Annotated in this window: 37 protein-coding genes, 1 tRNA gene and 4 pseudogenes; 18 read left to right on the forward strand and 24 right to left on the reverse strand. The window is 73.6% G+C overall.

The window, feature by feature from the left end; translation table 11 throughout:
- Positions 1-188 (reverse strand): transposase (locus ABZ924_RS26925; RefSeq protein ID WP_361914975.1); only part of this gene is annotated, 188 nt, incomplete at its 3' end.
- 326 nt (positions 189-514) lie between these two features.
- Between ABZ924_RS26925 and ABZ924_RS26930 the strand changes: the two genes are divergently transcribed.
- The gene (locus ABZ924_RS26930; protein ID WP_361914885.1) at positions 515-700 is read left to right on the forward strand and encodes a helix-turn-helix domain-containing protein; all 186 of its coding nucleotides are present in this window, start codon (positions 515-517) and stop codon (positions 698-700) included.
- Positions 701-722: 22 nt separating this feature from the next.
- Positions 723-1,270: pseudogene (locus tag ABZ924_RS26935) on the forward strand (HD domain-containing protein).
- Here ABZ924_RS26935 and ABZ924_RS26940 read toward each other — a convergent pair.
- Both ABZ924_RS26940 and ABZ924_RS26945 read right to left on the reverse strand, forming a co-directional pair.
- Positions 1,258-1,733, reverse strand: a pseudogene (locus ABZ924_RS26940) (NUDIX domain-containing protein). The pseudogenes ABZ924_RS26935 and ABZ924_RS26940 overlap by 13 nt on opposite strands.
- A gap of 2 nt (positions 1,734-1,735) precedes the next feature.
- A pseudogene (locus ABZ924_RS26945) lies at positions 1,736-1,964 on the reverse strand (XRE family transcriptional regulator); the annotation flags it as partial.
- A gap of 44 nt (positions 1,965-2,008) precedes the next feature.
- On the opposite strand from ABZ924_RS26945, the gene ABZ924_RS26950 reads away from it, so the two are divergent.
- Positions 2,009-2,422, forward strand: a complete 414-nt coding sequence (locus ABZ924_RS26950; protein ID WP_361914888.1) for a hypothetical protein — start codon at positions 2,009-2,011, stop codon at positions 2,420-2,422.
- A 165-nt stretch (positions 2,423-2,587) separates the two neighbouring features.
- On the forward strand, positions 2,588-2,872 hold the full coding sequence (locus tag ABZ924_RS26955) for a hypothetical protein (protein ID WP_361914891.1): 285 nt from the start codon (positions 2,588-2,590) through the stop codon (positions 2,870-2,872).
- Between the two features lie 194 nt (positions 2,873-3,066).
- On the opposite strand, the gene ABZ924_RS26960 is transcribed toward ABZ924_RS26955, so the two are convergent.
- Positions 3,067-3,139 (reverse strand) — tRNA-Arg (locus ABZ924_RS26960).
- A 331-nt stretch (positions 3,140-3,470) separates the two neighbouring features.
- Between ABZ924_RS26960 and ABZ924_RS26965 the strand changes: the two genes are divergently transcribed.
- The 5 genes from ABZ924_RS26965 (at position 3,471) to ABZ924_RS26985 (ending at position 10,346) form a co-directional block, all read left to right on the forward strand.
- The gene (locus ABZ924_RS26965; protein ID WP_361914894.1) at positions 3,471-5,087 is read left to right on the forward strand and encodes an ATP-binding protein; all 1,617 of its coding nucleotides are present in this window, start codon (positions 3,471-3,473) and stop codon (positions 5,085-5,087) included.
- Between the two features lie 4 nt (positions 5,088-5,091).
- A complete protein-coding gene (locus ABZ924_RS26970; protein WP_361914897.1) occupies positions 5,092-6,903 on the forward strand; it encodes a GTPase in 1,812 nt (603 codons plus the stop codon).
- A gap of 116 nt (positions 6,904-7,019) precedes the next feature.
- On the forward strand, positions 7,020-7,427 hold the full coding sequence (locus ABZ924_RS26975) for a single-stranded DNA-binding protein (RefSeq protein WP_361914900.1): 408 nt from the start codon (positions 7,020-7,022) through the stop codon (positions 7,425-7,427).
- Positions 7,428-7,495: 68 nt separating this feature from the next.
- A complete protein-coding gene (locus ABZ924_RS26980; RefSeq protein WP_361914903.1) occupies positions 7,496-8,770 on the forward strand; it encodes a thioester domain-containing protein in 1,275 nt (424 codons plus the stop codon).
- 73 nt (positions 8,771-8,843) lie between these two features.
- On the forward strand, positions 8,844-10,346 hold the full coding sequence (locus tag ABZ924_RS26985; protein WP_361914906.1) for a phosphatase PAP2 family protein: 1,503 nt from the start codon (positions 8,844-8,846) through the stop codon (positions 10,344-10,346).
- A gap of 13 nt (positions 10,347-10,359) precedes the next feature.
- Here the strand turns inward: ABZ924_RS26985 and ABZ924_RS26990 are convergent, their stop codons facing one another.
- Positions 10,360-10,941 (reverse strand): hypothetical protein, encoded by a 582-nt coding sequence (locus ABZ924_RS26990; protein WP_361914909.1) that lies wholly within the window; start codon positions 10,939-10,941, stop codon positions 10,360-10,362.
- Between the two features lie 206 nt (positions 10,942-11,147).
- Between ABZ924_RS26990 and ettA the strand changes: the two genes are divergently transcribed.
- From ettA to ABZ924_RS27005, 3 genes are read left to right on the forward strand one after another with little or no spacing between them, the layout of a single operon-like run.
- Entirely contained in the window at positions 11,148-12,812 is a 1,665-nt protein-coding gene (gene ettA / locus ABZ924_RS26995) for an energy-dependent translational throttle protein EttA (RefSeq protein WP_361914912.1), read from the forward strand.
- A gap of 14 nt (positions 12,813-12,826) precedes the next feature.
- The gene (locus ABZ924_RS27000) at positions 12,827-13,315 is read left to right on the forward strand and encodes a thioesterase family protein (protein ID WP_361914915.1); all 489 of its coding nucleotides are present in this window, start codon (positions 12,827-12,829) and stop codon (positions 13,313-13,315) included.
- Complete coding sequence (locus ABZ924_RS27005; RefSeq protein ID WP_361914918.1) at positions 13,312-14,094, forward strand: hypothetical protein; 783 nt, start codon at positions 13,312-13,314, stop codon at positions 14,092-14,094. Before ABZ924_RS27000 ends, ABZ924_RS27005 begins: the two co-directional genes overlap by 4 nt.
- Before the next feature lie 57 nt (positions 14,095-14,151).
- Here the strand turns inward: ABZ924_RS27005 and ABZ924_RS27010 are convergent, their stop codons facing one another.
- The 3 genes from ABZ924_RS27010 to ABZ924_RS27020 form a co-directional block, all read right to left on the reverse strand.
- Entirely contained in the window at positions 14,152-14,499 is a 348-nt protein-coding gene (locus ABZ924_RS27010; protein ID WP_361914921.1) for a DUF1036 domain-containing protein, read from the reverse strand.
- Positions 14,500-14,508: 9 nt separating this feature from the next.
- On the reverse strand, positions 14,509-14,712 hold the full coding sequence (locus ABZ924_RS27015) for a hypothetical protein (protein WP_361914924.1): 204 nt from the start codon (positions 14,710-14,712) through the stop codon (positions 14,509-14,511).
- Between the two features lie 185 nt (positions 14,713-14,897).
- Complete coding sequence (locus ABZ924_RS27020) at positions 14,898-15,302, reverse strand: globin (protein ID WP_361914927.1); 405 nt, start codon at positions 15,300-15,302, stop codon at positions 14,898-14,900.
- Positions 15,303-15,390: 88 nt separating this feature from the next.
- Here ABZ924_RS27020 and ABZ924_RS27025 point away from each other — a divergent pair, with 88 nt between their 5' ends.
- On the forward strand, positions 15,391-16,398 hold the full coding sequence (locus tag ABZ924_RS27025) for a methyltransferase domain-containing protein (RefSeq protein WP_361914930.1): 1,008 nt from the start codon (positions 15,391-15,393) through the stop codon (positions 16,396-16,398).
- Positions 16,399-16,420: 22 nt separating this feature from the next.
- Here the strand turns inward: ABZ924_RS27025 and ABZ924_RS27030 are convergent, their stop codons facing one another.
- From ABZ924_RS27030 to ABZ924_RS27095, 14 genes and pseudogenes are all read right to left on the reverse strand, one after another.
- The gene (locus tag ABZ924_RS27030; RefSeq protein ID WP_361914932.1) at positions 16,421-17,503 is read right to left on the reverse strand and encodes an FHA domain-containing protein; all 1,083 of its coding nucleotides are present in this window, start codon (positions 17,501-17,503) and stop codon (positions 16,421-16,423) included.
- Between the two features lie 47 nt (positions 17,504-17,550).
- Positions 17,551-18,876, reverse strand: a complete 1,326-nt coding sequence (locus ABZ924_RS27035) for a VWA domain-containing protein (protein WP_361914935.1) — start codon at positions 18,874-18,876, stop codon at positions 17,551-17,553.
- A gap of 204 nt (positions 18,877-19,080) precedes the next feature.
- Positions 19,081-20,592, reverse strand: a pseudogene (locus tag ABZ924_RS27040) (PP2C family serine/threonine-protein phosphatase); the annotation flags it as partial.
- A 3-nt stretch (positions 20,593-20,595) separates the two neighbouring features.
- Complete coding sequence (locus tag ABZ924_RS27045) at positions 20,596-23,397, reverse strand: tetratricopeptide repeat protein (RefSeq protein WP_361914937.1); 2,802 nt, start codon at positions 23,395-23,397, stop codon at positions 20,596-20,598.
- On the reverse strand, positions 23,394-24,653 hold the full coding sequence (locus ABZ924_RS27050) for a hypothetical protein (RefSeq protein ID WP_361914940.1): 1,260 nt from the start codon (positions 24,651-24,653) through the stop codon (positions 23,394-23,396). The genes ABZ924_RS27045 and ABZ924_RS27050 overlap by 4 nt, the downstream gene beginning before the upstream one ends.
- Positions 24,654-24,860: 207 nt before the next feature.
- Positions 24,861-25,805 carry a glutamate ABC transporter substrate-binding protein gene (locus ABZ924_RS27055; RefSeq protein WP_361914978.1) on the reverse strand — a complete coding sequence of 315 codons (945 nt, stop codon included), beginning with the start codon at positions 25,803-25,805 and terminating at the stop codon, positions 24,861-24,863.
- Positions 25,806-25,951: 146 nt separating this feature from the next.
- Positions 25,952-27,286, reverse strand: coding sequence for a hypothetical protein (locus ABZ924_RS27060; RefSeq protein WP_361914980.1), 1,335 nt, complete (start codon positions 27,284-27,286; stop codon positions 25,952-25,954).
- Between the two features lie 274 nt (positions 27,287-27,560).
- Positions 27,561-28,598, reverse strand: a complete 1,038-nt coding sequence (locus ABZ924_RS27065; protein ID WP_361914943.1) for a BadF/BadG/BcrA/BcrD ATPase family protein — start codon at positions 28,596-28,598, stop codon at positions 27,561-27,563.
- Positions 28,589-29,887 carry a 6-phospho-beta-glucosidase gene (locus ABZ924_RS27070; protein WP_361914983.1) on the reverse strand — a complete coding sequence of 433 codons (1,299 nt, stop codon included), beginning with the start codon at positions 29,885-29,887 and terminating at the stop codon, positions 28,589-28,591. The genes ABZ924_RS27065 and ABZ924_RS27070 overlap by 10 nt, the downstream gene beginning before the upstream one ends.
- Positions 29,888-29,898: 11 nt before the next feature.
- Positions 29,899-30,759: a carbohydrate ABC transporter permease gene (locus ABZ924_RS27075; RefSeq protein ID WP_361914986.1), complete on the reverse strand. Its 861-nt coding sequence runs from the start codon at positions 30,757-30,759 to the stop codon at positions 29,899-29,901.
- Between the two features lie 41 nt (positions 30,760-30,800).
- Positions 30,801-31,757 carry a sugar ABC transporter permease gene (locus tag ABZ924_RS27080; protein WP_361914946.1) on the reverse strand — a complete coding sequence of 319 codons (957 nt, stop codon included), beginning with the start codon at positions 31,755-31,757 and terminating at the stop codon, positions 30,801-30,803.
- 8 nt (positions 31,758-31,765) lie between these two features.
- Positions 31,766-33,112: an ABC transporter substrate-binding protein gene (locus ABZ924_RS27085; RefSeq protein WP_361914948.1), complete on the reverse strand. Its 1,347-nt coding sequence runs from the start codon at positions 33,110-33,112 to the stop codon at positions 31,766-31,768.
- 101 nt (positions 33,113-33,213) lie between these two features.
- Positions 33,214-34,812 carry an ROK family transcriptional regulator gene (locus ABZ924_RS27090; protein ID WP_361914951.1) on the reverse strand — a complete coding sequence of 533 codons (1,599 nt, stop codon included), beginning with the start codon at positions 34,810-34,812 and terminating at the stop codon, positions 33,214-33,216.
- Between the two features lie 130 nt (positions 34,813-34,942).
- Entirely contained in the window at positions 34,943-36,085 is a 1,143-nt protein-coding gene (locus ABZ924_RS27095) for a mechanosensitive ion channel family protein (protein WP_361914954.1), read from the reverse strand.
- 203 nt (positions 36,086-36,288) lie between these two features.
- Between ABZ924_RS27095 and ABZ924_RS27100 the strand changes: the two genes are divergently transcribed.
- A complete protein-coding gene (locus ABZ924_RS27100; RefSeq protein ID WP_361914957.1) occupies positions 36,289-36,819 on the forward strand; it encodes an HNH endonuclease in 531 nt (176 codons plus the stop codon).
- A gap of 978 nt (positions 36,820-37,797) precedes the next feature.
- Here ABZ924_RS27100 and ABZ924_RS27105 read toward each other — a convergent pair.
- Together ABZ924_RS27105 and ABZ924_RS27110 are read right to left on the reverse strand one after the other, a co-directional pair.
- Positions 37,798-38,088 (reverse strand): MTH1187 family thiamine-binding protein, encoded by a 291-nt coding sequence (locus ABZ924_RS27105; protein ID WP_361914960.1) that lies wholly within the window; start codon positions 38,086-38,088, stop codon positions 37,798-37,800.
- Complete coding sequence (locus ABZ924_RS27110; RefSeq protein WP_361914963.1) at positions 38,085-38,468, reverse strand: DUF3817 domain-containing protein; 384 nt, start codon at positions 38,466-38,468, stop codon at positions 38,085-38,087. Before ABZ924_RS27110 ends, ABZ924_RS27105 begins: the two co-directional genes overlap by 4 nt.
- A 221-nt stretch (positions 38,469-38,689) precedes the next feature.
- Between ABZ924_RS27110 and ABZ924_RS27115 the strand changes: the two genes are divergently transcribed.
- The 4 genes from ABZ924_RS27115 (at position 38,690) to ABZ924_RS27130 (ending at position 41,348) form a co-directional block, all read left to right on the forward strand.
- Entirely contained in the window at positions 38,690-39,328 is a 639-nt protein-coding gene (locus tag ABZ924_RS27115; protein ID WP_361914966.1) for an AIM24 family protein, read from the forward strand.
- Entirely contained in the window at positions 39,328-39,978 is a 651-nt protein-coding gene (locus tag ABZ924_RS27120; protein ID WP_361914969.1) for an AIM24 family protein, read from the forward strand. Before ABZ924_RS27115 ends, ABZ924_RS27120 begins: the two co-directional genes overlap by 1 nt.
- Complete coding sequence (locus ABZ924_RS27125; RefSeq protein WP_361914972.1) at positions 39,975-40,808, forward strand: AIM24 family protein; 834 nt, start codon at positions 39,975-39,977, stop codon at positions 40,806-40,808. The genes ABZ924_RS27120 and ABZ924_RS27125 overlap by 4 nt, the downstream gene beginning before the upstream one ends.
- A gap of 63 nt (positions 40,809-40,871) precedes the next feature.
- On the forward strand, positions 40,872-41,348 hold the full coding sequence (locus ABZ924_RS27130; RefSeq protein ID WP_361914989.1) for a MarR family transcriptional regulator: 477 nt from the start codon (positions 40,872-40,874) through the stop codon (positions 41,346-41,348).
- Positions 41,349-41,481: the final 133 nt, after the last annotated feature.

The raw sequence follows: 41,481 nt of genomic DNA on the forward strand, positions 1-41,481 counted from the left end.
GCAGGCAGCTGCTGCCACGTACAACCGGACGTGGCCACGAACACGATCGCAGCAAACACTTCCCGGTCGCCATGCCGACGCCGGCCACCGCCCTGAGGCCGCGACGGCGCCTCCGGCACCACCCGCTGGAACAACTCCCACAACTCGTCCGGCACCAGCCGCTCAACAATCCCCACCACGACCGACAGCCTACCCAACCACCCAAATGAGATGGCCTCTTAGGTTCGGCGTCTGGAGCGGACGGGAAGATCAAGTGTCGGACCAGGCCAGTCCTCGCGGGACCTTCTCGAAGGTCGCTGACGCGCTGAAGGCCGAAATCGTGTCTACCGCCGAGATGACTGAGTTGTCGTCACTATCGCAAGTTATGGACGCCTATAGCGTCTCATTCGCGGCGTGGCGCTCAGGGCGTTTCAGGTGCTGCGGAAGGAAGGCGTTGCCGAACCGGTACCCGGCGCCTGGTGGCGGGTGATCCGCGAAGAGGAGGGCACGGATCGGCGGCCGTTGGCTGAGCGAGTTGCGGCACTCATCGTGTCTGAGCGGCTGGAAGTCGGGGCAGCGTTTTCTGAGCGCAGGCGAGCTGTCCTCGCGACTCGGGGTCTCCCGCCCAACCATCAGCAAAGTGCTGACGCAGCTTGAGGTCGCAGGAGTGCTGAGCGAGGGAGGGGACAGGGAAAGCGGCGAACGGTTCGGGCTGTTCTGAACCAGGAGGAGGACTCAAAGCCTTGAGCACCACAACGCTGACTGGGTGGGCGTACCCGCTCGCGGAGTCGCTGCTGGTGAGGCGCTTCCGCGCCGGTGGCAGCACTCCCTCGGGGGCGCGGAGAGGGCTCGCAAGCGTGCCGATTCTGGGTACGTACGCGCCGAGCTGCTGGAGGCGGCGGCGGTACTGCACGACATCGGCTACGCCCCGACCCTGGCCAAGACGGGGTTTCACCCGCTCGATGGCGCCCGGTATCTCCGGGACACGGCCGGCGCGGACGAGCGGGTCGTGCGACTGGTCGCGCACCACTCCTGTGCATGGATGGAGGAACTTGAGGACGAGTTCCCGCGCGAGGCCCGAGCTGGCCGATGCGCTCTGCTTCTGCGACATGAACACCACCCCGGACGGCGGCCCCCACCAACCCTGTGGACCAGGTGGACGAGATCGCTGGTCGGTACGGCCCGGACAGCCTGATCGGAATATTCATCCGACGCGCAGAGCCCGAGATCACCGCTGAGCTGTGGGCGCGGGCATGAGCGGCTGGCCGCCGCCAAGCGTCAGCCGATGTAAGGCGTGCTCCGAGATGTGTCCATCGCGTGCTCGATGCGTAGGAGCATGGTCGAGTGGATGTCCAACTCCGAGAGATCGGCCGGATCCACCCAACGCACCTGGGTCGTCTCGTTGCTCGTACGGATGTCGTCACCGATTGGCCGGGCCCGGAAGCAGATGCTGAACTGCTGCCGAGCCTCGCCATCGTCGTAGAGCATGACGTGTCCGGGGTCGGTGTAGATCCCCGACATGTCGAGCACCTCGGCCTTGATTCCGGTCTCTTCCCAGACCTCTCGCACCACGGTGTCGCTGATCGATTCACCGATGTCGTGGCCGCCGCCCGGAAGGGCCCATCGCCCGTTGTCGGAGCGCTGGATCACGAGTACCTTTAACCCTCGTCGTTCTGCATGAAAGCCGCGACGGAGGGCACGACGGAGTTTGCCGTCGGCGCCTGCGGGTCGTGGAGATAGCCGATGCGTCCCATGCTCATGCCTCCGTGAAGTCGTGGTCGGTCCGCGCCTCCCCAGGTTTGTTCGATGCTATTGGCGCATGTGTCGAATCGGCCGCCACCAGGGAGTCGGCGCAGGTGAAGCACCGGGGCGAGGCAGGCACCGATTCCGTATACGTGGGTGTTCACGAGTATCTCGTCGTCTGCGCGGAACAGGGAGTTGTACAGCGTCGCGTTGTGGAGTCGTATCCCGGTCGCGGGGTGGCTCGCCATGAATGGCCGCCTGGGAGGACCCGCGGACGTTGGAGCGTGTGCTCGATGCGCTGGCCAGGGAGCTGGACGGCTCGGCGACTGCTGCGAGCTCTGGCAAGCGGGCGCGCCGGATCCTGAACGTGGCCGTGGAGGACGCAGTCAAGCACGGCACCTTGAAGGCCAATTCGTTGCCGAAGAGGCGGGGGACCGCGCCGAAGTCGTCTGCTGCAGTCGACAAGCGGTCCCTTGTGGGCAGGGACCAGGCGGCTCACCTGTTGGCGTGGGTTCGTCGGCGCTCTCGGGGTGGGAGCCGGCTGCATGCCTTCTTCGCGGCCATGTATTACGCGGGCCCCCGGCCCGAGGGAGCGGTCGCCATGCAGGTGGTGGACGTCCGGCTACCGGGCGCGGGGGACGACGATCAATGGGGTGAGCTTCTCATCCACTCGGCGCGGCCCGAGGTCGGCAAGCACTGAACCGACAGCGGTGAGATTCACGAGCGGCGCGGTCGCAAGGGGCACGCTGAAGACGACATGCGGGTCGTCCCGTGCAGACGTGCGGTGATGCGGATCCTTCGCGAGCACGTCGCGGCCGAGTAGCTGAAGCCAGGCGACCTCCTCTTTCAGGGGAGAACGGGGGGTGTGCTCGCGGGAACGGTCATCCGTCAGGCGTGGACGACCGCCCGGAAGAACGTGCTGACGGAGGAGGAGATCGCGTCGCCGCTGGGGATGCGGGTCTATGACCTGCGGCATACCTGCCTCACCAACTGGCTGAACGATGGCGTACCACCGGCACAGGCGGCCGACTGGGCGGGGAACAGCGTTCCTGTCCTGCTTGCCGTGTATGCCCGATGTATCACCGGGCAGTTTCCGGACCTCAAGCGGCGGATCGAGCGTGCCGGCGGGGACCTGCCCGAGGTGTCGTAGGTCGGCTGAAGATCGCGGAAAAGTTCACCGCGTATTCTCCGGGCCACCCGCAGAGACCCGGTGACTGCCGGACGCCCCCGGGCGCCGGCCGGGGGCATCGGGCCGTTGCGGGCGCTGCGTCGGTCGTGGCAAAGTGCCTCTGACCTGCACGGAAGCCCTCCCGGGGGGAGGGCTTTCGGCTGGGGTGGTGAGAGTGCCCCCGGCAGGACTCGAACCTGCGGCCAAGTGCTTAGAAGGCACCTGCTCTATCCACTGAGCTACGGGGGCCGGAAGGTGGCCGTGGTGGCCTGGAGCCCCGGGGTGTGGGTGGGACTGTCGTCCGTGCCGGGTCAAGGATAGGGCTCCGGTTGCCTTGTCCCGGTTGCTTCACCCGCGTGCCACGATGTGGAGGTTCGGTGAAGCGGTCCCGATAATCGCAGGCAGGTGCGATTCTCGCACCGCTTTTGCGCCGCGGCGCCCTGGGTGTTGTGCACTCGTTATGCCTGCGTCCCACTCGTCTGCTCTGACCGGAAGGTCCCTCCGAGTCGCGGTCGGCGCGCAGAGGGCGTATAAGCTTCAAAAATGGTCCTAAATTGGGCATTCTTCGCATGTGGTGACCTTGGATGTTCGGCCTCAGCTGCTCGATGCCCTGTCCGCCCTGCGCGACCGGGTCGCGTCCGTGCGTCTGCCGCTGCCCCTGCCCGGCGCCCCGCGCGCCCGCCAGACCAGAGCCGAGCTGCTCGCGCAGCTCGACGACTACCTCGTACCGCGGCTGAAGGCGCCCGAGGCCCCGCTGCTCGCCGTCGTCGGCGGCTCCACCGGGGCCGGTAAGTCCACCCTCGTCAACTCCCTGGTGGGCCGCCAGGTCAGCGAAGCGGGAGTCCTGCGGCCCACCACCCGCATCCCCGTGCTCGTCTGCCACCCGGACGACCACCACTGGTTCGCCGGGATGCGGGTCCTGCCCGACCTGCTGCGCGTATGGGCGCCGCCCGGCGAGGACGAGCCGTTTCCGGCCGGCGGCCGGGCGGGCGACCCGGGGCCGGAGCCCCACGGCGCGCCCACCCGTGAGCTGCGGATCGAGACCGCCAGCGGCCTGCCCCGCGGACTGGCCCTCCTCGACGCCCCCGACATCGACTCCCTCGTCGTCGAGAACCGCACCCTCGCCGCCGAGCTCATCTGTGCCGCCGACGTCTGGGTCATGGTCACGACCGCCTCCCGCTACGCCGACGCCGTCCCCTGGCACCTGCTGCGCACCGCCAAGCAGTACAAGGCGACCCTCGTCATCGTCCTGGACCGCGTGCCGCACCAGGTGCTCGGCGAGGTCTCCCGGCAGTACGGGGCCCTCCTCACCCGCGCCGGGCTCGGCGACGTCCCCCGGTTCACGGTGCCCGAGCTGCCCGAATCGGCCGGCGGGGGCGGGCTGCTGCCCGCCAGCGCCGTCGCCCCGCTCGGTGCCTGGCTCGCCCACCACGCCCAGGACCCCGCCGCCCGGCAATACGCCGTCGGCCGCACCGCGCTCGGCGCGCTGGACTCCCTCGGGCGCCGGATGCCGGAGCTGGCCTCGGCCGTCGCCGCCCAGTACGCCGCCGCCGTACGGCTGACCACGGCCGTGGAGGACGCGTACAAGCAGGAGGGCAAGCGGGTACGGGCCCGGCTCGACCAGGGCGCCGTACTCTCCGGGGACGCACTGACCCGGTGGCGCGGCTACCCCCTCGACACCACCGCCGACGAACTGCTGGACTCGCTCGCCGAATCCCTCGGCGCCCTCCTGCAGTGCGCCGTCGCCGCCGCCGACGAGCGGATCGCCGAGGCCTGGCGGCGCGAGCCGGCCGCCGGGGCGGTCCCCGTGCCCACCCCGGACCGGGAGGCGGCGGAGCGCATCGGCGTGGCCGTGCGCCGCTGGCGGCGCGTCCTGGAGGAACTCGCCGAGCAGGAGGTCGCCTGGTGCGAACGGCAGCCCGCCCCCGACGCCGACGGCATCGCCGCGCTGCTCGTCGCGGCCCTCCTCGGCGGCAGGCGGGCCCGCCCCGCAGGGGAGAAGCTCGCCGAGCGGATCGGCGTACAGGCCGCCGTGCGGCTGCGCGACCGCGGCGGCGAGCTCGTCGCCGACCACCTCGAACAGGTGCTGCGCGCCGAACGGGACCGGCGCCTGGCGCCGCTGGAAGCCCTCGAGGTGACCCCCGAGCCGCAGGCCGAGCTGATCGCCGCGCTGTCCGTACTGCAGAAGGAGAGGTGACGCGGTGAACGCCCTGACCGACCGCACCGACGACCGCTGGGACGACGGACTGATCGCACGCTCGCGCCCCGTGCGCGAGGCGGCGGGGGAGGACGGCGACGACGGCGACGACGCGCTCATGCGGGCCCTGTCCGGCGCGGGCAGCGACAGCGGCAGGACGCCCGCGCCGCCGGTCAGCCGCGAGGCCAGGGCCCTGCGCAGCCGGCTGGAGGCGCTGGGCCGGCTGGTCGCGCTCTCCCGGACCCGGCTCGACGGCAAGACCCTCGCCGAGGCCGGCCGGGTCCTCGACGAGGCGGCGGCGCGGCGCGGGCTGTCGGCGCAGCACACGGTCGTCGCGATCGCCGGAGCCACCGGAAGCGGCAAGTCCACCCTGTTCAACGCACTCGCCGGAGTGCAGATCTCCGACACCGGGCTGCGCCGGCCGACGACCGCCGCGCCCATCGCGTGCAGCTGGTCCGACGGCGCGGCCGGACTGCTGGACCGGCTCGAGATCCCCGGCCGGCTGCGGCGCCGCCCGCGCGAGACCACCGAGGCGGGCGCGCTGCGCGGGCTGGTCCTGGTGGACCTGCCCGACCTGGACTCCGCGGTGGGCGCCCACCGCGAACACGTGGACCGCGTCCTCGCGCTGGTCGACGCGGTGGTGTGGGTGGTGGACCCCGAGAAGTACGCCGACGCGGTGCTGCACGAGCGGTACCTGCGCCCGCTCGCCGGACACGCCGAGGTGACGTTCGTCGTGCTGAACCAGGTGGACCGGCTGCCCGGTGAGGCCGCCGACCTCGTCCTGGACGACCTGCGGCGGCTGCTGGACGAGGACGGCATCGCGCTCGGCGAGCACGACGAGCCCGGCGCGACCGTCCTCGGGCTGTCCGCGCTCACCGGCGAGGGCGTCGCGGAACTGCGCGAACTGCTCGGCCAGTTCGCCCAGGAGCACGATGCCGCCACCCGGCGCATCGCCGCCGACGTCGACCGGGCCGCCGACCGCATGCGCCCGCTGTACGTGGCCGACGGCCACCCCGGGCCCGAGATCGGGGAAGAGGCCCGCGCCGAGTTCGAGGACCGGCTCGCGGAGGCGGTCGGGGCGCATGCGGCCGGGCTCGCCGCCGAGCGGGCCTGGCGGCGCAACGCCGGCAAGGCGTGCGGCACCCCGTGGCTGCGGCTGTGGCGGTGGTACGGGAGCCGGCGCGCCCCGCGCGCGCTGGCCGGGCTGGCAGCCGGGGAGATCGGCGGCCGCGGGCCCGGCTCAGGCCCGGGGCCGGAGGAGGAGGTGACGGCGCGGCAGCGGGTGGAGCAGGCCGTACGGGCCGTCGCCGACGCGTCGGTGGCCGGGCTGCCCGACCCCTGGGCCCAAGCGGTACGGGAGACCGCGGTGCGCGGCGGCGAGCAGCTGCCCCGGCTGCTGGACGAGGTCGCGGTGACGCTCGGGGCGGCCGCCGCGGTGCCGGGCGCCAAGCCGCCGCGGCCCGCGTGGTGGCCGGCGGCCGTGCTCGCGCAGGCGGCGATGACGCTGGTTCAGATCTACGGCGGGCTGTGGCTGGTCGGGCAGATCGTCGGGGTGTTGGAGCCGGACCTGGTGCCGCCGGTGCTGCTGATGGCGGCGGGCATCGTCGGCGGGCCGCTGGTGGAGTGGGCCTGCTCGATCGCGGCCAGGGGGCCGGCCCGGCGGTACGGGCAGGACGCGGAGCGGCGGCTGCGGCAGGCGGCGGCCGGGTGCGGGCGGGCCCGGGTGCTGGAGCCGGTGGCGGCGGAACTGCTGCGCTACCGGGAGGTGCGGGAGCAGTACGCGACGGTGGCGAAGTTGTCCACAACCCGTCAGTAATCCACAGGGGCGGGCGGGATCCGGGGCGGTCGGCCAGCCTGGTCGTACGCCGTGCGGAGGGTCCGTGCGGGGAGGGACGCGTCCGTGCGGTGACGGACGCGGGGGAGGCGGCCGCGGTGAACGACACGCTGGTGACGCTGATCGGCCATGTGGCCACGCAGATTGACTACAAAGAGACCGTCAACGGGCCGTCCGCAAGGTTCCGTTTCGCCGTCACACCACGGTATTTTGATCGACGCAAGGACGCTTGGACGGATGGGGCCACCAGCTTCTACACCGTGTGGGCCCGGCGCACCCTCGCGGTGAATCTGACCGGTTCCGTTTCGGTCGGCGAACCGCTGGTGGTGCACGGGCGGCTGAGGGTGCGGGACGAACCGCCTGACGCCGACGGGAACCGCTGGTTCTCGGCGGAGATCGACGCCACGGCCATCGGCCACGACCTCAACAGGGGGACGGCCGCGTTCCGCAGGGTGGTCAAGGCCGAGCCCGCCCTGATGGCCACTCAGAAGGCGGCGGTGGTCTGAGTGTTCGAGGCAGCTAGGATTCCCCGGTACTCACGGGCACCAGGGTCTTTGGCCCGAAGGGGAAGACTGTGTCGATTGGCGTTCCCGCATCCTCCGCTTCTGATTCCGCTTCTGCTCCGCGCACTTCTGCTGCTGCCGGTTCCGTCCTGCCTGCGGCCGCAGCCGCGGCTGCGGCCGGCGCTGCCGCGCCGGGGCGGGGGTCCGCGCGGCGGCCGCTGGCGGTGGCCCTGCTGGCCGCGGCCCTCGCGGCCGCGCCCGGAGCGACGGCTGCCGCCGACTCCGGGGCACCCGCCGCCCGGACAGCGGAGGGGGCGACCGCCGTCCTCGACGGGCTCAAGACCTTCGGGCAGGCCGTCCTGCACGCCCCCGACGGGTCGGTCCGGCAGATCCCGGCCGGGCTGTACGAGATGCGGGTCGACGGCGGCGGGATGCTCCAGACCTACGGGGTCGGGGTGGCCGGCACCGCGCAGCCCCAGGCCCGGTACACGGAGAGCGGCTGGAGCGGCAGCCCGCTCGCCGGGAACGCGGAGGCGGGCCGGATCCGCTGGGTCCTGGAGCACTCCTACCCCCAGCTGAACGACCTCGTCGGGCTCGCCAAGGCGGCCGGGGCCGGGGCGCTCACCGCGGAGAGCGCGGCGGCCGGAACCCAGGTGGCGATCTGGCGGCTGGCGGACGGGGCGCAGGTCGAGGCCGCCGACCCGGCGGCTGAGAAGCTCGCCGACTACCTCCAGCGGTCCGCGGGGCGGCTGCCTGAGCCCCCGGCCTCGCTCCACCTGGATCCGGCGAGCGTGTCCGGGCCGGTGGGCAGCCGGATCGGCCCGGTCACCGTGCGCACCGGGGCGCAGAGCGTGACGGTCACGCCCGACGCGGCCGCCGCGGCCATGGGGGTGCGGGTCGTCGACGCCGAGGGCCGGCCGGTCACCGCCGCGGCCAACGGAAGCCGGCTGTACGTCGAGGTACCCGCGGGCACCCCGGACGGGACCGCCTCGATCAGCGTGCAGGGCTCCACGAAGGTGCCGGTCGGGCGGGTCTTCACCAGCGGTCTTCCCACCCAGGCGCAGATCGTGGCCGGCTCCAGCGAGTCCGCGGCCGCGGCCCGGGCGACGGCGGTCTGGCCGCAGCCGCTGGTGGCCGCGGCGGGCAGGGCCGACGGGGGGAACGTCGTGACGGCGGCCTCCGCCGCGGCCGAGCCCTCGACCAGCCCGGACGAGGAACGTCTCGCCACCAGCGGCAGCTCGGCGGCCACGCCGGTGATCGCCTCCCTGGCGGTGGGCCTGGTGGTGCTGGGCGGGCTGGTGGTGCTCCTGGTCCGCAAGCGGCCGCTGGAGGAGGACGAGGCGTAAGGGGAAAGGGGAGGTGAAGGGGAGCGCCCGATCGGCCCGATTTCGGATCCCCGTCCCGGGGTAAGGGCGAAAGATGGCTGATCAGGAACTCACTTGGTGGGGCGCCGCCGCGCGATGGGACCGGGCCCTGTTCGACGCGGTGGCCCGGCGGCACTGGCCCGGGGGCGACCGGGTGCTGCCGCGGCTCAGCCGCGCCGCCAACCACGGGGTGCTGTGGGGAGTGGCCGCGGTGGCCATCGCGGCCTTCGGCCCGGCCGGAGCCCGCAAGGCCGCGGTGCGCGCATCGGCCTCGCTGGCGCTGGCCTCGGCGACGATCAACACCATCGGCAAATGGTCCGTACGCCGCCCGCGGCCGCTGCTGGAGGGGGTGCCCGCAGTGCGGCAGCTGGCCACGCAGCCGCTGACCACCTCCTTCCCCTCCGGGCACTCGGCGTCCGCCTTCGCCTTCACCACCGGGCTGGCGCTGCATGCTCCGCTGTGGGGTGCGGCGCTGGCTCCGGTCGCCGCGTCGGTGGCGTTCTCCCGGGTGTACACGGGGGTGCACTACCCGTCCGACGTGGTCGCGGGGGCCGCGCTCGGAGTGGCCGCCGGCTTCGCCGTGCGCGGGGTCGCGGCCCGCGTCGAGGAGGCCCGGTCCGTCCCCCGGAACGAGTCGGCCGCCGCCGACGCGCCCGCCCTGCCGGACGGCGAGGGGCTCGTCGTGGTCGTCAACGCCGCCTCGGGCACCCCGGCCGCCGCGGGGCTCGAGGTGCTCCGTGACGCCCTGCCCGCCGCCGAGGTGGTCGAGTGCGAGGGCCCGGAGGTGCGCGGGGCGCTCGCGGCCGCCGCCTCCCGGGCCGCGGTGCTCGGGGTGTGGGGCGGCGACGGCACGATCAATGCCGCCGCCGGAGCCGCGCTGCGCGCCGGGGTGCCGCTCGCGGTGTTCCCCGGCGGCACGATGAACCACTTCGCGCTCGACCTCGGCCTGACCGGCCCGGAGGACACCTGCCGCGCCGTCGCCGAGGGCCGGGCCGTCCGCGTCGCCGTGGGCCGCTTCACCCCCGGGCCCGGGGCCGGGCCGGCGGAGCACGGGTACTTCCTGAACACCTTCAGCATCGGGGCGTTCCCCGAGTTGCTGCGCCACCGGCTGCGCTGGGCCCCGCGGATCGGCAGCGGTCCGGCCGCGCTGCTCGCCGCCTGGAAGGTGCTGCGGGCCGAGCGGCCGGTGCCGCTGCGGCTGGCCGGGCGGCGGCGGAGCGTCTGGCTGCTGTTCGCGGGCAACGGCACCTACCACGGCGCCGGACCGGTGCCGCGCCGCCGCGAGAGCCTCGGCGAAGCCCTGCTGGACGTCCGACTCGTCCACGGCGGCGGCCGCCCCGGCCCCCGCCTCCTCGCCGCCGCCTTCACCGGCCCCCTGTCGCGCTCCCCGCTGCACACCGCCACCAGCCTGCGCCGGCTCCGGATCGCCGACATCCCGCCCGGGACCCCCTTCGCGTACGACGGCGAGTACGCCCGCTGCCCCGCCTCCCTGGTCCTCGACACCCTGCCGGAGGCCTTGACCGTGTACTGCCCGGACGGCCCGGGCAGGGAGGAGTGACGGCGCCGCCGCCTCAGGTCCTGACCGGGGCCGCGGCGGAGGTGCCGCCCGCGCCGACCCCGAGGTCGGTGCGCATCACCGCGCGCATCCGGTCCCACCGCCGGTACAGGTGGTGGAAGTCCACGGTGCGTATCTCGTCGAACGAGCCGTCCGGGTCGGGATCGCCCTCGTCCAGGCACATGATCCGGCGGTACATGTCGGACAGGGCGCCGCTCATCCCGTCGAGCTCGGCCAGCACCGAGCCGGAGGCGATCATCTGCGCCTCCGCGAAGGCCGAGTGGTGCTCCCGCCGCGCTTCCTCCAGCGCCTCCCGGGCCTCCGGGGTCACCTCTGCCTTCTGGATCAGCCACAGGAAGTTCATCAGCTGGGTCCGGTAGCGGCGGAAGACCGCGTTGACGTTCATGTAGCAGTCCCGGCGGCGGTCGAGCTCCGCCTTCTCCTGCTCGCGCAGCCACTGGACCTCCGTCAGCCGCCGCTGGCGTTCGAACTGGTCCGTCTGGACCCGGGCCAGGGACCGGTGCGACAGGACGGCCACGACGAGCGTGCCGGTGACGCCGACCAGCGCGGTGGCCAGCCCGACGAGAGCGTTTCCCACAGAGCCTCCCCTTCTCCGTGTGCATGATCTTCGTGCCCGCGCCGATGGACGGGCTTCGCGCCGGTGGGCGGGCTTTCGTGCCGGTCCCGCGGCCCTCCCGGTCCCGCCGCTGATCAGGGCGCTGACCATACGGGTTTCCGCCGCGGGGTGGACGGCTGGCAAGATGGGGTGTATCTGCCCACCATCGATCTGCCGGACGGTTTCTCTTGGCTGAGTACATCTACACCATGCGCAAGACGCGCAAGGCGCACGGTGACAAGGTGATCCTCGACGACGTCTTCCTGAACTTCCTGCCGGGAGCCAAGATCGGTGTCGTCGGCCCGAACGGTGCCGGTAAGTCCACCGTCCTGAAGATCATGGCGGGCATCGAGCAGCCGTCCAACGGTGACGCCTTCCTGTCGCCCGGCTACAGCGTCGGCATCCTCATGCAGGAGCCCAAGCTCGACGAGAGCAAGACCGTCCTGGAGAACGTCGAGGACGGCGTCGCCGAGATCAAGGGCAAGCTCAACCGGTTCAACGCGATCGCCGAGGAAATGGCGACGAACTACACCGACGAGCTGATGGAGGAGATGGGCAAGCTCCAGGACGACCTGGACCACGCCAACGCGTGGGACCTCGACGCCCAGCTGGAGCAGGCCATGGACGCCCTGGGCTGCCCCCCCGGCGACTGGCCGGTCGTCAACCTCTCCGGTGGTGAGAAGCGCCGCGTCGCCCTCTGCAAGCTCCTGCTCGAGGCCCCCGACCTGCTGCTCCTCGACGAGCCCACCAACCACCTCGACGCCGAGTCCGTGAACTGGCTGGAGCAGCACCTGGCCCAGTACAAGGGCGCCGTCGTGGCCGTCACCCACGACCGCTACTTCCTCGACAACGTCGCCGAGTGGATCCTGGAGCTCGACCGCGGCCGCGCCCACCCCTACGAGGGCAACTACTCCACCTACCTGGAGAAGAAGGCCGAGCGCCTCAAGGTCGAGGGCAAGAAGGACGAGAAGCGCCAGAAGCGCCTCAAGGAAGAGCTGGAGTGGGTCCGCTCCAACGCCAAGGGCCGCCAGGCCAAGTCCAAGGCCCGTCTCGCCCGCTACGAGGAGATGGCCGCCGAGGCGGAGAAGATGCGGAAGCTGGACTTCGAGGAGATCCAGATCCCGCCGGGCCCGCGCCTGGGCTCGATCGTCGTCGAGGTCAACAACCTCTCCAAGGCCTTCGGCGACAAGGTCCTCATCGACGACCTGTCCTTCACGCTGCCCCGCAACGGCATCGTCGGCATCATCGGTCCGAACGGCGCGGGCAAGACCACGCTGTTCAAGATGATCCAGGGCCTGGAGGCCCCGGACGCCGGCGACATCAAGGTCGGCGAGACCGTCAAGATCTCGTACGTCGACCAGGGCCGCGCCAACATCGACCCGAAGAAGACCCTCTGGGCGGTCGTCTCGGACGAGCTGGACTACATCAACGTCGGCCAGGTCGAGATGCCGTCCCGCGCCTATGTCTCCGCGTTCGGCTTCAAGGGCCCGGACCAGCAGAAGCCGGCCGGCGTGCTCTCCGGCGGTGAGCGCAACCGCCTGAACCTGGCGCTCACCCTCAAGCAGGGCGGCAACCTGCTGCTCCTCGACGAGCCGACCAACGACCTCGACGTCGAGACCCTGTCCTCCCTCGAGAACGCGCTGCTGGACTTCCCCGGCTGCGCCGTGGTCGTCTCCCACGACCGCTGGTTCCTCGACCGGGTCGCCACGCACATCCTGGCGTACGAGGGCGAGTCGAAGTGGTTCTGGTTCGAGGGCAACTTCGAGTCCTACGAGAAGAACAAGGTCGAGCGGCTCGGCCCGGACGCCACCCGTCCGCACCGCGCCACCTACAAGAAGCTCACCCGGGGCTGAGGCAGGCAGCCACCATGGCAAGACACCAGTACCGATGCCCCATGCGCTGGGCGGACATGGACGCCTTCGGGCACGTCAACAACGTCGTCTTCCTCCGCTACCTGGAGGAGGCGCGCATCGACTTCATGTTCCGCCTCGCGCCGGGCGAGGGCAGTGAGTCCTTCACGGGCGGCTCCGTCGTGGCCCGCCACGAGATCGACTACAAGCTGCCCCTCGTGCACCGCCACGAGCCCGTGCTCATCGAGTCCTGGGTGACCCGGATCGGCGCCGCGTCCCTGACCATCCGCTACGAGGTCAAGGACGAGGCGACCGAGGACCGGCCGGAGACGGTGTACGTGCGCGCCGAGACGGTCGTCGTGCCGTACAACCTCGCCGAGGGCCGGCCCCGCCGCATCACCGACGAGGAGCGGCACTTCCTCGAGGAGTACCTCGACGCGCCCGCGCCCGAGCGGGCGGGTGCCGGTGCCCGGGCGAAGCGTTCCGAAGGGCGCCTCGCGGCATGAGCCCCACGCTGCGCTTCGCCGACCCCGGGGAGGCGGCGGACCTCGCCGCCTTCCTGGGCCGGCTGGTGCACTACGACCGCGCCGCCGCGGTCCGCCTCCAGGCGGGCGGCGGCGCGCTCGCCGTCTTCGGGCGGCCGCCGTCTTTCGACGTGCTGGCCATCCGCACCGTGCGGCTCGCGGAGCCGGTCGCGATGCCGCTGGACACGACCGTGTCCGCCGGTGAGCTGCTGGAATCCGTGGACGAGGACGCCGCCGGCGCCGTCGTGCCCGCTGCCGTCACCGGCCCGCCGTGGGCCGGGGTGCTCCCGCCGCGCGGCGGCTGGCAGGAGGTTGCGGGGCTGCCCGCCCCCGAGGCGATCCGGGCAGCCCTGGCCGGCGCCGTCGCCGAGTTCCGGGCCCGCGACGAGGCCCTGCCCCCGCAGCACCGGACCCGCTCCCAGCGGGACCGCATCGGCCGCGAGATCTGGTCCAGGACCCTGGGCGACACCGAGCTTCCGCTGCGCGCCGTGCACGCCGCGCAGTCCCTCGGCTTCCTGCGGCCCACGCGGTCCGCGGTGCCGGCCGCTTCCGGCGCCCGTGCCGTCACCGCCGGTACGGGTACCGCTTCCGCGGCGGCCACCGGTTCCGCTTCCGCGGGTGGCCACGGGGCGCCCCAGCCGGTCGCGCTGCTCGCCTCCGGCGGCTGGCTGCGGCTGAGGACCCCGTACGGCTCGATCGCCCTGCGCCGCCCCGGCGTCGCCGGCGGCCTGGGCGCGCTCCAGGTCCGGCCGGTCCGGTAGGGCCGCGGCCCGCGGACCGAGTGCTGCGGGCGAGTGCTGCGGGCAGCGCGCTGCGGGCTACGGGTTGAACGAGTGGGTGTGGTTCGGGCGGCTCACGACGAACTCGTTCATGAGGATCTCCCGCGAGTTGCCGTCCGTGGTGTTCGCACACCACTCGAAGGCCTGGTGCGGGACCGTCTCCCGGAACCGGTCGCGCCACTCGACGCCGTCACCGGCGTACGCGTAGCAGTACCAGGTCGCGTTGACCGCGGAGGGGTCACCGCCGAAGACCGTGGCACTCTCCCCGGGGCCGATCCGCCACCAGCCCTCCTTCACCCAGTTGCTGCCGTCGGAGCAGCTGGGCTGGTACCGCTCCACCATCGTCCAGATCTCGCGGTGGTAGTTGTTCTGGAACTTCAGCGCCATGACCTGCTCCTACTCTCCGTGGGGGTGCCTGCGGGCGGCCGGGCTGCCGTCGGCCGGGGACACGGGCGCCGGCCCGCGGCCTGGTTGCGAGGAGCTCGTACTCTCCGCATGGCCGGAGTCGGCGGCCGACCGGCCCGAGGCGAGGGCGCGGTCCAGTGCCTCCTCGTCCGCGTCGGTGGTCGGGTCCACGGCGTCGGCCGTGCTCTGCGACATGGGAACTCCAATCTCCGTCGGGGTGGTGCGGCGGAGAGGTTCCCGGCAGGAGGAGCGGTGTACCGCGGGGTGGCTGCCCGTGCCCCGTACGGGCCCGGCGGGGGCCCTCGCACGGGGGCTCTTGTACGGCCGCTTGCAGGGTCCCTTGCACGGCGGCGGGTCGGTGCGGGGCGTCGGTGGCCGGATCAGCCCGCGGTGTTGATCATCGAGGCGGCCGCGTACGTCAGGTACCGCCACAGCTGGGCCTCGTGCTCCGGCGCCAGGCCCAGCTCGTCCACCGCGACCCGCATGTGGCCCAGCCACGCGTCGTGCGCCGCCGCGTCCACCTGGAACGGGGCGTGCCGCATCCGCAGGCGCGGGTGCCCGCGGTTCTCGCTGTAGGTGTTCGGGCCGCCCCAGTACTGCATCAGGAAGAGCGCGAACCGCTCCTCGGCCGGGCCGAGATCCTCCTCCGGGTACATCGGGCGCAGCAGCGGGTCCTGCGCCACCCCCTCGTAGAAACGCCGCACCAGGCGGCGGAAGGTCTCCTCGCCGCCGACCTGCTCGTAGAAGGTCTGCTCCTGAAGCGTGCCCCGCGGAATCTCATTCACCCGACCATCGTCTCAGACACCCGGACGGAGGACGGAGGTCTTAGGACCACCGTTCGCCTCGGGCGGCCGGGCGCAGGACAGTGGAGCCATGGGCGCACATCGCACGGAGCACGTCGAGCGGCGCGATCTGCGGGAGACCGCGCACGCCGCCCAGGTGCGCGAGCTGACCGCCGCCGGGGTGCTGGAGGACCCGGCCTGGCGCGCGGCGTTCGCGGCGGTGCCCCGGCACGAGTTCGTCCCGTGGTTCTTCACCGGCCGCGGGGCCGGGCACGAGCGGCTGTGGGCCGAGGACCCGGACCCGGCCCGCCGTGCCCGCTGGCTGCGCGGGGTATACGCCGACACCCCGCTGGCGACCCGGCTGCGCGACGGCGAGCTGGTCTCCTCCAGCAGCCAGCCGTCCCTGATGGCGAAGATGCTCACGGCGCTGGACGTGCGCGAGGGGAACGACGTACTGGAGATCGGCGCCGGCACCGGCTACAACGCGGCGCTGCTCTGCCACCGGCTCGGCGACGAGCACGTCACCACCGTCGACCTCGACGAGGAGATCACCGAGTCCGCCCGGGCGCACCTGGCCCGGCTCGGCTACCGGCCCGCCGTGGTCACCGGCGACGGCGCGCGCGGCTGCCCCGCCCGCGCCCCCTTCGACCGGATCCTGGTGACCTGCACCCTGCCGCGGATCCCGCTCGCCTGGCTCGGCCAGTGCCGGCCGGGGGCGCGGATCCTGGCGCCGCTGGCGACCGGCCTGCTCGCGCTCCGGGTCCGCGACGCCGACTTCGCGGAGGGCCGCTTCCTGCACACCGCGGTGTACTTCGTCCCGCTGCGCGGGGCCGCGGGATCGCCCGCGGGCCTGCCCGGGCAGGAGTACGGGATCCCGTACGAGCTGGTGGAGAACGAGCGGTTCCAGTTCATGCTGATGCTGACCGCGGGGGCACTGCACCCGCGCGAGGCCCTGGACCTGTGGCGCGGCGAGGGGCGGCCGGGCCGGGAGCGGTTCGGCGTGACGGTCAGCGCCGAGGGGCAGTGGTCGTGGCTCGACGACCCCCAGGGGCCTTACGTGTGGCCGCTGGGGGAGGCGGACGAGCGGGGCACCGGATGACCCCGCCGCCGGTGGGCCGGGATCAGCCGCGGCGGATGGTGATCGTGGTCCAGGCGCCCACGTGGACGCGGTCGCCGTCGGCGAGCGGGATCGGCACGTAGGGCTGGATGGGATCCTCGCCGCCGTTGATGGTGGTGCCGTTGGTGGAGTTCTGGTCGACGACGGCCCAGCTGAAGTCGGGCTGCTGGACGAGCACGGCGTGCTGGTGGGACACGCCCGGGTCCTCCGGCGGCACCGACAGGTCGATGTCCGGGGACTCGCCCGTCGAGGCGCGGCGGCGGCCGATGGTGATCGTCGCGCCGGAGAGCGGGAGGTGCTGCTCGGGGGAGTACGCGGGCAGGTTGAGCCCGGCCGCCTCGGGGCCGCTGCGCTGCATCATCGCCATGAAGTACGAGCGGTCGGGGCCGATCGTCGCCGTCCAGGAGCCGCTCCGGGAGGGGAAGGCCTGGTGGGGCTGCGGCTGAGGCTGAGGCTGCGCCGGGGACTCCGGCTGCGGCTGGGGCTGCTGGTACTCGGGCTGCGGCGCGTACTCCAGGGGTGCGTACTCCTGGGGCGCGGGCGCCTGCTGGTACTGCTGCGGCTGCTTCTCGGCCGGCGGCGGCAGCAGCCAGTCGTCCTCGCTCTGCAGCGGCTCGGCCGGTCGGTTGACCCGGGAGGGGCGCGAGCCCTGGTACTCGAGGTGGTCCTGGGAGAACGGCGCCGATGCCGCAACGGGGGGCGGCGGAGGCGGGGGCGGCACGGTGCCCGCCGCCCCGGTCCCACTCCCGGCCCCTGCCATGGCCGCGGCCCCGGCCCCGGTCCCGTTGCCGTTCGAGGCGGCGCCGGGCGCCTCCTGGCCGAGCGGGGCGTACGAGGTCGCCGAGCGCGTCAGGAAGTTGTACCGGCACTCCTCGCAGAACGGGGCCATGGCCTCGCGCGGGGTCCGGCACTGCGGACAGAGCTCGGCCTGGGCCGTCGGCTCACCGGTGGTGGGAGGGTAGCCGTAGCCGTAGGAGCTCGCGGCGGGCGCGGCCGCGGCGGGCGCGGCCGCGGCAGCCATGCGGTGGCCGCAGACCTCGCACCAGTCGTCGGAGGCGGACTGGTGCCCGTTCGGGCAGGTCGGCATGGCGGGTCTTCCCCCTTCGGCCTGCTTCGCCGTCGCGGCAGGTCTGCTCAGGTCTTCTTCACTCGGACGGTCTGGGTCGAACGCGTTTCGAGGGTCATCTCGTCGGCGTCCGCGACCCTGGCTTTCAGCCGCACAGTACCCGCAGCGGCGTCGACGACATCCACCACCTTCGCCAGCAGTTTGGCCGTGTCCGCGTTCCCGGAGGCACTCGCCAGCTGCACGGCACGGCCCAGCTTGGCCGTGGCGCCGTCGACATCGCCCAGTTTGCGGGCTTCCAGGCCCTGTTGGATAGCCTGCGCGAGCTCCGCCTGTCCGGTGTAGTGCGCGACCTGCGGGTTGATGGCGGTGGACGCCGCCGGATCGGCCGTCCACACCGCCCGGACCAGTCCCTGGCCGAGGGTCGTCGGGGGTTCACCGGCAGGGCCCGGCAGGAGGAGCGTGGCCCGGGCGGCCAGCATCTCCTGACCCACCGCTGCCGCAGGCACCCGTACGCACACGTGGTACTCGCGGGACTCGTCGCCCCAGGAGCCCGTCGGGTAGTCGCCGGCGCGGGGTCCGGCCTCGGTGCGGCGGTCGCTGAGGTCCAGGACGGAGGGCGCCACCTGTTTGACGTACCGGACCTCTGCGCCGACCGGGGTCCACAGGCGCAGGGCGACGTCCGCGACCTCCTTGCCCATGACGTTCTCCATCATGCGCGTGAAGTCCTCGGTCAGGTGCGCCGGATCGGCCACGATGTCGGCGGAGCCGAGGAGGGCGTCCGCGATGCCGGTGACCTCCTTGACCTCCCAGTCGGTGCCCACGCCGCGGGCGTCGCAGGTGAAGCGCCCGGCGCAGGAGTCGAGGGTGGCGCGCAGGACGGCCGGGTCCTCGTGCTCGTTGCGGCCGTCGGTGAGCAGAATGCCGTGCCGGATGGCGGCGGGGGACTGGCGCAGCAGGCCGTCGGCGAGGCGCAGCCAGGTGCCGATGGCGGTGCCGCCGCCCGCGGTGACGGCCTGCAGGGCCTGCTTCGCCTGCGCGCGGGTGACCGGGTCGGCGAGGGCGAGGCGGCCCTGCCCGGGGTAGACCTCACGGGCCACGTGCGTCCCGGCGATGACGGCGAACGAGGTGCCGTCGCGCAGGGTGTCGATGGCGGCGGCGGTGGCCTCGCGGGCACCGCGCATCTTGTTCGGCGGGTGGTCCATGGAGCCGGAGCAGTCGACCATGATCACGACGGCTGCCGAACCCCGGGCGGCGGCCGCGCGGGTGGCGGCGGCGCCACCGGTGGCGGTGACCGTGACGATGGCGTGGACCTCGCTCCCGCCCTCGGGAAGGAACTCGTTCTGGTACACCTCCACGGTGAAGCGGGGGGCGCTCGGCTTGGCGAAGTTCGCCATCGGTGCGACTCCTAGGGCGAGGTAGGGGCAGGCAGGCAGGCGGGACAGGGCTGTGCAGTGCAGGGCAAGGCAGTGCAGTGCAGGGGCCGGTCAGGGTCGAGGGCGTGCTGCTGCTTCCGCTTCCGCTTCCGTTTCCGCTTCCTTCTTCGGTTCCGCTTCTGCTCCCGGCCGCGTCAGGTCCGGTTCCCCGCCGGGCGGCGCCGCGAACGGCACCACGGCCACCGTCACGTTGTCGTGCCCGCCGCCGTCGAGGGCGTGGCCCACCAGGACCTGCGCACTGTGCAGGGGCCGGGCGGCGGCGTCCGCGGGCAGCACCTGGGCCATCTCGTGCGCGGACTCGGCGTAGTTCCACAGGCCGTCGGTGCAGACGAGCACCACGCCCGCGTGGTCCGGCTTGAAGGTGGCGGTGTGCGGCTCCAGGTCGTACGCGTCGGCCCCGAGCCAGCCGGTGATGGCGTGCGCGCGGACGTCGGCGTAGGCCTCGGCCTCGCCCATCAGGCCGGCGGCGACCATCTGGGCCGCCCAGGAGTCGTCCTCGGTCAGCCGGCGCGGAAGGGCCTCGCGGTCGTCCGGGATCCAGTACGCGCGGCTGTCGCCGACCCAGCCGACGGTCAGCAGGCCGCCGCTGACGACGGCGCCGACCAGGGTGCAGGCCGGGGCGTTCTGGGCGCCGGGGACCTGCGGGGCGAGGGCGGTGACGGCAGCGGCGGCGGCCAGGATGGCCTCGTGCATGGCCTCCTGGGGGTGGGCGCCGCGGGGCAGGGCCTCCAGCAGGGACTCGTTCGCCGCGGCCGCGGCGGCGGCCGACGCCTCGTCGGGGCGGCTGGCGGAGGAGACGCCGTCGCAGACGATCGCCACCGTCGCCGTGGAGCCGTCGGCCAGGGCGGTGGCCGACACGGCGAAGGAGTCCTCGTTGCGGTGGTGGCGCAGCCCGCGGTCGCTCACGGCGGCGACGCTGCAGAGCTCTTCCTCGAGGTGGTCGCGCTCGCGGGGCTGGGCGTGCCCGCAGTGCTCGCAGTAGCCGTCGGTGTCGACCCGCCCGGCCCGGCAGGCGACGCAGGTCTTGCCGCCGGCCGCCTGCGCGCTGCCGGTCCCCTGCGGGGTGCCGGCGCCGTACGGGGTCTCGGGCCCCGCGGTGTACGGGGCCTCGTGCCCCTGGACCGGGACCGCACCGCCGTACGGGGCTTCGGCCGCGCCCGGAACGGAGCCGGCGGGCCGGTCGTGCCGCGTCTCGCCGCTGCCGTACGCGGCCTGCGGGGCCGCCTCCGCCGGGGCGGCCCAGCCGCCGGCGGCGGGCTCGACCCCGCCCGCCGCCCACGCGGGAGCGGGCTCCGCCAGCGGATACTCGTCGACCGCCGCCGACACGGCACCCGGAGCCGACCTGCCCGAAGCACCCGCGGGCGGGGCCCCGGCCGGAGCCGGTACACCCGCGGCGGCGCCCGCCGGGCCTGCGGCCGGGGCAGCGCTTGGCCGCGCCGGGCCGACCGCGGTGGCGCCGGACCGGCCGGTCGCCCGGCCGGTGGCTCCGGCCGGGAAGGCCGGCGGTGCCGCGGTGGCCGTACGGGGGGCCGCCGTGGGGATCGGGAGGGTGGGGTCGTCGTCCGGGAGGGGAGGGGGGAAGGCCCGGACGGGGGAGCCGCAGACGCCGCAGAAACGGTCACCCTCCTCGAGGGGCTCCGCGCAGCCGGGGCAGCCAGACGGCCGATGCATCGACATCACTCACACCCACGTCCGGGGGCGGAAACGGTTTGCCCGCTCCACCAGTTCGATCCTGTCCTCGCCTCGCTGCGCCAGCCGCGCGAGTACGCGGTACGAGCGCTCCAACCCGAAGCGCAGGCCCCGCTCGTCCAGTTGGCTGCCGAGCAGCGTGGTCCTACCGGGGTCACTGCCCCGGCTACCCGACAGTACCCAGTCCAGGGCCGAGCCCAGAACCTCGGTCGACAGCTGCTCGTGCCGCACCGCGTCCAGCCCGAACCGCTCCAGCGCCTCCACCTGCGCGGCAGCCGCCGCCAGATCGGGCAGCAGGGCCTCCTCGGGAGAGCGGTCGCGCAGACGTGCCCGTACGGCTGCCACCCGTGCGGCGGTGTAGTGGATGGAGGCCTCCGGCACCGACTCCAGCGTGCGCACCGCCGCATCCCGGTCGCCGGCGGCGAGTTGGACCCGGGCCAGGCCGAACGCCGCGCTCACGAAGCCGGGATCGGTGGTCCACACGAGCCGGTAGTACTCGGCGGCGTTGTCCAACTGCCCCAGCACCTCCGCGCACAGGCCGAGGGCCAGCTTGGGCGCCGGCTCGCCCGGGAAGGCGTCGTAGATCGCGTCGAAGGAGAGCGCGGCGATCCCGTCGTCCCCGGTGGCCAGCGAGGCGATCCCGCGGGCCCACACCACGCGCCAGTCGTCCGGGTGCCGTGCCTCCAGGTCCGTCAGGACCTCCCCGGCCGCGGCCAGTTCGCCCAGCTCGAGCCGGGCGCGCAGCTCGCGCAGCCGCAGTTCGGCCGAGTCGGCGGGGGCCGTGCCGAGCGCGCCCAGCAGATCGGCGGGAGCGGAGGCGAGCAGGCCGGCGAGGAACCCGGCGTTGGGGTCGCCCGCGTCGACCAGCGGCACCGGCAGGGCCAGCGCCATGTCCCGGGCGTCGAGCGCGGCCAGCCGGGTGAGCCGGTCGGCCGGAGCCGCCACCGCCCCCGCGGCCACCGCTTCGCCTGCCGCGCGTGGCGCCGGTACGGCCGCCCGGGCCGCAGCCGCGGATCCCGCCGCCGGTCCGCCGGCCCGGTGCGTCGCCGGGGCCTCCAGCGGGGCGGCGGCACCGCCCGCCTCCGCCGGGAGCGCCCCGCCGGCAGCCGGGGACCCCGCCGCGACCGGCACCGTGCCCGCAGCACCCGCAGCACCTCCAGCACCCGCAGCCCCGGCACCGCCGGCCCGGCCGCGCGCGCCGAGCCGCACGAACCGGCCCGGCAGCAGCCCGGCCACCGCGGAGTCCGGCACCGGCCGCGCCCCCAGCCGGGACACCTCCGCACCGCCCGTGTCCGCGAACAGCCGGGTGTCGGGGACCCGTACCTCCGGCCCGAAGAGCGTGGAGATCTGCGGCCGCGGCCGGCCGGTCTGCAGGGCCACGACCTCCCGCAGCACGCCCGTCAGCTGGTCGGCCATCTCCTGCGCGGAGGAGAACCGCCGCCCCGGGTCCGGGTCGGTCGCCCGGACCAGCAGCCGGTAGAAGGACTCGTACCGCCGGAACACCTCGATGTGCTCCGGATCCGGCAGCGAATCCGCGAACACCGTGGTGTAGCCCTGGAAGTCGAAGGTGAGCACGGCCAGGGTCCGCGCCACCGTGTACAGGTCGGAGGCGACCGACGGGCCGAGCTCGGCCACCTCCGGCGCCTGGTAGCCGACCGTGCCGTAGATGGCCGACTCCTCGTCGTCCATCCGGCGCACCGCGCCCATGTCGATCAGCTTCAGCTGGTCCTGCTGCTGGATCGCGTTGTCGACCTTGAAGTCGCAGTACAGCAGGTGTCTGCTGTGCAGGTGTGCGAGCGCCTCCAGCGCCTCGATCCCGTACGCACAGGCCTGCTCCACCGGCAGCGGGTCGCGGCGGCCGTCCGGGCGCCGCCGCTCGTTGGCGATCTCCTTCAGCGACTTGCCGCCGACGTACTCCATGACGATGTACCCGTCCAGCGAACCGGTCCGCTGGTCCAGGTGCTCCACGAAGTTGTAGATCCGCACGATGTTGGAGTGCTCGATCTCCGCGAGGAAGCGCCGTTCGGAGATCGCCGCGGCCATCGCGTCCTGGTCGCCGGTGTCCAGCAGGCCCTTGAGGACCACCCACCGGTCGGAGACGGCCCGGTCCACCGCGAGGTACACCCAGCCGAGGCCGCCGTGCGCCAGGCAGCCCGCGACCTCGTACTGGCCGTGCACGATCTCGCCGGGCCGCAGCTTGGGCACGAAGGAGTAGGGGTGCCCGCACTTGGTGCAGAACCCCTCCGTCCGGCCCGGCCGGTCCCCGCGCGCCCGCCCCACCGGAGCCCCGCAGTCGGAGCGCGAGCAGAACCGCTTGCGCTCGGGCACCTCCGGGTTCTCCAGCACCGCGGCGGACGGATCCGGCCGCGGCACCTCCGGTACGTTGACCAGCCCGGCCCCGAGCCGGCTGCGGCCGGAGCCGCCGGCCGACGAACCCGAACTGCGCACCGACACCGAGCGGGTGGAGGCCACGCCCGACAGCCGGCCCGACACCGAGCGGCGCGAGGACGACGACCGGGAGGAGCGCGAGGACCGGGAGGAGCGCCCGGACGCCGAGGCCGCAGACGCCGTCCCGGAGTCCCGCGAGCCCTGTGAGCCGCGCGGATCCCGCGGGTCCGGGTGGCGCGCCGGGCTCGTCATGCCCGTCGGCGGCGACACCAGCTCCTCCGCCCCCGCGGAGACGGCCCCGACCGGGGCCAGGCCGCAGGTGTCGCAGTACACCTCGCCGCCGCCCATGTCCTCGTACGACCCCGGGCAGCCGGGACGAACGCACGCGGTTCCGACCAGGCTCATGCGTCCTCCTCCCCCGGCCCCGCGGGCCGGTCCTGCTGCGGTGCCAGTGCCTCGGCGGCCGCCTGCTGGTAGCGCAGCACGGCCTGCTCGGCGGCCCGCAGGTCGCACGGGGCGCTCCACAGCATCCGGCGGGCCGCGTCGTACCGCTCGACGAGCAGCAGGTCCTCCGCCAGCCCGTGCCGGACCACCTTCGCCCGGTACGCGTCCAGCCGGCCCCGCAGCTCGGCGCGGACCGCCAGCGGCGCCGTCACCGCCGTCAACGATTCGCGGGCCCGGCGCAGTTCCTCCTCGGCCCGCACCTCCAGCGCCTCCAGCAGCGGCGACAGCCGGTGCCACCGGGCGTTGCGCCGGTGGTCGGCGGCCAGGGACAGCTGCTCCTGCAGCGCGGTCGGCGGGCCGCTGACCGCGGGCACCTCGGACGCGGCGATCTTCGCCAGCACCTCGGTGCGCGCCGCCCGCGCCTCCGCCAGCGTGCGGTCGGCCCGCGAGAGCACGTCCCGCAGGGCGATCAGCCGCTGCTCGGCGTCCTGCCGTACGGCGAGCACCGCCTCGACCTCGCGGCGTACGTCCTCCAGCGCGAGCGCGGCCCGGTCGTAGCGGGCGGTGTCCGGACGGCCCCCGCCGGGCGCCGAACTGCCCGACACCGGCTGCCAGAACGCCAGCGGGTCCGCGATCACCTGCGCCCGCAGCTCCGCCAGCTCGGCGGTGATGGCCTCCAGGTCGTCGCCGGAGGGGTGCTCGCCGGGGCGGACGCCCACCGAGTGCGCGAGGGAGCGGGTGCGGCGCAGCTCGGCGGCGAGCAGGTCGATACGGGCGGGCAGCGCCGACCACACCGAGTCGGCGGCCACCACCACGTCCAGCGAGCGCGCGTACAGCTCGTTCATCCGGGCCACCAGTTCGGCCAGGGAGAGCCGCTCGGCGAGCGCCCCGCCCTCCGCCGCGGCCCCGGCGATCACCACGCCGGGCCCGCGCAGCCGCTCGGTCAGCTCGGCCAGGTCCTCGCGGGAGGGCCGGCGGCGGCGCTCGCGGATCTCCCGGGCGGCCTCCAGCGCCCCGCTGTAGGCCTCGAAGTACGTCCACAGCCGGGTGATGGCGGCGTCGGCGGCGCTCCACCGCTCCGCGGTGACGCCGGTCAGTGCGGCGCCCTCCAGCAGCCGGCGGCCGGCGTGGTCCTGGAGGGCGAGCAGCGAGGTCTCGACGGCCTCGTGCTCGGCGCCGAGCCGGGCCAGCGCACGGTCGACCTCGTCCCGGTCCATCACTGCCGACTGCGCCTCGAACGACTGGGCCCCAAAGGGCTGAGCCTCAGACGACTGCGCCTGAAACGACTGCGCCTGATACGACTGCGCCTCGAACGACCGTGCCTCCACCGGCCCCGCCTCCGCTGTCCCGTCCTCCGGATCGGGTTCCCCGACACCGGCCCCCGATTCTCCCCCGCACACCGGCCGTACCCGCGCCACCCGGCCTCAGTCCCGGTACTTGGGCGCGGGCGGCCCGGCCACGCCGGGCAGCACGGGCTTGAGGTGGGTGACGTACGCCTGCATCCAGGGGCTGGCGTCGCCGCCGGCCCGGTAGTTCTCCAGCACCTTGTTGACGCGCCGCACCAGGTCGGTGGCCTCCTTGTTCATGGCGACCCCGTAGAACTCCCTGGTGAACGGGGAGCCGACGAGGCGCACCGACGGGTCCTGCGCGGCCTGCCCGGCCGCGAGCGCGTTGTCGGTGATGATGCCGTCCACCTCGCCCAGCTGGAGCCGGACCAGGCAGTCCAGCTGGTTGGGGACGCTGACCGGCACCGCCCCGTACGACTGTGCCTTCAGGGCCGTCTCGGCCGTGGAGCCCGCCGCGGTGCAGATCCGGCGGCCCTTCAGCGAGGCGTCGTACCCGGTGATGGGGGAGCCCTTGGGGGCGAGGACCTGCTGCCCGGCCTCGAAGTACGCCGTGGAGAACGCGACGTCCTCCAGGCGCTTGCAGTTGATCGTCATGGTGCGCACGACGACGTCGACGCGGCCGTCCTGGAGGGCGGGGACGCGCTGGCTGGTGGGGATGGCGCGGTAGATGACCGCGTTCTCGTCGCCCAGGATGTCCTTGGCGATGGCCTTGACCAAGGCGATGTCGAAACCGTCGAGGCGGCCGTCGACCGGGTTGCGGTAGCCCCACTTGAAGCTGTTCTGGTCCACGCCCGCGACGAGCTTGCCCGCCTTGCGGATCCGCTCGATCGTCGGCCCGTCCACCGCCGAGGGGCGCAGGCTCGCCTCCGGGTCCTGGCAGGTGTCGGTGAGGGTCCACGGCGTCTGCGGGGCGGCCGCCACGGCCCCGGGCTCGTGGACCACGGCCGGATGCCCGCCCTCCGGGGCCGCCTGGGCCAGCGGCAGCAGGACCGCCGCCGCCGTCACCGCGCAGGCGGCGGCCATCGCGGTGACCCCGCCCCAGCCGCGCAGCCGCCCGGCGATCCGGCGCAGCCCCGACGGGCGGGCCTCTCCGCCGGTCTCCCCGCCGGTAGGGCCGTCCCCGGCGCCGCGGTGTCCGTCCTCGCGCCCCACGCGTATCCGCATCGCTGTCACCTGTACTCCGAAAGCCGGCGCCCGATGCCGAGCAGCGCCGCCGCGGCGCCGACGACCGCCAGGGCCGCCGAACCCGTCTCCAAGCCACCCAGCGCGCCCAGCCCGTCCCGGGCCGCACCGGTGAACTCCTTCTGCTCGTGGGCCAGCGCCTGCTCCAGCGAGGCGTCCACGGTGTCGAACGAGGCCCCGCTGCTGTCCTTGTGGTCCTTGTCCCCGATGACCTGGGGCAGCGCGTCCTGGTAGTCGCCCTTCAGGTCCGTCTCGCGGGCGGCCGCGTGGCGCTGCTTCCACTGCCGTACGCCGTCCGCCGCGCGGGCGACCGGCTCGCGCCCGCTGTCGTCGTCGGCGAGCCGCAGCGCCTCGGCCAGGCCCGCGTCCAGGTCCTTCATGTTGGCCGTGAAGTCCACGTCGTACTTGTCGGACTTCTTGTCCGCGGCGAGGACGGCGCCCCGCGCGATCAGCGTCAGGTTCTCGTTCGCCCGCGCCTGGAGCGAGGCGATCCGGGCGTCGTTGAGCACCTTCAGCGACTCCTGCCCGCCGGTGCGCGCCTCGGCCAGGTCCGACCGCGCGACCGCGTGCCCCACGGCCAGCCACAGCAGGACCACCAGCGAGGCCGCCGTCGCCGCGAGCAGGCCGTGGTTGAGGACCCGGTTCGTGCGGTGGTAGTTGCGCCGCTGCGCCCAGGCCAGCGCGGCCAAGGCGAGCAGCCCGGCGCCGAGCGAGGCCAGCGGCAGGGAGCGGGCGTCGTCGTAGTCCGTGTAGAGCCGGCCCGTCTCCGCCTCGTAGAGCCGCTGCGCCGCGGGCAGCAGCTGGGTGCTCATCTGCTCGTTGGCGTACCGCAGGTAGGCGCCGCCGAGCGGCAGGCCCTGCTTGTTCGTGGCCCGCGCCTGCTCTATGAGGCCGGTGTAGCGGGGCAGCTGCTCGCCCAACAGGGCGATCTGCTTGCGGGACTCCTCGTCGGCCCGGGTGTTGGCGGCCGCGTTCACCAGCAGCCGGGAGGCGTTGGCGATGTCCTTCTCGTACCGCTGGCGGACCTCGCGCGGCTCGTCCCCGCCGGCGAGGAAGCCGCTGGAGGAGGCCGTGTCGGCATCGGCCAGCGAACGGTAGATGCTCGCCGCGTCCGCGCTGAGCGGCTGGCTGCGGCCCACCACGTCGTCCGCGGCGCCGACCCGGTCCGCGATCTGCCACACCGTCACCGCGCCGAACAGCAGCACCAGGGCGGCGAGGACCGCGCCGATGATGCGCAGCCGGCCCGGCTCGGTGGTCGCCGCAGCGCGCAGCCGCTCGACGCCCTCGGCCCAGGCCGTGGCGGGCCGGGGCGGGCCCGGCAGCGACCCCGCCGGGCCCGCCGGCGGCCCGGCGACCCCGCCGGGTGCGGGCGCGCGTGATGTGATGGCCACCGTGACCTCCCCCTAGCACCTGACGTCCCCCGGCTGTGGCCGGGAGCAACCCCCATCGCAGCAGTATGGCCGGAGCGGCGGCCGACCACAGCACCCGGTGCCGGATCGGGAAGATCCACCGCCCGCGGCAGCCCGCCACCCCTTCCCCGTCAATACGCCCCCGCGCCCCGCCGCGGTTCCCGACGCGCGGCCGCCCCGGGCAGGTTCACCCGAACCGGTCACACAGCCTGGCGTGCGCGGCGGGCGGCGCACCCAGCGCGTCCAGGCCCAGCAGCGCCGCGCCCAGCACCGGCGGCGCCGACACCACCGACACCCGGGCCAGCGGCGCCCGCTCGGCCAGCCCCGCCGCGATCCGCCCGTCCAGCTGGGCGTGCCCGGCCGTGAGCACCCCGCCGCCCAGCAGTACCGGGACCTCCTCGGCGAGCAGCTCCAGCCGGGCCAGCGCCACCGACGCCAGCGCCACCACCTCGTCCGCCTGCCGCTCCACGAGCGCCGCGGCGACCGGATCGCCCGCCGCGGCCACCGAGAACAGCACCGGCACCAGCTCGTGCGTCCGCCCCGCCGCGATGTGCCCCAGGTGCAGCGCCTCGATCAGCGCCGCCATGGAGCCGAGCCCGAAGTGCCCCGGCAGGGCCGCCGCCAGCCCGGTCGGCCCGCCGCGGCCGTCCTCGGCCCGGGAGGCCCACCACAGCGCCTCGGCCGCGAGGTGGCCGCCGCCGCCCCAGTCGCCGGAGATCGTCCCGACCGACGGGAACCGGGCCGTGCGCCCGTCGGGCAGCATGCCCACGCAGTTGATCCCGGCCCCGCACACCACCGCGACCCCGCGCGGCCCTCGTGCCCCGTCAGCGGCCTTGGCCTCCTGGGCCCGCTCGGCCGCCGCCAGCCCGGCCCGCAGGATCGCGAAGGTGTCGTTGCGGACCAGGGTGGCCGCACCCCAGCCGCGCGCCCCCAGCGCCTCGGCGAGCCGCTGCTCCTCCACCGGGAAGTCGGCGTTGGCCAGGCAGGCCGCCACCTGGTCGGCGTACGGGGCCCCCGGCGCGCAGGGCGCCAGCCCGGCCGCCGCGGCGGCCCGCTCCACCGCCTGCGCCAGGACGTCCACGGCCGCCGCGGTGCCGGTGCGGTGCGGCTGGAAGCCGCCGGAGCGCCCGGTGCCGAGCACCGAGCCGTCCGCCGCGATCAGCGCGGCGTCCGTCTTGCTGTTGCCCGCGTCCACGGCGAGGACGGCGGGCCGCCTCACGCCCATGGCAGGTACTCCCTGTTGTGCGCGAGCAGCCGGTCCGTCAGCCCCTCGGCCAGGTCGAACTGGCCGATCAGCGGGTGCGCCAGCAGCGCCTGGAAGACCCGCTCCCGTCCGCCGCGCAGGGCCGCGTCCAGCGCGAGGTCCTCGTACGCCGCCACGTGCCCGATCAGTCCGGCGTACAGCGGGTCCGGGCGCGGCACGGCCAGCGGCACCGGCCCGGACCGGTCGACCCGGGCCTGCACCTCGACCACCGCGTCGTCCGGGAGGAACGGCAGGGTCCCGTTGTTCAGCGTGTTGACCACCTGTACGGACGGCCCGTCCGCGCCCTCCGGCCCGTCCGCGTCCTCCGGCCCGCCGCCCAGCAGCGCCGCCGCCAGGTCCACGGCCGCCTCCGAGTAGAAGGCCCCGCCCCGCTTCGCCAGCAGCTGCGGCTTCTCGTCCAGCGCCGGGTCCGCGTACAGGGCGAGCAGCTCCCGTTCCATGGCCGCCACCTCGGCCGCCCGGGACGGCTTCTCGCCGAGCTCCCGCACCACCTCGTCGTGCGCGTAGAAGTACCGCAGGTAGTACGAGGGCACGACACCGAGCCGGTCCAGCACCGGGCGCGGCAGCCGCAGCTCCGCGGCGACGGCGTCCGCGTGCTCCGCCAGCAGCCCTGGCAGCAGGTCCTCGCCACCCGGCCCGCCCCGGCGCACCCCCATCTCCCAGGTGAGGTGGTTCAGGCCCACGTGGTCCAGGTGGAGTTCGCCCGGGGCGAGGCCGAGCAGCCGGGCGAACGTCCGCTGGAGCCCGATGGCGACGTTGCACAGCCCGACGGCCTTGTGCCCGGCCCGCAGCAGGGCCCGGGTGACGATCCCGACGGGGTTGGTGAAGTCGATGATCCAGGCGTCGGGGTTGGTGCGCCGGACCCGTTCGGCGATGTCCAGCACGACCGGGACCGTCCGCAGCGCCTTGGCGAGCCCGCCGGCGCCGGTGGTCTCCTGCCCGAGGCAGCCGCACTCCAGCGGCCAGGTCTCGTCGCGCAGCCGGGCGGCCTGCCCGCCGACGCGCAGCTGGAGCAGGACCGCGTCGGCGCCCTCGACGCCCGCGTCGACGTCGGCGGTGGTGGTGACGCGGGCCGGGTGGCCCTGGCGGGCGAGGATCCGCCGGGCCAGCGCGCCGATGGTCTCCAGGCGCTCGGCGGCGGGGTCGATCAGCACCAGTTCGCCGACCGGCAGGGTGCCGCTGAGCCGGGCGAACCCGTCGATCAGTTCGGGGGTGTAGGTGGAACCGCCGCCCACCACGGCGAGTTTCATGGTCACGGTCGCTAGCCTTTCACTCCGGTCAGGGTGACGCCTTCGACGAAGGCCTTCTGGGCGAGGAAGAACAGGACGATCACGGGGGCCATGACGAGCACGGTGGCCGCCATGGTGAGGTTCCAGTTGGTGTGGTGCGCGCCCTTGAAGGACTCCAGTCCGTAGCTGAGCGTCCAGGCGGCGGGGTTGTCCGAGGCGTAGATCTGCGGGCCGAAGTAGTCGTTCCAGGCGGCGAAGAACTGGAACAGGGCGACGGCCGCGATCCCCGGCCGCGCCATGGGTACCACGACCCGCAGCAGGGTGCGGACCTCGCCGCAGCCGTCGACCCGGGCCGCGTCGAGGTACGCGCGGGGGATGGTCAGCAGGAACTGGCGCAGCAGGAAGACGGAGAACGCGTCGCCGAAGGCCATCGGGACGATCAGCGGCCACAGGGTGCCGGACAGGTCGAGCTGCCGCGCCCAGAACAGGTACATCGGGATGACGACGACCTGCGGCGGCAGCATCATCATGGCGATGACCAGCAGCAGCGCCGCCCGCCGCCCGCGGAAGCGGAAGACGGCGAGCGCGTACGCGACGGGCACCGAGGAGACCACGGTGAGCAGCGTGCCGAGGCCCGCGTAGAGCAGGGTGTTGCGCCACCAGGTCAGGAAGCCGGGGGTGTGCCACACCTTCGCGTAGTTGCCCCATTCCCACGTACGGGGGACCAGGTCGCGGGTCAGTGCCTGCTGGTCGCCCATCAGGGAGGTGAGCAAGAGGAAGACGAAGGGCAGGACGAAGAAGAGGGCGGCGGCGACGGCGAGGGAGTGGACGGCGACCCAACTCAGCACGGCGTTGCGGGCGCCCGCGCGGGCGCTCCTGCGGGTGGCGGCCATGGCGGCGGTCCGGGCGGCAGTCCGCGCGGCGGTTCGGGGCATCAGTGCTCACCCGCCCCGAGCAGTCCGCCGCTGCGGCGCATCAGCAGGGCGGTGAAGGCCATGGAGAGGGCGAACAGCACGAGCGCGACGACGCAGGCGGCGCCGTAGTCGAAGCGCTGGAAGCCGAGGTTGTAGACGACCTGCGGCAGGGTCAGCGTCGACCGGTCCGGGTAGCCGGGCTCGAACTGCTGGCCCGAGCCGCCGATGACCCCGGCCGCCACCTTCCCGGCGACCAGCGGCTGCGTGTAGTACTGCATGGCCTGGATGATCCCGGTGACCACCGCGAACAGGACGATCGGCGCGATGTTCGGCAGGGTGATGTGCCGGAACCGCTGCCAGGACCCGGCGCCGTCCAGCTCGGCGGCCTCGTACTGCTCCTTCGGTACGTCGAGCAGCGCGGCCATGAAGATCACCATCAGGTCGCCCACCCCCCACAGCGCGAGGAGGGTGAGCGCGGGCTTGGACCAGTCGGGGTCGGTGAACCAGCCCGGCGCCGGCAGCCCGGCCTGCTCCAGCAGGCCGTTGACCGGGCCGGTGCCGGGGTTGAGGAGGAAGACGAAGGCCAGGGTCGCGGCCACGGGCGGAGCCAGGTAGGGCAGGTAGAACAGGGTCCGCAGCAGCCCGGCGCCGGTCTTGATCCGGGTGACGAGCAGGCCGGTGCCGAGGCCGAAGACGACCCGGCAGGCCACCGTCACCCCGACCAGCCACAGGGTGTTGCGCAGGGCCGGCCAGAACAGCGGGTAGTCGGTGAACACGTACGTCCAGTTGTCCGGGCCGTTGAACACCGGCGGCCGGAAGCCGTCGTAGCGGGTGAAGGCGAAGTACACGGTGGACAGGAGCGGGTAGGCGAAGAACACGCCGAACCCGATCAGCCACGGCGACAGGAAGGCGGCGGTCCGCAGCGCGGAGCGGCGGCGCTTGGCCCGCAGGGGGCGGGAGTGCGCAGGCAGGGCCATCGGAGGGGTCACCGCGCCTTCGCGATGTCCGTGTCGATCTGCCGGTCGGTCCTGGCCAGGCCCGCCGGGATGTCCGCCACCGCACCCTTCTCGACCCCGTACGCGAACTCCTCGAAGGTCAGCTGGTAGGTGCCGCCGTCGGCCTGGGCCGGGGTGGTGTTCGACTTCGGATGCCGGGCGATGTCGATGAACGTCCTGAACTCCGGGGTCACCTCCAGCGCCGGGGACTCCAGCGCGGCCAGCGTGGAGGGCACGTTGTGGATGGCGTTGGCGAACGCCACGACCGCCTCGGTGTCGGTGGTGAGGTACTTCACGAGCTCCCAGGCCGCGTTCTGCTTCCGGCTGCCCGAGGCGATGCCCACGACCGTGCCGGAGAGGTAGCCCTTGCCGTAGTCGGCGGCCTGCTCGTCGGGGACCGGGAGGGGCGCGGTGCCGATCTCGAACGGGACCCCGGCCTCCTTCGCCATGGCCGCCCGCCACTCGCCGTCGATCTGCATGGCGACCTTGCCCCGGTGGAAGGGGTGCTCGGCGCTCCACTCGTCGCCGAAGGTGCTGCGGTACTTCTCCAGGCGCTCGTAGCCGCCGAGCGCGGCGACCAGGTCCTTCTGCGCGGTCAGCATCCTCGCGAAGGCCGGGTCCCCGGCCAGGTTGGAACGGCCGTCCGGCCCGAAGTACGTCGGGCTCCACTGCGCGGCCAGGCGCACGGGCTTGGTCTCGTAGCCGTGGAAGGTGGGCATGATGCCGAGCTGCTCGTAGGAGTCGCCGCCGGCCCGGGTCAGCTTCTGCGCGACCTCGACGAACCGGCTCCAGGTCTTCGGCGGTTCGGTGATGCCGGCCGCCTTGAAGGCGTCCTTGTTGTAGACGAGGCCGTACGCGTCGCTCAGCAGCGGCAGCGTGCACTGGTTGCCCTTGAACTGCGTGTACTCGAGCAGGGTCGGGGGGAAGACCTTCGCCTTGTCGACGCCGGACTTGTGCAGGAAGGGGTTCAGGTCGGCGAAGGCGCCCGAGTTGCAGAACTTCCCGACGCTGTCGGTGGTGAAGGACGAGACCACGTCGGGGGCCTTGTCGCCGCCGGCGCGCAGCGCCTGGTTGATCTTGTCGTCGGTCATGTTGCCGGTGGCCTTGACCTTGATGTTCGGATGGGCCCGCTCGAACCGGGCGATGCTGTCCTCGATCGCCTTGGTCTCGCCCGGCGCGGACCAGCCGTGCCAGAAGGTGAGCGTGACCTCCTTGCCCGGGTCGTCGGCCGCGGCGGAGCCGGTCCCGCCCGTGCAGGCGGTGGCGAGCAGGGACAGGGCGGACAGCGCGGCGAACGCGGCGGCGGCCGCGGCGCGTGGACGGCGGTTCTTCGGCATGGCGGGGCTCGCTCTCTGCGGGAGGGGGAGGTGCGAGGGGCGCGTGCGCGGTGGAACGGGGGTGGTGCGGTGGCACGGGGCGCTGCCCCGGACCCCGCGCCTCAATCGCCGGCGGGGCTCGGGATGCCGGCGGGGCTGGGGCTGACGGTGGGACTGGGACTGGGACTGGGGCCGGGACTGGGACTGGGGCCGGGGATGTCGGACTCCCGGCTCGGGCGCCGGCGGAGCCGGTCGGGTGTGCGGGGCCGCGAGGTGTCGAAGACCTCGTCGCGGGTGGCGGCGAGGGCGCTCTCCAGGGCCCCGCGCAGCACGGGCCGCTCGCGCACGGCTCCGGACACCAGGCGCGGCCGGGACGGGGCCAGGTCGGCGAGCTCGGACTCGACCAGGGCGCGCAGCACGTCCCCGCCGGCCTCGGTCACCGCACCGGCGAGGACCACGAGCTCGGGGTCCAGTACGGACACCAGCGAGGCGAGCCCGGTGGCCAGCGCGGTGGCGTAGCCGCGCAGCAGCCGCAGGTACGCCCCTTCCGGCCGGGCGGCGGCCCGCCGCAGCAGGGCCACGGCCACGTCGACCTGCGCCCGGGCCGGGCCGGGAGCAGCAGCGGCGGGCGGTGCGGCGGGTGGTGCAGGGACCTGCGGCCCGACCGCGTCTGCGGGAGCTGCCGCGGGCAGCGCGCCAGGCGGTGCGGGGTCCTGCGGCCCGGCGGGGGCGGCGGGAGCTGCCGCGGGCGGGGCGGCGGCCTGCGTCGCGGCCGGGGCCCTGCTCCGGCGGGCCTTCGCCCCGGGCGGTGCAGCGGACGGTGTGCCCCCGGGCGGTGGTGTCGGGGCGGGCAGCGGCTCCGGTGGTTCGATGCCCAGGGCGGCCGCCAGGGCTGCCACTGCCTGGGCTCCGGCCAGGGCCTGGTAGCCGCCGGAGTTGACCCGGGCGACCTGCCGGACGAGCGGATGCCCCGGCACGGGCAGGAACCCGACCTCGCCCGCGCCGCCCGTCCAGCCGCGGTGCAGCCGGCCGCCGAGTACCAGGGCGGCGCCCAGGCCCTCCTCGTTCCACAGCAGGACGAAGTCCGCATGGCCGCGGGCCGCGCCGAGCCGCTGCTCGGCGAGCGCGGCGAGGTTCACGTCGTTCTCGTACGCGACCGGCATCGGCAGTGCCTCCGCCAGCTCCTCCAGGAGGCCGGGGGAGTGCCAGCCGGGGAGGTGCTCGGCGTAACGCAGGAGGCCGGTGTTCGGGTCGAAGGAGCCCGGGGTGGCGATGACGGCGCGGTGCAGGTCGCAGCGGGTCAGGCCGGCGTCGGCCGCGGCCCCGTCCAGCGCCGCCAAGACCCGCTCGACGGTCCCGGCCAACCCCGCCCCCTCCCCGGACGGCAGCTCGTACCGGCCGGTGACCGTGCCGGTGAGGTCGGCGACCGCGGCGAGGATCCGGCCCGGCGTGACGTCCAGTCCGGCGACGTGCGCGGCGCGCGGGTTGATCCCGTACAGCAGGGCGCTGGGGCCCGGGCGCCCGCCGGCGGTCCCGGCGGCCACGACGAGTCCGGCGGCCTGCAGGCGGCCCAGCAGCTGGGAGGCGGTCGGCTTGGACAGTCCGGTGAGGCGGCCGAGCCGGGTGCGGGAGAGGGGCCCGTGCGCGAGGAGCAGGTCCAGCGCGGCGCGGTCGTTGAGGGCGCGCAGCAGGCCGGGCGTCCCGGGGGTGGTGCCGGCCATGCGCGCCCTCCGTCCCGTCGGCGGCGAGAAACTGTTAGGTAAGTTTCCTTCCAGTTCTCTGGCGGTGTCAATGCCGCTGCCCCCGCAGGAACGGATCCTGCGGGGGCAGCGGCAGCAGACAGAGAGGGAGCTACTTGGTGATACGGGGCGAGGCGGGCTGCGGTATCGGGGCCACGGCCTGCGACTGCGGCGAGGCCGGGTTGGACAGGGCCGACGGGGCGGCCACCCCGGCCGCCGCATCGGCCGGGGCCTCCTCCTCTTCGGAGGCCGGCGCCGGCCCGCCGATGATCCCGATCCCGGCCTCGTCGAAGGCCTCCTTGAGCCGCCAGCGCAGCTCCCGCTCCACCGCGAACTGCTGGCCGGGCATCGTCTTCGCCGACACCTTCACCGTCATCGAGGCCAGCAGCACCTCCTCCAGGCCCAGCACCTCCACCGGGCCCCACAGGCGCTCGTCCCACGGGGTCTCCTTGGCCATGCCGTCGGCGATCTCCTTGACCACCTCGCGGATCCGGCCGAGGCTCTCCGACGGCTTGACCTGGATGCCCACGCCCGCCGTCGCCCAGCCCTGGCTCAGGTTGCCGATCCGCTTGATCTCGCCGTTGCGGACGTACCAGATCTCACCGTTGTCGCCGCGCAGCTTGGTGACGCGCAGGCCGACCTCGACGACCTCGCCCGAGGCCACGCCGGCGTCGATCTTGTCGCCGACGCCGTACTGGTCCTCGAGGATCATGAACACGCCGGACAGGAAGTCCGTCACCAGGTTCCGCGCACCGAAACCGATCGCCACACCGGCCACACCGGCACTCGCGAGCAGCGGGCCGAGGTTGATGTCCAGGGCCCCGAGCACCATCAGGCTCGCCGTCCCCAGGATCAGGAACGACGCCACCGAACGCAGCACCGAGCCGATAGCCTCCGAGCGCTGCCGGCGCCGCTCGGCGTTGACGAGCAGCCCGCCCAGCGCCGTGCCCTCGACCGCCTCGGCGCCGCGGTTCATCCGGCCTATCAGCTTCGTCAGCGACTTGCGCACCACCGAGCGGAGCGCGGCCGCGATCACCACGATCAGCAGGATCCGCAGGCCCAGGTACAGCCATCCGGCCCAGTTCTCCTCGATGAAACTGGCGGCGTTCGTGACGCTCTCGTGGGCCTCCTTCACCGACGCGGCGGGGTCCGGGGCGTCGGCTGCCAGGGGCAGCAGGGCGGCGGGCGGCCAGGACACGGCGGGTACCTCCAGGTGTAGCGGTCTGCCAGCGGACGGGAGTGCGGGGCAGACCATCCACACTAACGGGGCATTCCCGTGACCCCGTTGCCGTGTTCGAGGGAGAGACCAGGCTCACCTGGGGATGAAGGGACTGTGGTTGAAAACACTTCCGACCCGTTACGGGCGCGTGGTGGCGCTTCGACCAGCCGTAAGGAGAGACTGGAGAGCAGATCGTCCCGGCGCGAGCCACGCGCCGCCGGCGTACAAGGAGGCAGTCCGTGCCGCACGTCCTGGTCCTCAACGCGTCGTACGAGCCCCTCGGCGTCGTACCGCTCCGCCGCGCGCTCGTCCTCGTCCTGGAGAACAAGGCAGTCTCCCTGGAGGAATCCGGCGCCTTTCTGCACAGCGCGACACGGGTCGTCCCCGCGCCCAGCGTGGTCCGGCTCAAGCGCTTCGTGCGGGTCCCCTACCGGGGGCCCGTTCCGCTCACCCGTCGCGCGCTGTTCGCCCGCGACGGCGGCCGCTGCATGTACTGCGGCGGCGTGGCCACCAGCGTCGACCACGTGATCCCGCGCAGCCGGGGAGGGCAGCACGTGTGGGACAACGTGGTCGCGGCGTGCCGCCGGTGCAACCACGTCAAGGCCGACCGGCACCTGGTCGACCTGGGGTGGCGGCTGCGGCACCAGCCGGCTCCGCCGTCCGGGCTTGCGTGGCGGATCATCGGCACGGGCCACCGGGACCCCCGGTGGATGCCGTACCTCGAACCCTACGGCGCCCAGGACGCCCTGACCCGCACCGCAGCCTCCTGATCCCCCCGGCCCGGGGGTCGGCCGCCCGCGACCCGGCTACGCCTCAACCGCCGGCGAGGCTGGGTCCGGCTCCGCGGTCCGGCGTGCGCGCGAGGGAGCCGCTGCCTCAGGTCCGTCCCGCGGGCCCGTGCCGCGTCGCCTCAATCGCCGGCGGGGCTGACGGTGGCCTCCTGGCCGGGGGTTGGGCTGCCGCCCGCGGCTCGGCTTCGCCTTAATCGCCGGTTTCGCGGTGCTGGCGTGCGCGGGGAGCCGGTGGGTCGGGGCCGTTCCGCGGGCCCCTGCCGCGTCGCCTCAATCGCCGGCGGGGCTGAGGTTGGCCTCCTGGCCCCGGGTTTGGGCTGTCGCCCGTGGCTCCGCTTCGCCTCAAACGCCGGCGGGGCTGGGTTTGGCTTCGCCCTGCCCGCATACGGGCCGGGTTGGCTTCGCTCTGCCGCGCATGAGGGGTGGGGTTGGCTTTGCTTTGGCTGTATCCCGGGGCTGGGGTGGGGAGGTCGGCCGGGCGGGTGGGGTGTGGACACTGCGGTGGTGAGTCGAGGATGAGCGGTCACCGCCGGGTGCGCACCGGATGCGGCCAGGATCCGCGAGCCGAGACGAACCTCCGGAGTGGCCGCGCCCCACCCGCCCACCCAAGCGACCCCGCCCCAGGCCACCACCCCCAGCCCCGCCGGCGCTTGAGGCGCCCCGAAGCCGCGGGCGGCAGCCCGACCCCGGGGCCTGGGCACCACCCTCAGCCCCGCTGGCGCTTGAGGCGACGGAGCCGTGGGCGACGGCCCCAACCCCGGGCCAGGGGGCCACTGTCAGCCCCGCCGGCGTTTGAGGCGACCGCGGAGCCCGGCCGGCAGGCCGGACCCCGGACCAGGACTTCACCCCCAGCCCCGCCGGCGCTTGAGGCGCCCCGAAGCCGCGGGCGGCAGGCCAACCCCCGGCCAGGGGGCCACCGTCAGCCCCGCCGGCGCTTGAGGCAGGTTCGGCCCCCGGTCAGGACAGGTGGCGTTCTACCGTCGCCACCTTCGACGTCAGCCCGTCCACGACCCCCGGCCGGATGTCCGCCTTCAGGACGAGCGAGACCCGGGGCGCCCGCGCCTCCACCGCGGCGACGGCCCGCCGGACGACGTCCATCACCTCGTTCCACTCCCCCTCCACGGACGTGAACATCGCATCGGTGCGGTTCGGCAGCCCCGACTCCCGCACCACCCGCACCGCGTCGGCGACGTACTCGCCGACCTCTTCACCGACCCCGAGCGGGGTCACCGAGAACGCGACGATCATGCCCCGGCCGCCTCACGGGCCTCGCCCGACTCACGGGCCTCGCGCGCCTCACGGGCCGCCCGCGCCGCGACCACGCTGTCGGCCTCCTCGGCCTTGAGCAGCCGGTCGCCGTACAGCCCGCCGAAGGGGATCAGGGCCAGGACGAAGAACTTCGCCGCCTTCTTCCAGTGCCACTTCGCCTTGTTCCACACGTCCAGCAGGAACACCACGTAGATGAGGAACAGGATTCCGTGCAGGCCGCCCAGCGGCATCATCAGGTAGTCGACGTCCGAGATCCGGCTCAGCAGCGAGCCGAAGATCAGCAGGGCCGGGAACGACAGCGCCTCGGGTACGGAGACGAGGCGCAGCCGGTGCAGGGCGGAGGCGGTCTTGATGTCCATCAGCAACCTTCAGCAACCGTCGGGGGGAGCCCCGCCAAGGGGCCCGGGTGGGTCCGTCCCAGTGTCTCAGCCGCTTTGCCGGATCTTGACCGGGGGTCGGACCGCACGCACAGAGCGGAACAACTGCCCCAAGCCCGCCCCAAGCCCGCCCAGCCCACCGAGCCGCACATATCGGCCAAGGGCCCCTGTTCGCCTCAGCCCGCTGCCGATAACGTCTCCCCGTGGCTCAGTTCCGACTCCAAGGCAGCAAGGTGCTCGCCGTCGACCTGACCGGGGATGCCGTGAAAGCGAAGAACGGCTCCATGGTTGCGTACGACGGCCAGATGGCCTTCAAGAAGATGACCGGCGGCGGCGAAGGCCTGCGCGGCATGGTGACGCGCCGTCTGACCGGCGAACAGATGACCGTGATGGAGGTGCAGGGGCACGGCACCTGCTTCTTCGCCGACCGCGCGAGCGAGATCAACCTCGTCAACCTGCGCGGCGAGAAGCTGTACGTCGAGTCCAGCAACCTCCTGTGCACCGACGCCGGCCTGCGCACCGGCACCACGTTCACGGGCCTGCGCGGCGGGGCGACGGGCAACGGCCTGTTCACCACGACCGTGGAGGGGACGGGCCAGGCGGCGATCATGTCCGACGGCCCGGCCGTGGTCCTGCGCGTCAGCGCCCAGTACCCGCTGTCCGTCGACCCGGGGGCGTACATCGCGCACACCGGCGAGCTGCGCCAGTCCTTCCAGTCGGGGATCACCTTCCGCACCCTGATCGGCGAGGGCTCCGGCGAGGCGTTCCAGATCCGTTTCGAGGGCGAGGGCTTGGTGTACGTGCAGCCCAGCGAGCGCAACACCATCGGGGGCGACATCTGATGCCGTTCCGGGAGATCAACTCCAAGATGGTCGAGGCCCAGGTCGTCCCCGGGCAGACGCTGTACAGCCAGCGCGGCGCGATGCTCGCGTACCGCGGCGACGTGTCGTTCACGCCGAGCCTGACCGGCGGCCAGGGCGGGGTGCTGGGCATGATCGGGCGCCGCGTGGCGAACGAGCAGACCCCGCTGATGACGGTCGAGGGCAGCGGCACCGTGATGTTCGGCCACGGCGGCCACCACGTGCAGGTGATCAACCTGACGGGCGAGACGCTGTACGTGGAGGCGGACCGGCTGCTGGCCTTCGACGGCACCCTGCAGCAGGGCACGATGTTCATGGGCTCGCAAGGCGGTGTCATGGGCATGGTGCGCGGCCAGGTGACGGGCCAGGGCCTGTTCACCACCACCCTCAAGGGGCACGGCTCGGTGGCCGTGATGGCCCACGGCGGGGTCATCCAGCTCCCCATCACCCCGAACCGTCCGGTCCACGTCGACCCGCAGGCGTACGTGGCCCACCACGGGGACGTCAGGAACAAGCTCTCCACCGCGCTCGGCTGGCGCGACATGGTGGGGCGCGGCTCGGGCGAGGCCTTCCAGCTGGAGCTGTCGGGTCAGGGCGCCGTCTTCGTACAGGCCTCGGAGGAAAAGCTGTGAACTTTGGTCCCGTGATCGGCGGACCCGGTGGCGCCGGAAGTCCGACGGTCTTCGACCCGCACACCCTGCCCAGCGACGACAACGTGAACGCGTACACCTTCTGCGTGGAGCTCAAGGGGAGCCAGTGGTTCCTGCAGAAGGGCAAGATGATCGCCTACTACGGGCGGATCGAGTTCAACGGCATCGGCCACGGCCGCTTCGACCGGCTGCTGCGCACGAGCTTCCACTCGCCGCTGCACGCGAGCGACTGGGTGGTGGCGGAGGGCCAGGGCAAGATGCTGCTGGCCGACCGCGCCTTCGACGTGAACTCCTACGACCTGGACGACGGCAACCTGACCATCCGGTCGGGCAACCTGCTGGCGTACCAGCCCTCCCTCGCGCTGAAGCAGTCGATCGTGCCGGGTTTCCTCACGCTGATCGGAACCGGGAAGTTCGTCGCGGCGTCCAATGGTCCGGTGGTCTTCATGGAGCCGCCGCTGCGCGTGGACCCGCAGGCGCTCGTCGGCTGGGCGGACTGCCCGTCGCCCTGCCACCATTACGACCATGGGTACATGTCCGGCGTGATCGGCGGGCTGCGCTCGCTGACCGGCATCGGCGGCACCTCGGGCGAGGAGCACCAGTTCGAGTTCGTGGGGGCCGGGACGGTGCTGATGCAGTCCTCGGAGGCGCTGATGGCCGAGCAGTCGGTCGGGGTGGTCGGCGCGGAGCCGGGCATCCCGGGGGCCATGCCGGGACACGGCGGCGGGCACGGGCAGCAGGGACCGCTGGGGCAGCTGGGTGTCCGGATGCCGGGGCAGCTGGGTGACATCCAGCGGCGCCTCGGACTGTGATCTTCAGCTTTCCCTACTTTGTACGTCATTCAACTTCTTAGGTAGAGTTCATTCATGGAGACCATGGAGACCGAGACGGCCGTACGCTGGCTCACCGATGCCGAGCAGTGCACCTGGCGGATCCACCTGGACGTCAGCAGACTCCTGATGCACCAGTTGGAAAAGGATCTCCAGCCCTTCGGGCTCACCAACAACGACTACGAGATCCTCGTGAACCTCTCGGAGTCGGCGGACCACCGGATGCGGATGAGCGACCTCGCGACGTCGACGCTGCAGTCCAAGAGCCGGCTGTCCCACCAGATCACCCGGATGGAATCGGCCGGCCTGGTCGTCCGCGTGAACTGCGAGTCCGACCGACGGGGGCTGTACGCCGTCCTGACCGACGAGGGCATGGAGCTCATGCGGAAGGTCGCCCCGCACCACGTGGCGTCGGTCCGCCGGCACTTCATCGACCTGCTGCCGCCGGAGGCCCTGGCGGCGCTGCGGACCTCGCTGGAGCCGGTGGCGGACCACCTGCGCGACCAGCGCGGCAAGGGCTGACGCACCGGCGCCTCCCGGCCCGTCCCACAAGGGTCGCAAGGGTCGCTTCCGACCCTCGCGCATCGCGCGTAGACCCACAGCTCAAGGCCCGAACGCGACGGAGCCCCACCCCCGGCCGGGGGTGGGGCTCCGT

The sequence above is a fragment of the Streptomyces sp. NPDC046876 genome, assembly GCF_040645035.1.
In the GTDB taxonomy this organism is placed as follows: Bacteria; Actinomycetota; Actinomycetes; order Streptomycetales; family Streptomycetaceae; genus Streptomyces.

Coding starts and splice junctions, on each gene's coding strand:
- ABZ924_RS26985 (WP_361914906.1), top strand. CDS start 8,844: ATGGCTGATCAGGAACTCACTTGGTGGGGCGCCGCCGCGCGATGGGAC.
- ABZ924_RS27000 (WP_361914915.1), top strand. CDS start 12,827: ATGGCAAGACACCAGTACCGATGCCCCATGCGCTGGGCGGACATGGAC.
- ABZ924_RS27005 (WP_361914918.1), top strand. CDS start 13,312: ATGAGCCCCACGCTGCGCTTCGCCGACCCCGGGGAGGCGGCGGACCTC.
- ABZ924_RS27010 (WP_361914921.1), bottom strand. CDS start 14,499: ATGGCGCTGAAGTTCCAGAACAACTACCACCGCGAGATCTGGACGATG.
- ABZ924_RS27015 (WP_361914924.1), bottom strand. CDS start 14,712: ATGTCGCAGAGCACGGCCGACGCCGTGGACCCGACCACCGACGCGGAC.
- ABZ924_RS27025 (WP_361914930.1), top strand. CDS start 15,391: ATGGGCGCACATCGCACGGAGCACGTCGAGCGGCGCGATCTGCGGGAG.
- ABZ924_RS27030 (WP_361914932.1), bottom strand. CDS start 17,503: ATGCCGACCTGCCCGAACGGGCACCAGTCCGCCTCCGACGACTGGTGC.
- ABZ924_RS27035 (WP_361914935.1), bottom strand. CDS start 18,876: ATGGCGAACTTCGCCAAGCCGAGCGCCCCCCGCTTCACCGTGGAGGTG.
- ABZ924_RS27045 (WP_361914937.1), bottom strand. CDS start 23,397: ATGAGCCTGGTCGGAACCGCGTGCGTTCGTCCCGGCTGCCCGGGGTCG.
- ABZ924_RS27050 (WP_361914940.1), bottom strand. CDS start 24,653: ATGGACCGGGACGAGGTCGACCGTGCGCTGGCCCGGCTCGGCGCCGAG.
- ABZ924_RS27055 (WP_361914978.1), bottom strand. CDS start 25,805: ATGGCCGCCGCCTGCGCGGTGACGGCGGCGGCGGTCCTGCTGCCGCTG.
- ABZ924_RS27065 (WP_361914943.1), bottom strand. CDS start 28,598: ATGGGCGTGAGGCGGCCCGCCGTCCTCGCCGTGGACGCGGGCAACAGC.
- ABZ924_RS27070 (WP_361914983.1), bottom strand. CDS start 29,887: ATGAAACTCGCCGTGGTGGGCGGCGGTTCCACCTACACCCCCGAACTG.
- ABZ924_RS27075 (WP_361914986.1), bottom strand. CDS start 30,759: ATGGCCGCCACCCGCAGGAGCGCCCGCGCGGGCGCCCGCAACGCCGTG.
- ABZ924_RS27080 (WP_361914946.1), bottom strand. CDS start 31,757: ATGGCCCTGCCTGCGCACTCCCGCCCCCTGCGGGCCAAGCGCCGCCGC.
- ABZ924_RS27085 (WP_361914948.1), bottom strand. CDS start 33,112: ATGCCGAAGAACCGCCGTCCACGCGCCGCGGCCGCCGCCGCGTTCGCC.
- ABZ924_RS27090 (WP_361914951.1), bottom strand. CDS start 34,812: ATGGCCGGCACCACCCCCGGGACGCCCGGCCTGCTGCGCGCCCTCAAC.
- ABZ924_RS27095 (WP_361914954.1), bottom strand. CDS start 36,085: ATGGTCTGCCCCGCACTCCCGTCCGCTGGCAGACCGCTACACCTGGAG.
- ABZ924_RS27105 (WP_361914960.1), bottom strand. CDS start 38,088: ATGATCGTCGCGTTCTCGGTGACCCCGCTCGGGGTCGGTGAAGAGGTC.
- ABZ924_RS27110 (WP_361914963.1), bottom strand. CDS start 38,468: ATGGACATCAAGACCGCCTCCGCCCTGCACCGGCTGCGCCTCGTCTCC.
- ABZ924_RS27120 (WP_361914969.1), top strand. CDS start 39,328: ATGCCGTTCCGGGAGATCAACTCCAAGATGGTCGAGGCCCAGGTCGTC.
- ABZ924_RS27130 (WP_361914989.1), top strand. CDS start 40,872: ATGGAGACCGAGACGGCCGTACGCTGGCTCACCGATGCCGAGCAGTGC.